Source organism: Micromonospora hortensis (assembly GCF_022230935.1).
Taxonomy (GTDB): Bacteria; Actinomycetota; Actinomycetes; order Mycobacteriales; family Micromonosporaceae; genus Micromonospora; species Micromonospora hortensis.
Map to the genome: position 1 here is coordinate 1 of NZ_JAKKFE010000007.1, position 57337 is coordinate 57337.

Annotated in this window: 51 protein-coding genes, 1 tRNA gene and 1 pseudogene (1 of these 53 cut by a window edge); 37 read left to right on the forward strand and 16 right to left on the reverse strand. The window is 71.9% G+C overall.

The genetic code is table 11. The features are described 5' to 3' along the window. Positions 1–29: 29 nt before the first annotated feature. The 3 genes from ppc to NIE111_RS04360 form a co-directional block, all read right to left on the reverse strand. A complete protein-coding gene (gene ppc / locus NIE111_RS04350; RefSeq protein ID WP_238683149.1) occupies positions 30–2816 on the reverse strand; it encodes a phosphoenolpyruvate carboxylase in 2787 nt (928 codons plus the stop codon). A gap of 129 nt (positions 2817–2945) precedes the next feature. Next, entirely contained in the window at positions 2946–3998 is a 1053-nt protein-coding gene (locus NIE111_RS04355) for a hypothetical protein (protein WP_238683150.1), read from the reverse strand. 109 nt (positions 3999–4107) lie between these two features. Next, complete coding sequence (locus NIE111_RS04360; protein ID WP_238683151.1) at positions 4108–5022, reverse strand: cyclase family protein; 915 nt, start codon at positions 5020–5022, stop codon at positions 4108–4110. Positions 5023–5366: 344 nt separating this feature from the next. On the opposite strand from NIE111_RS04360, the gene mfd reads away from it, so the two are divergent. From mfd to NIE111_RS04380, 4 genes are all read left to right on the forward strand, one after another. Further along, positions 5367–8999 (forward strand): transcription-repair coupling factor, encoded by a 3633-nt coding sequence (gene mfd, locus NIE111_RS04365; protein ID WP_238683152.1) that lies wholly within the window; start codon positions 5367–5369, stop codon positions 8997–8999. Positions 9000–9113: 114 nt separating this feature from the next. Continuing rightward, a complete protein-coding gene (locus tag NIE111_RS04370) occupies positions 9114–9866 on the forward strand; it encodes a hypothetical protein (RefSeq protein WP_238683153.1) in 753 nt (250 codons plus the stop codon). A gap of 2 nt (positions 9867–9868) precedes the next feature. After that, positions 9869–10864, forward strand: a complete 996-nt coding sequence (locus NIE111_RS04375; protein WP_238683154.1) for a nucleoside triphosphate pyrophosphohydrolase — start codon at positions 9869–9871, stop codon at positions 10862–10864. Positions 10865–10971: 107 nt separating this feature from the next. Then, the gene (locus NIE111_RS04380; RefSeq protein WP_238683155.1) at positions 10972–12591 is read left to right on the forward strand and encodes a DUF885 domain-containing protein; all 1620 of its coding nucleotides are present in this window, start codon (positions 10972–10974) and stop codon (positions 12589–12591) included. A gap of 25 nt (positions 12592–12616) precedes the next feature. Here the strand turns inward: NIE111_RS04380 and nudC are convergent, their stop codons facing one another. Both nudC and NIE111_RS04390 read right to left on the reverse strand, forming a co-directional pair. Then, entirely contained in the window at positions 12617–13486 is an 870-nt protein-coding gene (gene nudC, locus NIE111_RS04385) for an NAD(+) diphosphatase (protein ID WP_238683156.1), read from the reverse strand. After that, positions 13483–14178, reverse strand: a complete 696-nt coding sequence (locus NIE111_RS04390; RefSeq protein ID WP_238683157.1) for a hypothetical protein — start codon at positions 14176–14178, stop codon at positions 13483–13485. The genes nudC and NIE111_RS04390 overlap by 4 nt, the downstream gene beginning before the upstream one ends. A gap of 213 nt (positions 14179–14391) precedes the next feature. Between NIE111_RS04390 and eno the strand changes: the two genes are divergently transcribed. From eno to NIE111_RS04410, 4 genes are read left to right on the forward strand one after another with little or no spacing between them, the layout of a single operon-like run. Continuing rightward, a complete protein-coding gene (gene eno / locus NIE111_RS04395) occupies positions 14392–15675 on the forward strand; it encodes a phosphopyruvate hydratase (RefSeq protein ID WP_238683158.1) in 1284 nt (427 codons plus the stop codon). 32 nt (positions 15676–15707) lie between these two features. Continuing rightward, the gene (locus tag NIE111_RS04400; protein ID WP_238683159.1) at positions 15708–16346 is read left to right on the forward strand and encodes an FtsB family cell division protein; all 639 of its coding nucleotides are present in this window, start codon (positions 15708–15710) and stop codon (positions 16344–16346) included. 34 nt (positions 16347–16380) lie between these two features. Further along, a complete protein-coding gene (locus tag NIE111_RS04405; protein WP_238683197.1) occupies positions 16381–16938 on the forward strand; it encodes a DUF501 domain-containing protein in 558 nt (185 codons plus the stop codon). Next, entirely contained in the window at positions 16935–17471 is a 537-nt protein-coding gene (locus NIE111_RS04410; RefSeq protein WP_238683160.1) for an amino-acid N-acetyltransferase, read from the forward strand. The genes NIE111_RS04405 and NIE111_RS04410 overlap by 4 nt, the downstream gene beginning before the upstream one ends. A 1-nt stretch (position 17472) precedes the next feature. On the opposite strand, the gene NIE111_RS04415 is transcribed toward NIE111_RS04410, so the two are convergent. Beyond that, positions 17473–18324 (reverse strand): CE1 family esterase, encoded by an 852-nt coding sequence (locus NIE111_RS04415; protein WP_238683161.1) that lies wholly within the window; start codon positions 18322–18324, stop codon positions 17473–17475. A 136-nt stretch (positions 18325–18460) separates the two neighbouring features. Between NIE111_RS04415 and NIE111_RS04420 the strand changes: the two genes are divergently transcribed. The 13 genes from NIE111_RS04420 to NIE111_RS04480 all read left to right on the forward strand — a co-directional run bounded on the left by NIE111_RS04420 (position 18461) and on the right by NIE111_RS04480 (position 30376). Further along, entirely contained in the window at positions 18461–19501 is a 1041-nt protein-coding gene (locus NIE111_RS04420; protein ID WP_238683162.1) for an ArsR/SmtB family transcription factor, read from the forward strand. 22 nt (positions 19502–19523) lie between these two features. Beyond that, the gene (locus NIE111_RS04425) at positions 19524–20453 is read left to right on the forward strand and encodes a Ppx/GppA phosphatase family protein (RefSeq protein WP_238683198.1); all 930 of its coding nucleotides are present in this window, start codon (positions 19524–19526) and stop codon (positions 20451–20453) included. A gap of 184 nt (positions 20454–20637) precedes the next feature. Next, positions 20638–20970 (forward strand): PadR family transcriptional regulator, encoded by a 333-nt coding sequence (locus tag NIE111_RS04430; RefSeq protein ID WP_238683163.1) that lies wholly within the window; start codon positions 20638–20640, stop codon positions 20968–20970. Continuing rightward, positions 20967–21980, forward strand: coding sequence for an HAAS signaling domain-containing protein (locus NIE111_RS04435; RefSeq protein WP_238683164.1), 1014 nt, complete (start codon positions 20967–20969; stop codon positions 21978–21980). Before NIE111_RS04430 ends, NIE111_RS04435 begins: the two co-directional genes overlap by 4 nt. 129 nt (positions 21981–22109) lie before the next feature. After that, on the forward strand, positions 22110–22703 hold the full coding sequence (locus NIE111_RS04440) for an LppU/SCO3897 family protein (protein ID WP_238683165.1): 594 nt from the start codon (positions 22110–22112) through the stop codon (positions 22701–22703). Positions 22704–22903: 200 nt separating this feature from the next. After that, entirely contained in the window at positions 22904–23590 is a 687-nt protein-coding gene (locus tag NIE111_RS04445) for a dienelactone hydrolase family protein (RefSeq protein ID WP_238683166.1), read from the forward strand. A 19-nt stretch (positions 23591–23609) separates the two neighbouring features. After that, entirely contained in the window at positions 23610–24323 is a 714-nt protein-coding gene (locus tag NIE111_RS04450; RefSeq protein ID WP_308193627.1) for a uracil-DNA glycosylase, read from the forward strand. Positions 24324–24345: 22 nt separating this feature from the next. Next, positions 24346–25131 (forward strand): DUF4129 domain-containing protein, encoded by a 786-nt coding sequence (locus tag NIE111_RS04455; RefSeq protein ID WP_238683167.1) that lies wholly within the window; start codon positions 24346–24348, stop codon positions 25129–25131. After that, positions 25128–25712 (forward strand): hypothetical protein, encoded by a 585-nt coding sequence (locus NIE111_RS04460; protein ID WP_238683168.1) that lies wholly within the window; start codon positions 25128–25130, stop codon positions 25710–25712. Before NIE111_RS04455 ends, NIE111_RS04460 begins: the two co-directional genes overlap by 4 nt. After that, complete coding sequence (locus NIE111_RS04465) at positions 25712–26719, forward strand: AAA family ATPase (protein ID WP_091394243.1); 1008 nt, start codon at positions 25712–25714, stop codon at positions 26717–26719. Before NIE111_RS04460 ends, NIE111_RS04465 begins: the two co-directional genes overlap by 1 nt. Further along, the gene (locus tag NIE111_RS04470; RefSeq protein WP_238683169.1) at positions 26719–28161 is read left to right on the forward strand and encodes a DUF58 domain-containing protein; all 1443 of its coding nucleotides are present in this window, start codon (positions 26719–26721) and stop codon (positions 28159–28161) included. Before NIE111_RS04465 ends, NIE111_RS04470 begins: the two co-directional genes overlap by 1 nt. 220 nt (positions 28162–28381) lie before the next feature. Continuing rightward, on the forward strand, positions 28382–28942 hold the full coding sequence (locus tag NIE111_RS04475) for a hypothetical protein (RefSeq protein ID WP_238683170.1): 561 nt from the start codon (positions 28382–28384) through the stop codon (positions 28940–28942). A 102-nt stretch (positions 28943–29044) separates the two neighbouring features. After that, positions 29045–30376, forward strand: a complete 1332-nt coding sequence (locus NIE111_RS04480; RefSeq protein WP_238683171.1) for an NAD(P)/FAD-dependent oxidoreductase — start codon at positions 29045–29047, stop codon at positions 30374–30376. A gap of 111 nt (positions 30377–30487) precedes the next feature. Here NIE111_RS04480 and NIE111_RS04485 read toward each other — a convergent pair whose 3' ends face one another. Further along, on the reverse strand, positions 30488–32347 hold the full coding sequence (locus tag NIE111_RS04485; protein ID WP_238683172.1) for a hypothetical protein: 1860 nt from the start codon (positions 32345–32347) through the stop codon (positions 30488–30490). 101 nt (positions 32348–32448) lie between these two features. On the opposite strand from NIE111_RS04485, the gene NIE111_RS04490 reads away from it, so the two are divergent. The 4 genes from NIE111_RS04490 to NIE111_RS04505 all read left to right on the forward strand — a co-directional run bounded on the left by NIE111_RS04490 (position 32449) and on the right by NIE111_RS04505 (position 34710). After that, positions 32449–32529: transfer RNA gene (locus tag NIE111_RS04490), tRNA-Leu, on the forward strand. A gap of 106 nt (positions 32530–32635) precedes the next feature. Continuing rightward, positions 32636–33451: a Bax inhibitor-1/YccA family protein gene (locus tag NIE111_RS04495; RefSeq protein WP_238683173.1), complete on the forward strand. Its 816-nt coding sequence runs from the start codon at positions 32636–32638 to the stop codon at positions 33449–33451. Positions 33452–33584: 133 nt separating this feature from the next. After that, on the forward strand, positions 33585–34343 hold the full coding sequence (locus tag NIE111_RS04500; RefSeq protein ID WP_238683174.1) for a Bax inhibitor-1/YccA family protein: 759 nt from the start codon (positions 33585–33587) through the stop codon (positions 34341–34343). 46 nt (positions 34344–34389) lie between these two features. Beyond that, positions 34390–34710 carry a hypothetical protein gene (locus NIE111_RS04505; protein WP_238683175.1) on the forward strand — a complete coding sequence of 107 codons (321 nt, stop codon included), beginning with the start codon at positions 34390–34392 and terminating at the stop codon, positions 34708–34710. 7 nt (positions 34711–34717) lie between these two features. Here NIE111_RS04505 and NIE111_RS04510 read toward each other — a convergent pair whose 3' ends face one another. The 3 genes and pseudogenes from NIE111_RS04510 to NIE111_RS04520 form a co-directional block, all read right to left on the reverse strand. Continuing rightward, positions 34718–35980: an acetyl-CoA C-acetyltransferase gene (locus NIE111_RS04510; RefSeq protein WP_238683176.1), complete on the reverse strand. Its 1263-nt coding sequence runs from the start codon at positions 35978–35980 to the stop codon at positions 34718–34720. Positions 35981–36058: 78 nt separating this feature from the next. Beyond that, a complete protein-coding gene (locus NIE111_RS04515; RefSeq protein ID WP_238683177.1) occupies positions 36059–36871 on the reverse strand; it encodes an SGNH/GDSL hydrolase family protein in 813 nt (270 codons plus the stop codon). Further along, positions 36857–37920: pseudogene (locus NIE111_RS04520) on the reverse strand (SGNH/GDSL hydrolase family protein); the annotation flags it as partial. The pseudogene NIE111_RS04520 and the gene NIE111_RS04515, both read right to left, overlap by 15 nt. Before the next feature lie 150 nt (positions 37921–38070). Here NIE111_RS04520 and NIE111_RS04525 point away from each other — a divergent pair. Continuing rightward, entirely contained in the window at positions 38071–38427 is a 357-nt protein-coding gene (locus tag NIE111_RS04525; protein WP_238683179.1) for a YkvA family protein, read from the forward strand. 72 nt (positions 38428–38499) lie between these two features. Continuing rightward, entirely contained in the window at positions 38500–39870 is a 1371-nt protein-coding gene (locus NIE111_RS04530; protein WP_112582465.1) for a cystathionine beta-synthase, read from the forward strand. Positions 39871–40050: 180 nt separating this feature from the next. On the opposite strand, the gene NIE111_RS04535 is transcribed toward NIE111_RS04530, so the two are convergent. The 4 genes from NIE111_RS04535 to NIE111_RS04550 form a co-directional block, all read right to left on the reverse strand. Then, positions 40051–40560: a GNAT family N-acetyltransferase gene (locus NIE111_RS04535; protein WP_238683180.1), complete on the reverse strand. Its 510-nt coding sequence runs from the start codon at positions 40558–40560 to the stop codon at positions 40051–40053. Further along, positions 40557–41486 carry a ribonuclease Z gene (locus NIE111_RS04540; protein ID WP_238683181.1) on the reverse strand — a complete coding sequence of 310 codons (930 nt, stop codon included), beginning with the start codon at positions 41484–41486 and terminating at the stop codon, positions 40557–40559. The genes NIE111_RS04535 and NIE111_RS04540 overlap by 4 nt, the downstream gene beginning before the upstream one ends. A 367-nt stretch (positions 41487–41853) precedes the next feature. Continuing rightward, entirely contained in the window at positions 41854–42516 is a 663-nt protein-coding gene (gene msrA, locus NIE111_RS04545; protein ID WP_238683182.1) for a peptide-methionine (S)-S-oxide reductase MsrA, read from the reverse strand. A gap of 74 nt (positions 42517–42590) precedes the next feature. Continuing rightward, complete coding sequence (locus NIE111_RS04550) at positions 42591–43013, reverse strand: HIT family protein (protein ID WP_238683183.1); 423 nt, start codon at positions 43011–43013, stop codon at positions 42591–42593. A 141-nt stretch (positions 43014–43154) separates the two neighbouring features. Between NIE111_RS04550 and NIE111_RS04555 the strand changes: the two genes are divergently transcribed. From NIE111_RS04555 to ilvA, 4 genes are all read left to right on the forward strand, one after another. Further along, positions 43155–44198 (forward strand): YncE family protein, encoded by a 1044-nt coding sequence (locus tag NIE111_RS04555; protein ID WP_238683184.1) that lies wholly within the window; start codon positions 43155–43157, stop codon positions 44196–44198. Between the two features lie 111 nt (positions 44199–44309). After that, on the forward strand, positions 44310–45452 hold the full coding sequence (locus tag NIE111_RS04560; RefSeq protein WP_210784919.1) for a cystathionine gamma-synthase: 1143 nt from the start codon (positions 44310–44312) through the stop codon (positions 45450–45452). Positions 45453–45465: 13 nt separating this feature from the next. Then, positions 45466–46875, forward strand: coding sequence for an amidase (locus NIE111_RS04565; RefSeq protein ID WP_112733108.1), 1410 nt, complete (start codon positions 45466–45468; stop codon positions 46873–46875). 77 nt (positions 46876–46952) lie between these two features. Next, on the forward strand, positions 46953–48173 hold the full coding sequence (gene ilvA / locus NIE111_RS04570) for a threonine ammonia-lyase (protein ID WP_238683185.1): 1221 nt from the start codon (positions 46953–46955) through the stop codon (positions 48171–48173). A 131-nt stretch (positions 48174–48304) separates the two neighbouring features. Here the strand turns inward: ilvA and greA are convergent, their stop codons facing one another. Both greA and NIE111_RS04580 read right to left on the reverse strand, forming a co-directional pair. Next, the gene (gene greA, locus NIE111_RS04575; protein WP_091394193.1) at positions 48305–48802 is read right to left on the reverse strand and encodes a transcription elongation factor GreA; all 498 of its coding nucleotides are present in this window, start codon (positions 48800–48802) and stop codon (positions 48305–48307) included. A gap of 156 nt (positions 48803–48958) precedes the next feature. Next, positions 48959–49399 carry a DUF4307 domain-containing protein gene (locus tag NIE111_RS04580; protein WP_238683186.1) on the reverse strand — a complete coding sequence of 147 codons (441 nt, stop codon included), beginning with the start codon at positions 49397–49399 and terminating at the stop codon, positions 48959–48961. A gap of 203 nt (positions 49400–49602) precedes the next feature. Here NIE111_RS04580 and mca point away from each other — a divergent pair, with 203 nt between their 5' ends. The 6 genes from mca to purE form a co-directional block, all read left to right on the forward strand. Continuing rightward, positions 49603–50484, forward strand: coding sequence for a mycothiol conjugate amidase Mca (mca, locus tag NIE111_RS04585; RefSeq protein WP_238683187.1), 882 nt, complete (start codon positions 49603–49605; stop codon positions 50482–50484). A 48-nt stretch (positions 50485–50532) separates the two neighbouring features. Continuing rightward, complete coding sequence (locus NIE111_RS04590) at positions 50533–50826, forward strand: hypothetical protein (RefSeq protein ID WP_238683188.1); 294 nt, start codon at positions 50533–50535, stop codon at positions 50824–50826. 179 nt (positions 50827–51005) lie between these two features. Further along, positions 51006–53537 carry a putative bifunctional diguanylate cyclase/phosphodiesterase gene (locus NIE111_RS04595; RefSeq protein ID WP_238683189.1) on the forward strand — a complete coding sequence of 844 codons (2532 nt, stop codon included), beginning with the start codon at positions 51006–51008 and terminating at the stop codon, positions 53535–53537. A gap of 52 nt (positions 53538–53589) precedes the next feature. Beyond that, on the forward strand, positions 53590–55626 hold the full coding sequence (locus tag NIE111_RS04600) for a thioredoxin domain-containing protein (protein ID WP_238683190.1): 2037 nt from the start codon (positions 53590–53592) through the stop codon (positions 55624–55626). 121 nt (positions 55627–55747) lie between these two features. Continuing rightward, the gene (locus NIE111_RS04605) at positions 55748–56923 is read left to right on the forward strand and encodes a 5-(carboxyamino)imidazole ribonucleotide synthase (RefSeq protein ID WP_238683191.1); all 1176 of its coding nucleotides are present in this window, start codon (positions 55748–55750) and stop codon (positions 56921–56923) included. 32 nt (positions 56924–56955) lie between these two features. Beyond that, positions 56956–57337, forward strand: partial view of a 5-(carboxyamino)imidazole ribonucleotide mutase gene (purE, locus tag NIE111_RS04610; protein ID WP_238683192.1) — the 5' portion only. Its footprint extends 110 nt past the window's final position; only the first 382 of its 492 coding nucleotides appear in the window; it begins with the start codon at positions 56956–56958; its stop codon lies off the right edge, out of view.

Below are 57337 nucleotides of genomic sequence, written 5' to 3' on the forward strand. Positions count from 1 at the left end.
TGACCGGGGCCCGTTTCCGTACCTGCCGATCAGCCGGTGTTGCGCATCCCGGCGGCGATGCCGTTCACGGTGGTGAGCAATGCGCGTTCCAGGGCGGTGCCGTCGCTCGGTGCGCGTCGGCCGCCCGGCGCGGTGGCGATCGCCCGCCCGGCCGCGCCCGACTCCCGGTACTGCCGCAGCAGCGCCACCTGGAGATGGTGCAGCGGCTCCAGGTAGGTGTCGCGGACGGCCAGGGTGCGCTGGAGCACCGGCGAGTTCTCCAGCAGTGCCGGTGAGGCGGTCACCGCCAGCACCTCCCGCTTGGTCAGCTCGTACTCCTGCTCGATCTGCTCGAAGATCGGGTGCAGCTTCTTCGGCACCAGCGTCTCGACGTACCGGCGGGCGATGCTCAGGTCGGTCTTGGTCAACATCATCTCGACGTTCGACAGGAACGTGCGGAAGAAGTGCCAATTGCGGTGCATCTCGGCCAGCACGTCCGCCAGACCGGCCTCGCGGGCGGCGGCGAGCCCGGAGCCGACGCCAAACCAGCCCGGCACGATCTGCCGGGTCTGCGTCCAGCCGAACACCCACGGGATGGCCCGCAGCCCGGACAGCCCCGCGCCGGTGTTCGGGCGCTTCGCCGGCCGGGAGCCGATGTTCAGCGCGCCGAGCAACTCGGTGGGGGTGGACGCCCAGAAGTACGCGGGCAGGTCCGGGTCCTCGACGAGCGACCGGTAGGACCGGAACGCCGACTCGGACACCACGTCCATCGTCGCGTCCCAGCGCTCCAACATCTCGGCCGGCTGCCGGGGCGCGGTGTGCAGCAGGGTCGCCTGGAGCACCGCGGCGAGGGTGAGCTCCAGGTTCTCCCGGGCCAGCGAGGGCAGGGTGTACTTGTCGGAGATCACCTCGCCCTGCTCGGTCACCTTGATCGCGCCGTCCATGGTGCCGTACGGCTGCGCCAGGATCGCCTCGTGCGTCGGCCCGCCGCCGCGCCCGACGGTGCCGCCCCGGCCATGGAAGAGCCGCAGGTGCACACCGTGCCGGGCGGCCACGTCGCGCAGCGCGCGCTGCGCCCGGTGGATCGACCACTGGCTGGTGGTGATCCCGGCTTCCTTGTTCGAGTCGGAGTAGCCGAGCATGACCTCCTGCACGTCACCGCGGGCCGTCACCAGCGCCCGGTAGGCGGGCAGCGACAGCAGCTCGTCGAGGAGTTCACCCCCCGAGTTCAGCTCGGCCGGGGTCTCCAGGAGCGGCACGAACCCGACCCGGGCCCGCCCGCTGTGCACGTCCACCAGGCCGGCCTCGCGGGCCAGCACCACGGCGGCCAGCACGTCGTCGACACCCAGGGTCATCGAGATGATGTACGACTCGATCACCTCGGCGCCGAACCGGTCCTGTGCCTCCCGGATGGTGCTGAACACGTCGAACGTCTTGCGGGCCGGCTCGGACAGCGACGTGTCCAGCGTCGACAGCGGACGTCGACCGGTCAGCTCGTCGGCGAGCAGCTTGGTGCGTTCCAGCCGGGTCAACGCCGGGTAGTCGGAGACCTCGCCGACCGCCTCGTAGAGCTGCGCGAGCACCGCGTGGTGCGCCTCGGCGTGCTCCCGGACGTCCATCGTCGCGAGGTGCAGGCCGAACGCGGAGACCGTACGGATGGTGGAGGCCAGCCGGCCGACCGCTGTGAGCTGCCCGGAGTTGCGGGCCAGCGAGGCGCGCAGCAGGTCCAGGTCGGCGATCAGCTCGGCGGAGCCCCGGTAGTCCCGGCCCGACACGTGTGCGATGCCCTGGCGCAACCTCAGCCGGGTGTTGGCGAGCTTCGCCTTCACACAGCGTGCCTTCAGCCGGTACGGCTCCTCCGCGTTGACCCGGCGGAAGCGTTGCGCCACCTCGGGCAGCGCGTCCAGGTCGGCGGCGAGGCTGGCGGAGAGGTCCAGGGACACCCCGCGCAGTCGGCGGGACACCGAGACCTCGTTGATCAGGTGGTCCATCGCCTTCTCGGTGGCCGCGATGCCGTGCTCGTGCTGAATGGTCAGCACCTCGCGGGTGACCGCCGGGGTGACGAACGGGTTGCCGTCGCGGTCGCCGCCGATCCAGGTGCCGAAGCTCAGCGGCCGGGCCGTCGGTGAGGTCTCCACACCGAGCGTGCGCAACGTGTCGGCCAGGTCGTCGAGCACCTGCGGGGCGGCCTCGGCGTACAGGTCGCGCAGGTAGTAGATGGCGTTGCGGGCCTCGTCGGTCGGGTCCGGCCGGTCGAGCCGCAGCTCGTCGGTCTGCCACATCAGGTCCAACAACTCGGCCAGCCGGCGGTTGGCCGGGCCCTCGTCGCTGGCGCCGTAGAGGATCGCGTTGGCGGTCTCGTTGTCCAACTCGTCGGCGATCGCCCGCAGCTTGGACAGGATCGAGCGCCGGGCCGCCTCGGTCGGGTGCGCGGTGAAGACCGGTCGCACCGCCAGCCGGCGAGCCGCGTTGGCGATCTCCTCGGCCGGCACCCCGCGCTCGGCGATCATCTTGGCGGCCTGGTCCAGCCAGCCGCCCTGCACCGCGCGACGGCGGCGCAGGTCCCGCGCACGGTGCACCTGCTCGGTGATGTTGGCCAGGTGGAAGTAGGTGGAGAAGGCGCGGGCCAGCTTGGTGCCGGTGGTCACGTCGAGCCCGCCGAGGCGCTGGGCGGCAGCGGGGGCGTCGGAGCGAACCTGGGCGCGGATCTCCTCGACGAGGTCGAGCAGTGGGCGACCCTCCTGGCGGGCCAGGGTCTGGCCGAGCAGGGTGCCGAGTCGGCGAATGTCGGCGCGCAGTGCGGCGTCCGGGCCGTCGTGGTCGTGCTGGTCGGTCACGATGCGCTCCCTTACGTGGATACGAAGGACAGCGCTGTCCGACTTACTGGATGGTATCCGCGCGCAGGGGATGTCTGGAGGGCCCCCTGGTGATCCACTGCCCCGCGGAGGGGTGTTTCCGGGGTGATCTCAACCACCGTCGCGGTCCGGCGAGGGGTCGGAGCGGGTTGTTCCGGGGCCGGAGGAGGCGGCCCGGCGACCCCGGACCAGGCTCGCGCTGACCAGTCCGAGCCCTCCGAGCACCGTCCAGATCCCGAGGGCGGATGCCGGCCAGCCGGCCGACCGCCAGTCGAAGTACACGGCGGCCTTGGTCAGGTCGTTGGCGAGCCCGGGGATGTTCCAGCGGTGCATGCCGCGCAGCACCCCGGGCAGGAACTCGGGCGCGTAGATGCCGCCGGAGCCCGGGTTGCCGAGCACCACCAACAGCAGGATGACCAGCGCGGTGCCCGCGACGCCGAGCCAGCCCTGGATGGCGCTGGCGAACATGGCGGCGGCGAAGACGGCCAGCGCGCCGATGGCGGCGATCGTCGGTACGTCGTGGTGCCAGATGTCCAGGACGGGTCCGACGACTACCGCGCCGGCGATGCCGAGCAGCACGCTGTAGACCGCCAGCGCGGCGATCCGCAGTCCGGCGCGTCGCGCCGTACGGGGGGTGGTGCCGGCGGATATCCCGAGCACTGTCGAGGCGAGGTAGCCGCCGAGCACGTACCCGACGTTCAGGTAGAAAGGCACCACCCCGCGTGGGTCGGCCGGGGTGACCGGCACCTCGTCGACGATCTGGAGCGGAGTGCCGGCGCGGGTGGTGGCGGTGCCGAGGACCTCCTTGATCGCGCTGGTGGCCGAGGGGCCGGAGGCGCTCGCCACGGTCAGGAGCAGGCCGTCGTCGGGTCCGGTGCTGAGTACGGCGTACACCGCGCGGCTGAGCAGTCCGTGCTCGGCGGCGGCCGGGTCGTCGTACCCGATGGGTTTGAGGATGGTGGTCTGGCCGCGCACGGCGTCGAGCGTCGCCTGGGCGCGTTGGTCGCCGGAGACGACGCCGATCGGCAGGTCGCGCGGTGTGGGTTGATGTAACGCGCCGACGTAGGCCGCGATGAACGCCGTGGCCAGCACGAGGGTGCCGAGGAGCAGTCCGATGCTGCGCGGCGCCCAGTCGCGAGCTGTGCCGTGCGATTCTTTGTCCACGTTGCTAGCCTATGGTCCGTTTTGCGGACCACAGTGTGGAACCAGCTCGCCGGCCCGGCGGCCCGGCAGTGACCAGCCGCAGGCCGTGCGGCAGGCGTCGCCGGTGGCGTCAGGAGTTGACGACGGCGAAGGCGCGGACCGGGAAGGTGCCCATGCCGGCCACCATCGGCGGGGCCGCGGTGAACCGGAAACCGCTCGGCGGCAACGCGTCCAGGCCGGTCAGGTGCTCGACGATCGGGATGCCGGCGGCGAGCAGCGCGCTGTGCGCGGGGCGTACGCCGGCGGCCGCCGGGCTCATGTCGTCGATGTTGATCGAGTCGATGCCGACCAGGGCAGCCCCCGCGTCGACCAGCGCGTGGGCGGCGTCCCCGGTCAGGTGCGGCGCTTGCGGCGCGCCGTACCGCTCGGTGCCGAAGTGCGCGTCCCACCCGGTGTGCAGCAACACCGCCCGGCCGGTCACCTCGTACGGGGCCAGCATCAGCCGGTCCACCGCGCGGATGCCGGCCGGCACCCGGACCACCACCCCCGGTAGGTCGGCGAGACGGTCCAGCGACACCTCGGTCAGGTCGTCGCGCCCGGCCCAGCGGTGGGCGGGCGTGTCCAGGTACGTGCCGGTGTTGGCGATCATGTCGATTCGGGCCACGTGGAACTCGGTGCCCTGGGCGTACCGCTCACGGGATGCCGCGAAGGTCAGCCAGTCGGTGATCCGGGGGCCCGGCCAACCCGGCAGGGTGGTCATCCCGTCGCTGATCACGTGGCTCAGCTCGACCAGCCGACGATCCGCGTCGGAGCCGTCGACCGCGACACCCCGGCCGCCCTTGTGCGGCTCCTCGATGACCGTCTTGGCGCTGATCCGTACGTCGGCGACCATCAGCAGCCCGAGGTGCCTGACGAACAACGCCGCCAGGTCGTCGTCGGTGATCTCCCGACCGGGAATGTCCAGCCGGAACCCCTCGGTACGCAGCCCGCCGCCGTTGGCGAAGCTCACCTCCGCGTCGAACTGTGCCCGCCACTGCTCACCCATCCCGAAACCCGACCACGCCCGCCAGCGACGGTCAAGATTTCCTGGCGGCGACCGGGGCTCGACCCGGCAAGATCGCGCAATATCCAGGATGTAGGGGCATCGGTGCGCCGCTGAGGCCACTACATCCTGGTTCGAGCACGATCTTGGCTCGGGGCTCGGGGCTCGGGGCTCGGGGCTCGGGGCGCGGGGCGTGGGGCGCGGGGCGCGGGCGTGACGCGCGCGGCGCGGACCTGGGCGGAAGGGGGTGGCTGTCGGTCGACGGGGCTAGGCTTGTCGTCGTGCCCCCCCGTCCGGCTGGACGAGGGGCCGCCGTCGTGTGCGTCGACTCCCCGGGAAGGATTCCCTTGCTCACCGGTCTGTTCACCGCCGCCCTGTCCGACCCCGGGCTGACCCGGGCGCGTGACCTGGCGCGCTCCGGTGCCGCCCAGGTCGACGGGCTCGACATCACCGCCCCGGCGGCGCTGCGCCCGTTCGCCGTCGCGGCGGTCGCCGCGGACAACGACGGCGCCGGGCGACCGGTGCTGGCGGTGACCGCCACCACCCGGGAGGCCGACGACCTGGCCGCCGCGCTGGGCGGGTTGCTGCCGGCCGAGCAGGTAGTGGTCTTCCCCTCCTGGGAGACGCTGCCGCACGAGCGGCTGTCCCCGCGCTCCGACACTGTCGGAAGGCGGCTGGCCGTGCTGCGCCGGCTGGCGCACCCGGAGGCGACCGACGCGCACGGCGGCACCGGGCCACTGCGAGTGGTAGTCGCGCCGGTCCGTTCGCTGCTCCAGCCGCAGCTGAAGGGGCTCGGCGATCTGGAGCCGGTGCAGCTCGCCGCCGGCGAGGAGGCCGACCTGGAAGAGGTCGCCCGCCGGTTGACCGACATGGCGTACGCCCGGGTCGACCTGGTCACCAAGCGCGGCGAGTTCGCGGTGCGCGGCGGCATCCTGGACGTCTTCCCGCCCACCGACGAGCACCCGTCCCGGGTCGAGTTCTGGGGCGACGAGGTGGAGGAGATCCGCACCTTCGCCGTCGCCGACCAGCGGACCATCGAGCAGGTTCCGCTGCTCTGGGCGCCGCCCTGCCGCGAGCTGCTGCTCACCCCGGCGGTTCGCGACCGGGCCGCCGCGCTCGCCGAGCAGCACCCCGAGCTGGCCGAGATCCTCGACAAGCTGGCCGAGGGCATCCCGGTGGAGGGGATGGAGTCCCTGGCTCCGGTGCTGGTCGGCCCCGACTCACTGGAGCTGCTGCTGGACGCCATGCCGGCCGGCACCCACGTCCTGCTCTGCGACCCGGAGCGGATCCGCACGCGGGCGCACGACCTGGTGCGTACGTCGGAGGAGTTCTTGCAGGCCAGCTGGGCCGCCGCCGCGGTCGGCGGCCAGGCCCCGGTGGACGTCGGCGCCGCCGCCTTCCGCACCCTCGGCGAGGTACGCGCCGCCGCGGGCAGGCTCGGCCAGCCGTGGTGGACGCTGTCCCCGTTCGGGTTGGTTGAGGGGGAGACCGCCGAGACCCGGCAGCCCTGGGAGGACGCGCCCGAGCAGGCCGCCGTCACTCCGGACGACGCCATCGCGGTGACCCTGTCCGCCCAACCGGCGCCGCTCTATCACGGCGAGACCTCGCGGGTCGTCGAGGACCTCAAGCGCTGGGCCGGTGAGGGCTGGTCGATCGCGCTGGTCTTCGAGGGGCACGGCCCCGCCCAGCGGGCGGTGGAGGTGCTGCGCGACGCCGGCCTGGGTGCCCGGTTGGCCGAGGAGGTGCCGACCGCGCCCGTCCCCGGCGAGCTGGTGGTCACCTGCGGTGCGCTGAGCAGCGGGTTCGTCGACGAGGCGTCCCGCTTCGTGCTGCTCACCGGCAATGACGTCACAGGCGGTCGGGGCACCTCGACGCGGGACATGCGCAAGATGCCGAGCCGTCGGCGCAACACCATCGACCCGCTGGAGTTGAAGACCGGCGACCACGTGGTGCACGAGCAGCACGGCATCGGCCGCTACGTCGAGCTGGTGCAGCGCACCGTCAACGGCGCCAGCCGGGAATACCTGGTCATCGAGTACGCGGCCAGCAAGCGGGGCCAACCCGGCGACCGGTTGTTCGTCCCGACCGACCAGCTCGACCAGCTCTCCCGCTACGTGGGCGGCGAGCAGCCGACCCTGCACAAGATGGGCGGCTCGGACTGGCAGAAGTCAAAGGCCCGGGCCCGCAAGGCGGTCCGGGAGATCGCCGCGCAGCTCATCCAGCTCTACGCCGCCCGCAAGGCGTCCAAGGGGCACTCGTTCGGCCCGGACACGCCGTGGCAGCGCGAGCTGGAGGACGCCTTCCCCTGGCAGGAGACGCCGGACCAGCTCGCCGCGATCGACGAGGTCAAGCGGGACATGGAGCAGACCGTCCCGATGGACCGGCTGATCTGCGGTGATGTCGGCTACGGCAAGACCGAGATCGCGGTCCGGGCGGCGTTCAAGGCGGTGCAGGACGGTAAGCAGGTGGCGGTGCTGGTGCCGACCACCCTGCTGGTTCAGCAGCACTACAACACGTTCGCCGAGCGGATGAGCCAGTTCCCGGTCCAGATCCGGCAGCTGTCCCGGTTCCAGACGCCGAAGGAGACCGAGCGGACGCTGGAGATGGTCGCCGACGGCACCGTCGACATCGTCATCGGTACGCACCGGCTGTTGCAGACGGCGACCCGCTTCAAGCAGCTCGGTCTGGTGATCGTCGACGAGGAGCAGCGCTTCGGTGTCGAGCACAAGGAGCACCTGAAGACGCTGCGCGCGTCGGTCGACGTGCTCAGCATGTCGGCCACTCCGATCCCGCGCACCCTGGAGATGGCGATCACCGGCATCCGGGAGATGTCCACCATCGCCACCCCGCCGGAGGAGCGGCACCCGGTGCTCACCTTCGTCGGCGCGCAGGACGACCGGCAGGTGGCCGCTTCCATCCACCGTGAGCTGCTCCGCGACGGGCAGGTCTTCTACCTGCACAACCGGGTCGAGTCGATCGACCGGGCGGCACGGCGACTGCGGGAGCTGGTGCCCGAGGCGCGGGTCGCGGTGGCGCACGGCCAGATGGGCGAGGACGCCCTGGAGAAGGTCATGGTCGGCTTCTGGGAGAAGGAGTTCGACGTCCTGGTCTGCACCACGATCGTCGAGTCGGGCATCGACATCCCGAACGCCAACACGCTGATCGTGGAGCGGGCCGACCTGCTGGGCCTGGCCCAGCTGCACCAGATCCGGGGCCGGGTCGGCCGGGGCCGGGAGCGGGCGTACGCCTACTTCCTCTACCCGCCGGAGAAGCCGCTCACCGAGCACGCCCACGAGCGGTTGGCGACCATCGCCCAGCACACCGAGTTGGGCGCCGGCATGTACGTGGCGATGAAGGACCTGGAGATCCGGGGCGCCGGCAACCTGCTCGGTGGCGAGCAGTCCGGGCACATCGAGGGCGTCGGCTTCGACCTGTACGTGCGGATGGTCGGCGAGGCGGTCTCCGCGTTCAAGGGTGAGCGGCCGGAGGAGGAGACCGATGTCAAGATCGATCTGCCGGTCGACGCGCACCTGCCACACGACTACGTGAGCGTGGAGCGGCTGCGACTGGAGATGTACCGCAAGCTCGCCGAGGCGCGCGACGAGGAGCGGCTGGGCGAGGTGATCGCCGAGATGACCGACCGGTACGGCGAGCCGCCGGCCCCGGTGCAGAACCTGGTGGAGGTGGCCAGGTTCCGTCTGCTGGCCCGCCGTTACGGCCTGTCCGACGTGTCCATGCAGGGCAAGCACGTACGGTTCGGCCCGCTGCCGTTGCCGGACTCGAAGCAGATGCGGCTCAAGCGCTACCACCCGGATGCCGTCTACAAGCAGGCCACCGACCAGGTCAGCGTGCCCCGACCGACCACCCGTCGGATCGGTGGCGAGCCGCTGCGTGACCAGGCGCTGCTCCAGTGGTGCGCGCAACTGCTCTCCGATGTGCTCGGTGCCCCCGCCCCGCTCGCCGTCGCCGCGAACGCCTGAGCCGGCTGTGTGCTCTGGACCAGGGACGGTCGCGTCGACGCCGTCCCTGGTCGTGGGATGAGCGAAGGTGGGGGGTGTCACAACCCCGGGTGACGGCGTGAGAGAGTGGCGGCTATGCGTGCTCGCCGTCTTGCCGCCGTCGCCACTGTGGCGCTCGGCCTCGTCGCCCTCTCCGGTTGCCGTGCTGAGCCTGGTATCGCCGCTTACATCGGTGACCAGCGCATCACCGACGTTCAGGTCACCGCCGCGATGAAGGACCTGCGGACGAAGAACCCGGCGCCGGAATCCTCCGCCAGTGGGCAGCCCGGGGCGCCGCAACCGACCCTGCCCAAGGTGGCCGACGTGGTTCGGGCCATGGTGCTGACCAAGGTGTGCGAGAAGCTCTCCGCCGAGAAGAACTACCAGCCGCGCGGCCAGGTGACTGTCGACCAGGCCGCCCAGCAGCTCAGCCTCGACCCGGAGACGGGGCACGTGCGGGAGGTGGCGAAGTTCTTCACCTGCCTGTCCGGGTTGCCGGCCGAGCCGATCGAGCCGACCAAGGAGGAGCTCGCCGACGTGATCGCCGCCGGGCGTGCGGCCGGCAAGATCCCCGCCGACGTGACCGACGAGGCCGCCGCCCAGCAGCTCGACGGCGAGCAGCTACGCGGCGCGCTGGCGACCAAGCGGATCCTGGCCGAGGCGGTCGGTCGTTACGACGTCACCGTCAGCCCTCGGTACCGTCCGCTCGATTTCCCGCTGCTCAGCTTCAGCGATGACGCACCCGCGGTGAGCGTGCCGTTGGGTGAGCCGGGCTCCGACGCGGTCACCGACATCTCCACCCCGGAGGGGCCGACCGGGACGCCGGAGGCCGAGGGCACGGCCAGCTGAGCATGACGGCACGGATCGTCCTCCTGGTCACCTCACCTCGGTTGCCCGCCGGCCTGTTGACGGCCGCGGCCTGGGACGTCGTACGCCAGCACCCGGTGTTGACCGGCGCGGACAGCGAGTTGACCACTGCCGTGCGCCAGGCGGGCGCCGAGGTCACTGTGGTGGACGGCCCGGCGACGCAGCCGTTGCTGGACGCGGTGGCGACGCACGGCACAGTGGTGTGGCTGGCCGGCCCGGCGGGTGACGAGGCGCTGGCCCGGGAGTTGGGTCTGCGGCTGGCCCGGCAGCCGGGGTTGGCCGAGATGGAGCTGATGTACGGCTCGTGGGATCCGCCGGGTGCCCGACTGCTCGACGCGGTGGCCGTGCTGGATCGGCTGGCCTCTCCGGGTGGCGACCCGTGGAAGCGGGCGCAGACGCACCGCAGCCTCGCCGGTTACCTGCTGGAGGAGAGCTACGAGGCGTACGACGCCATCGGCGCCGACGACACCGACGCGCTGCGCGAGGAGTTGGGCGACGTGTTGTTGCAGGTGGTGCTGCACGCGCGGCTCGCCGAGGAGTTGCCCGAGGATGAGCGGTGGACCATCGACGACGTGGCCGGTGGTCTGGTCGACAAGATGATCCGGCGTAATCCGCACGTCTTCGCCGGTGCCGAGGCGGGCACCCTGGAGGAGATCACCGAGAACTGGGAGCGGATCAAGCGCGCGGAGAAGGCACGGCACTCGGCGTTGGACGGTGTGGCAATGAGTCAGCCCGCGCTGGCCCTGGCAACGCAGATCCTGGACCGCGCCGCCCGCAGAGGCATCGACGTCCCGCTCCCACCGGCGGCCGACACCCAGGCGGATGCCGAGGCAAGACTGGGCGCCGACCTGCTGGCAAGGGTGGCCGCCGCCCGCGAGGCGGGCATAGACCCCGAAGCGGCCCTCCGCCGCACCACCCTCGCCCACGCCGAAGCCATCCGCAAGGCCGAACCCCCACCCCCACCCACCAGCCCGCGGTGATCATGAAGTTATTGCTCCGACACGCCGAGGTGGATGGCAATAACTTCATGATCGACGGGGTGGGTGAAACCGGGGGCGGAGCGCACAGCGGTCGGTAGGGTGGTGCGGTGGAAGCGTTTGGGGTGCTGGCTGAGCGGGTTGTCGAGGCTTTACTGGAGTCGCGGCCGGGGGTTGCCACCGCCGCCGGTGACCACCGCTTCGACGACAGGCTGCCGGACCTGTCCGCCGACGGGTTGACCGCCGATCGGGCGATGCTCTCCGACGCTGCCAACGCACTGTCCGAACTGGACCCGGACTCGCTCGACGTCGACGAGCAGGTGGACCACGCGCTGCTCAGCGCATTCGTGGACCGGGAGCTGTTCGAGTTGACCGAGATCCGCTCGCACGAGTGGGATCCGCTGCGGCACAACCCCGGCCCGCTGCTGCACCCGCTGCTGGCCCGCCCGTACGCCCCCGTGGACGTGCGGCTGACCCAACTCGCCGGCCGGCTCGGCGCCGTACCGGACGCCCTCGCCACCGCCCGCGCGACGCTGCGGGACATGCCGCGCGTCCACGCGGAGACGGCGGTCGGGCAGTTCACCGGCACGGCCGCACTGATCCGCGACGAGCTTCCGGCGTTGCTCGCCCAGGCCCCGAGCCACCTCGGCCGGGTCGAGCCGGCGGCCACCGCCGCGATCGCCGCGCTGGACGAGTTCGTGGCCTGGCTGCGCGCCGGCCTGGCCGCCGACGCCGGCCCCGGCCGTGACCCGCGACTGGGCCGGCGCCGCTGGGAGGCCCGGCTCTGGCACACCCTCGACACCGAGTTGGGCGCCGCCGAAATCCAGCGTCGCGCCTGGGCCAACCTGGACCGGGTCACCGCGGAGATCCGCGAGGCCGCCGTCGAGCTGGTCGGTGGTCCGGCCGACGACGCGACGGTACGTCGGGCGTTGGACCTGCTCGCCGCCGAGCACCCGAACGACGCGACGATCGTCGAGCTGGCCGGGGTGACACTGGACGAGGCGACCGACTTCGTCCGCGCACACGACCTGGTCACACTGGTGGACGACCGGTGCGTGATCCAGGAGATGCCGGAGTTCGCCAGGGGGGTCGCTGTGGCGTACTGCGACGCCCCCGGCCCGCTGGAGACCGCCGCCCTGCCGACCTTCTACTGCATCGCGCCCACCCCGTCGGACTGGCCGGCGCAGCGGGTTGACTCCTTCTACCGCGAATACAACGCTCATATGATCCGCAACCTGACGGTGCACGAGGCGATGCCGGGGCACTTCCTTCAGCTCGCCCACGCCCGCCGCTACGTCGGTGGGACGCGGGTCCGCGCGTTGGCCGAGTCCGGCCCGTTCATCGAGGGCTGGGCGGTCTACGCGGAGGAGGTGATGACGGGGCTCGGCTTCGGCGGTCTGCCGGTGCGGCTGCAGCAGCTCAAGATGCAACTGCGGATGACCATCAACGCGCTGCTCGACCAGTTGGTGCACGCCGAGGACCTGCCCGAGGCCGAGGCGATGGCGTTGATGACCGGGCGCGGCTTCCAGGAGGAGGGCGAGGCGGCCGGCAAGTGGCGGCGCGCGCAACTGACCTCCACCCAGCTCTCCACCTACTTCGTCGGGTACAGCGAGGTGGCCGAGATCGCCGCCGCCCGTCCGGCCGGGGTGTCGGTCCGCGACTGGCACGACGCGATGCTCGCCCACGACTGCCCGCCCCCGCGCCACCTGCGCACCCTGCTCGGTCTCTGAGCAGAAACGCCGGGCCGCGCGGGTCTCAGCGCCGCGCGGCGGTCACCGTCGCGTCGATGAGCCAGCGCGAGATGGAGTACGCGGGCGGCAGTTGCGCCGGCAGCTCATCCAGGCCGAACCACTGAGCCCTGGTCAGCTCCCGCCCGTCGACCACCGGTTCGGTCCCGGAGTCGGCGGCACGGGCGGTGAAGCCGGCGAGCAGCACGCCCGGGCCGGAGATCGCCCAGGGTTGGCTGCCGAAGTAGGCCAGCCGGTCGACGGGCAGCCCGACCTCCTCACCGACCTCCCGGTGTACCGCCGCCTCAAGCGTCTCGCCGGCCTCGACGAAGCCGGCCACCAGCGCCCACAGCCCGGTCGGACCGGTGGCGTGCTGCACCAGCAGCAGCTCGTCGACGTGCCCGGGCGGACCGGGCCGGGTGATCGCCACCAGTACGGCGGCGGAGAGCTGCATCGGCACGTACAGCGCGCAGTCGGGGCACTGTCGGGCGGTCTCGCCGGGTCGGTCGGTCAGCTCCGCTCGGCAGGCGCCGCACCACCGGTGGGTACGCCGCCAGGTCAGCACCGCCAGCGCCCGGCTGGCGAGCGTGGCGTGCGGCTCCGGCACCTCGGCGGCGAGGGACGCCCAGCCGCGCGCCCGGCCGGGAAGGTCGTTGGCGGTGGTGGTCAGGTCGGCGCCCCAGGCGGGCACTCCGTCGAGCGTGCCCAGCGGCACCCAGTCGGTGTCGACGGGCAGATCGGCGACGCGGAGGGGATGGCCGTCGACGCCGGTCAGCAGCTTCGCGCCGGTCACCGGCAGGGCCAGGTCGCTGGGGCCGGGAGGCCGGCTCCGGTCGGCTCCCGGCAGGAACCCGCCGGGCGGCGCGACGGTTGGGGGCTCGACCGGTGGGTCGGTCACGAGCCGCCGGGGCGGCGGTCGACGACGGCGGCGCCGGCGGGCGGTTCGAACGCGCCCTCGTCGACGGTCGCGGAGTAGTTGCTCAGCGCCAACTCCATCGGCTTGCCGTCGACCGGCCCGGTGAAGCTGCCGAGCACGCCCTCGGTGGTCACGCAGGCGGTGAAGTCGCCGGACGACGAGCTCTCCACCACGACGCAGGCGGCGTGGCGCCCGGCGACTGTGGTGTCACTCTGCTTGATCACCGCCTGTGGGTCGAGCGCTGCGGCGGTGAGCAGCCCGACCACCACCGGCGGCGTGACGAGGCCCTGCTGGTTGGCCTCGCCGAACAGCGTCACCGTGGGCTTGCTGCCCGGGGTGGGCGGGGTGATCAGCGTGCACTGCGGGCGCGCGGCGGTCGTCGTGCACCGGGTGATGGCCTCCGGGGTGACGGTGAGTTGCCCGCCCGGGTAGGTGTACGTGGATCGCGCCGGGTCCTGCGCCTGCACGATCGCGGCGCGTTGGCCGCCGGGCAACTGGTAGTCGGCCGAGTAGGTCAACTCCAGTGCCCGATCGAGCCGGGCGGCGAGGTCGTTGACGAGTTCCGAGCGGCCCATGGCGACTCCGGCGTCCTCGAATGTCTGACAGCCGGTGACCGTGAGCGACGCGATGACCGACACGGCGAGCATGCGGAGGGTGGTCGAGGCGGCGGGCATGGCGACCAGCCTGGTGGATCTGGTCCGCGCAGCGCAAACCCGTTGCCGGTTGACGCCCGGAAATCCGGGAATGTCCGTCAACGCGGGGTGACCCGGGTGCGCGGGCGACGCCGTGCCCGTTCGCGTCGCCCGATACGCTGCGTTCAACACCTGCCTCAGCCGCACCGTCGCGGCCCACCCACGGACCGGATCACAACAACGAGGAGCGACTTAGTGGCAACCATCGAGGGAATCGTCGCCCGGGAGATTCTCGACTCGCGGGGCAACCCGACGGTCGAGGTCGAGGTCGGTCTGGACGACGGCACGGTAGCCCGCGCCGCCGTGCCCTCCGGCGCCTCCACCGGCGCCTTCGAGGCGATCGAGCTGCGCGACGGTGACGCCGACCGCTACCAGGGCAAGGGCGTGGAGAAGGCGGTCTCCAACGTCGAAGACAAGATCGTCGACCAGATCATCGGGTACGAGGCCAGCGAGCAGCGGCTGATCGACCAGAAGATGCTCGACATCGACGGCACGGAGAGCAAGTCGGAGCTGGGCGCGAACGCCATCCTCGGGGTCTCCCTGGCGGTGGCGAAGGCCGCTGCCGGCAGCGCCGAGCTGAGCCTCTTCCGCTACCTGGGCGGCCCGAACGCGCACCTCCTGCCCGTGCCGATGATGAACATCCTCAACGGTGGCGCGCACGCCGACTCGAACGTCGACATCCAGGAGTTCATGATCGCGCCGATCGGCGCGCCCACCTTCCGTGAGGCGCTGCGCTCGGGCGCGGAGGTCTACCACGCGCTGAAGTCGGTGCTGAAGAAGAAGGGCCTCTCCACCGGGCTCGGCGACGAGGGTGGCTTCGCGCCGAACCTGCCGACGAACGCGGCGGCTCTGGACCTGATCGCCGAGGCTGTCGAGAAGGCCGGTTACCGGCTCGGCACCGACATCGTGTTCGCGCTCGACGTGGCGGCCACCGAGTTCTTCGACAACGGCACCTACACGTTCGAGGGTGCCGCGAAGTCCGCCGAGGACATGAGCACCTACTACACGAAGCTGGCCGACGAGTACCCGATCGTGTCGATCGAGGACCCGCTGGCCGAGGACGACTGGAGCGGCTGGCAGACGCTGACCGCCTCGATCGGCGACCGGGTGCAGATCGTCGGTGACGACCTGTTCGTGACCAACCCGCAGCGCATCGCCCGCGGCATCGCGGAGAAGTCGGCGAACGCGGTTCTCGTCAAGGTCAACCAGATCGGCTCGCTGACCGAGACCCTGGACGCGGTGGACCTGGCCCACCGGGCCGGCTTCAAGTGCATGATGAGCCACCGCTCCGGCGAGACCGAGGACACCACCATCGCCGACCTGGCGGTGGCCACCGGCTGCGGCCAGATCAAGACCGGTGCCCCGGCCCGCTCGGACCGTGTCGCCAAGTACAACCAGCTGCTCCGGATCGAGGAGGAGCTGGCCGACGCGGCGCGCTACGCCGGCGCTGGCGCGTTCCCGCGCTACCGTTCGGCCTGAGACGCACGAAGCCTCGGGGGAGGGGTGTGACGATGCAGCAGCGCCGCACACCGGGTGGTCAGCGTCCCGCCCGCCGGCCGGGTCAGTCCGGTCGGCCGGGCGGTGGGCGCGCCACGCGGGGATCGGTCCGCGAGGCGGGCGTACGCGCCGAGCCGCGCGCCGCCGGTCGCGCACCGGGTGCTGCCCGGGGCGCGGAAGGCGTGCGCTCGGCGAATCGTCCCGCCGCAGCTCGGCGTACCGCTGCCGCTGGTGTCGTGAAGCGGCTCGCCGCACCCCACCCCCGTCGCTTCACCGGCCGGGCCACAGTGCTGTTCGCGGTGCTGATCGCGCTCGCTCTGGCCTACACCTATCCAGTCCGGGTCTACCTGGATCAGCAGGCCGACATCGAGCGGATGGAGGCGGCCCAGGCGGTGCAGGAGCGGGAGATCGCCAAGCTCGCCGCCAAGGCCGCGAACTGGAAAGACGACGAGTACATCAAGACGCAGGCTCGGGAGCGGTTCTTCATGGGCGAGCCGGGCGAGAAGATGATGGTGGTGCTGCACGACCCGGAGGGCGCCGCCCGGGACGCCGGGAAGTCGGCCGCTTCGGCCCCGCCAGCCGGGCCGTCGACCTGGTACGACACGCTCTGGTCGAGCGTGCGGGCTGCGGACAGCCAGCAGCCGGGCCAGTGATCCACCGACCAGCACACCAGGAGAGATGGGCACCGTGACTGTCGTACCACCGTCGGAGCCGGCGGCGGATTCCGTTCCCCTGCCGCAGCGCGAGCCGGCCACCGAGGCCGACCTGGCCGCGGTGGCCGCGCAGCTCGGCCGGACGCCCCGGGGCACCCGGGCGGTGGCCCACCGGTGCCCGTGTGGCCTTCCCGACGTGGTGGAGACGACTCCCCGCCTCGCCGACGGCACCCCGTTCCCGACGCTCTACTACCTGACCTGCCCCCGGGCCACGGCGGCGTGCAGCCGGCTGGAGTCGGCGGGGCTGATGAAGGAGATGGCGGACCGGCTGACGACGGATCCGGAGTTGGCCGCCCATTACCGTGCCGCGCACGAGGACTACCTCACCCGCCGGGGTGCGATCGGTGAGGTGCCGGAGATCGCCGGCATCTCGGCCGGCGGGATGCCGGGTCGGGTGAAGTGCCTGCACGTGCACCTGGGTCACGCGCTGGGCGCCGGCCCCGGGGTGAACCCGTTCGGCGACGAGACGTTGGGCCTGGTCGAGCCCTGGTGGTCGGCGGGGCCGTGCGTGGACGTGCCGGCGGCCGAATGAGCAGGCAGGCCGGGTCCGAGGCACCCGAGAGTCAGATCCTCGTGCGGCGGGCCCGCACCGGGGACGTGCGGGGCATCCGACGACTCGTCGACACCTACACCAACGACCGGCGGCTGCTGAGCAAGGCGACAGTCACCCTCTTCGAGCAGGTGCAGGAGTTCCGGGTCGCGGTCCGGGCCGAGGACGACGTCGTGGTGGGCTGCGGCGCGCTGCACGTCATGTGGGAGGACCTGGCCGAGATCCGTACGGTGGCGGTGGACCCGTCCTGCCGGGGCCGGCGCATCGGTCACCGGCTGGTCGGTGAGCTGATCGACGCGGCCCGGGAGTTGGGGGTGGCACGGATCTTCGTGCTCACCTTCGAGACGCGGTTCTTCGACGCGTTCGGTTTCCGCGAGATCGACGGCGCTCCGGTGCCGCAGCCGGTCTACGAGCAACTGCTGCGCTCGTACGACGAGGGTGTCGCGGAGTTCCTGGACCTGGAGCGGGTCAAGCCGAACACGCTGGGCAACACCCGGATGCTGCTGCGCCTGTAGGTCAGGCCTTGCGGGGGTGGGCGGCGAAGAACTCCCACATCAGGTCGGTGGCGGACAGCCCCGCGGAGGATGCGGCGAGTTGGCCCGTTGTCGCTCCCGGCCAACTGTGGCCCATGTCGGCGATCGTGTAGACGCTGACCTCGCTGCCGTCCGCGCAGCCCGCCACCGTGTGCGTCACCCCCGGCACCCCGGACGCCTTCGGGCTCGGCCGGCAACTGAGCCGCTGCTGCCAGGTCCGCATGCCGGCCTGGAAGGTCGAGGCGTAACGGTCCTGGCCGCCGATGAAGGTGATCACGGAGACCGGGCTCTTCGGCACGTAACTGTCGGCGGTGGTCAAGTTTCCGCTGTAACCACCGCTGACCACTCCGATAGCGGCGTACTTGCCGGTGCTCTCCACCGCGGCCCGGAAGCTCATGTCGCCGCCGTTCGAGATGCCGGTGAGGAACACCTGGTTCGGGTCGGCGTGCCAGGTCTGCACCAGATGGTCGGTGAGGGCGGTGAGGAAGCCGACGTCGTCCTCGCTGCCGCAACAGATCAGCGCGTTGAAGCCGCCGCCCTGCCCGTTGGGGTAGGCGACCAGCACGTTGTCCTTGTCGGCCTTGGCGTCGAGGCCCGCCAACTCCCGCATCGAGGATCCGAGGCCGGGATAGAAGTGCAGCGCGATGACCAGCGCGGAGGGCCTGCCCGGGTCGTACCCCGGTGGCGCGTGCAGCAGGTAGGTGCGGTCGAGTCCGTTGTGGTGCAGGGTGAGCTGGTGGTCACCGGCCGCCGGTCGTTCGCTCGACGCGGACGGTGAGGCTGGTGGGGCCGACGAGGGTTGCCCCCGCTCATCACAAGCTGCCGCGACGACCATGAGGCAGAGCCCCGTTAACACCGCCACCGTTCGCCGCACGCCGGCCACCCCCCGTCGACCCCGAGGTCCACACTGGAGATCATTCAGCGGCGGAGCAACCCTTTCGGTCCTGGGCGAAGGCAGGCAGGCTGGTGCCATGCTTCGCCTCCAGCTCGGGTCGGCCGACCTGTGCCGGGTGCGGTTCGCCGATCGGCTGCATCCGGTCGGGATCGCGCTGCTGGCTGGTCAGTGGCTGCGCGATCCCACTGTCGCGGCGATGGCGCCGACCCTGGCCGAGCGGGTGGCGGCGGCCGAGGGCACGGCTGCCGCCCAGGCCGCCACCGCGGTCCTGCGGCATCTGCTGCCCGACCGGGGACGTCTGCCGGATTTCGTCACTCCCTTCGACGGCCTGGAGTCGGTGGAGGCCGGGCTTGAGGCGATCCGGGCCACCCCGGCACGGCGGGTCCGCGCCGAGGTCACCCTGGCGTACTCGGACACGTCGGTCAGCCCGCTGCGGCGGCGGTTCGCGGCGGCCGATCCGGAGGTGCTCGACCTGTTCGGCGGGGCCGTGCGGACCTGGTTCGACGCGGTGCTCGAACCGCACTGGGCCGAGCTGGTGTCCGCGTACCGTCAGCAGGTGGCGTCTGCCAGCCAGCGGCTGGCGCAGCATGGCCTGGCCAGCCTCTTCGCCGGTCTGCACCCGAGCATCCGGTGGCGGGAGCCGGTGCTGGAGGTACGGACGTGGTGGGACGGCGACCTTCCCGGCACCGGCCACGGGATCATCCTGCTGCCCTCCCCGTTGGCCGGGCCGCGGCCCCGGGTGCTCGTCGAGCAGGGTTACCCGATCCTGCTCGTCTACCCGGTGGTCATGCCGGTGCGCGAGGCTCCCGCCGACGACGGTGCCCTCGGTCGGCTGCTCGGCGTCACCCGGGCGCTGGTGCTGCGCCGACTGGCGACCGACGGGGGGTTGACCACCACAGTGTTGTCCCGGGCGGTCGGGATCAGTCTCTCCTCGGCCTCGGAACATGCCCGCGCGCTGCGGACCGCCGGTCTGGTGACCAGTGAGCGGGAGGGCGGGGCCGTGCGACATCACCTGACCTCGCTCGGTGTGGCGTTGTTGCGGGGCCCGTCGAGCGACCTGGGCGAGTCGTGGCCCACTGCCAACCAAGCCGCCGGGTGGCCGCCCGTCCTGCCGTAAGGTTGCTGCCGTGACGACGCGTGTGGCGGCCATCGACTGCGGGACCAACTCGATCCGACTGCTGGTCGCCGACCTGCCCGACGCCTCGGCCGGGCCGCAGGCGCCGCTGGTCGACCTGACCCGGCGGATGGAGATCGTCCGGTTGGGGCAGGGCGTGGATCGCACCGGCCGACTGGCGCCGGAGGCGATCGAGCGGACCAGGGTGGCGTTGGCGTCGTACGCCGCCGACATCGAGAAGCTGGGCGCGCGGCGGGTGCGGATGTGTGCCACCTCGGCCTCCCGCGATGCGGCGAACGCCGCCGACTTCACCGAGATGGTGCGGGCCACCCTCGGTGTCGCGCCCGAGGTGGTCAGCGGCGACGAGGAGGCCCGGCTGTCGTTCACCGGCGCGGTGCGCGGGCTGCCCGCCGACGCGAAGGAGCCGTTCCTGGTCGTCGACATCGGTGGTGGTTCCACCGAGTTCGTGGTCGGTGACCGGGCCGCCGGGGTGCGGTCGGCGATCTCGGTGGACATCGGCTGCGTCCGGATGACCGAGCGGCACCTGCCCGGTGACCCGCCGACGCCCGAGCAGGTCGCGGCGGCGCAGGCCGACATCGCCGCTGTGGTGGACCGGGCGCTCGCCGTGGTGCCCGGTCGCGAGGCGGCCACCCTGGTCGGCCTCGCCGGGTCGGTCACCACAGTGGTCGCGCTCGCCCAGGGCCTGCGGGAGTACGACCCGGAGCGCATCCACCACGCCCGGGTGTCGTACGAGGAGGTCGCCCGGGTGACAGCGGAGCTGCTGGGTCAGACCCGTGCGCAGCGGTTGGCGAACCCGGTGATGCACCCGGGCCGCGCCGACGTGATCGGCGCGGGCGCCCTGGTGCTTCGCGTGATCATGGAGCGGGCCGGGATGCCGTCGGTGGTCGCCTCGGAGCACGACATCCTCGACGGCATCGCCTGGAGCGTCCAGTAAGCCACCGCGCGCCAGCGATCTTGATCAACGCGCCTTCATTGGCGTCGCGGTGTGCGGGCAGCGTGGATGCCCCGACTTCCTGAAAGCCGAGTCGATCACCATCACGCGCGCCGCGCGCCGCGCGCCGGGCGTGTCGCGGCCGTTTCGTTGACGCTACTTCGCATTACACACTAGTGTGTAATGCGTGGACACCACACAGTTGTTGAAGGGCGTGCTTGATCTGGCCGTCCTGGCCGTGCTCCGAGAGGAGGACGGTTACGGTTACGACATTCTGCGCCGGCTGCGCGAGGCCGGCCTGGAGGAGGTCGGTGACGCCTCTGTCTACGGGACGCTGCGCCGCCTCTTCGCCGCCGGCCTGCTCACCACCTACGTCGTGCCGAGCGAATCCGGGCCGCACCGCAAGTACTACTCACTCAACGTCGCGGGGCGCGACCAGCTGACCCGCTCCGGCAAGCTCTGGCGCTCGTTCGCCACCACAATGGACAGTCTGCTCGACGATCGGGGGATGGCGGCATGACCGTCGCGGAGCAGGAGATCACCGACTATGTGGCGCGGGTCCGGGCCGCTCTGGCCGACCTGCCCCCCGGGCAACGCGACGAGTTGACCGAGGATCTCGCCGACCACCTCACCGAGGTAGCCGCCGAGGCCGAGGGCACCCTGGTCGAGCGGTTGGGCGAGCCCGAGACGTACGCCGCCGAGCTGCGCGCCGCAGCCGGCGCCGCGCCGGGCAGCGGGCGCAACCTCGACCAGCGGGTGGCGAGCGCGATGGCCCGGGTCCGCGGCCGGCTGCGCACCATGGACACCCGTCTCGGCCCACCCCTGGGGTACGAGACGGCCAGCGACTTCCTCCGGCTGCTGCGTCCGGCCTGGTGGGTGCTGCGCGGCTATCTGGCGGCGATGCTGGTCACGGTGATCAGCACCGGTGGCGACTTCGGGCTGCTGCCCCGGTTCGGCGGCGAGCTACTCGCCGGCCTGATCATGCTGATCGGCTTCGTGCTCGCCTCCATCTGGATCGGTCGCCGTTCGGCCCAGCTGACCCGTTGGCCGCGCTCGGCCGTTCAGGTCGCCAGCGCGGTGCTGGTGGTCTTCGCGCTCGCCGGGCTGGTCGACGCGGAGAACGCGCGCGACAACGACTACTACTACGACCAGACTTCGGTTGACAGCCAGTACGGCCACATCCGGGACGTCTTCGTCTACGACGGCGAGGGTCGGCTGGTGGAGAACGCCCGGCTCTTCGATCAGAACGGCAATCCGATCCGGCTCGGCTACCACCCGGACTGCCCGAGCCCGCTCGACGTTTATGGCCAGCCGTTGCTGCGGCCGTACCCGTACTGCCCCGAGCAGGCTCCCTTCGGGCCTCGCGGTCCGGGTGCGCCTCTCCTTCCGGCGTCGTCGCCCACAGCCACGCCGGACCCGAGCAGCACACTCGACCCGACCGCAACGCCGACCCCGACGGCCACCGGCCAGCCCACGGCAAGCCCGACCGCGACGCCGAGCGGCACACCAACCCCCACCCCGACGAGCTGACCGAGGTGTGAACTGGATCATGCGGGTGAAACTGGGAATTAGCTGAACGGACGAGGCGAGCGGGACGACACCGGAAATCAATGATCGTTACGGTGTCGTCTGCTCATCAACCCCTCGGAAGGAACCCCCGTGCCAGAGCAGGTCGCACCGCCCCCCGCGCCCGACGCCGCAACCCCTGAGCCGGCCGTCGAGACGCCGCAAGCGGCCGAGCCGCAGCCTGCCACGCAGCAGCCGCAGCCGCAGCCGCAGCCGCAGCCGGCCACCGAGCCGCAGCCGGCCACTGAGCCGCAGCCGGCTACCGAGCCGCAGCCGGCGGCCGAGCCGAAGGCGGAGAAGTCCGGTGCGAAGAAGGCCATCGGCATCGTCGGTGCGATCCTCGTCGTCGTCGTCATCGCCGGCCTGAAGTTCGGCGTCGCCTCGGCGATCGGCAACTACTTCAACAAGGACGAAACCGCAGCCGCCAAGACCGGCGACTGCATCGCCGAACTGCCCGAGGTCACCGGCACCGAGCAGGAGGAGGTCGACGGCGCCAAGGTCGTCGAGTGCACCTCCACCGACGCGGCGTACAGCGTGGTCGGTCGAGTGGACGGCCAGAGCGAGGCGCAGGCCAAGGCCGACACCACCTGCACGCAGTTCTTCAAGGAAGGCCAGGAGGGGTACATCTACTCCAGCATCAAGCCAGGCAAGACGGGCTACGTGCTCTGCCTGACCAAGAAGGTCTGACCACAGCGGTTAGCTCGACAAAGACGGCGGCGGGAGCAGACCCCGCCGCCGTCGGCGTACCCGGAGTCACCGGGGGGCGAACAGGAGGTGAATGCCACTGTTCCGGCGTCTTCCCGACGGCCGCGTGGCGTGGCAGGCTACCGGCACGTAGGACCACTGGGCGACCAGCCAACGATGACTGACCGCTAGGAGGACGGCCCATGGGCGAAATGGTGAGCTACCGCAGCAACGGGGGCACGAGCGAGGGGTATCTCGCGATACCCGCCAGCGGCACGGCCAGCCCCGCCGTCATCGTCATTCAGGAATGGTGGGGCCTGGTCCCGCACATCCGGTCGGTGGCGGACCGGTTCGCCGAGGCCGGTTTCGTCGCCCTCGCCCCGGACTTCTACCACGGTGAGACGACCAGCGAGCCGGACGAGGCGCAGCGGCTCCTGCTGGCGATGCGGATGGACGAGGCGGCGAAGGACATCGCCGGCGCCGCCGACTATCTCGCCGGGCGGCCCGAGGTCACCGGTAAGGTCGGTGCCGTGGGCTTCTGCGCCGGTGGCAGCCTGGCCCTCTGGTCGGCCACCATCTCCGAGCGGATCGTCGCGACCGCTGGCTTCTATCCCGTGCTGCCCTGGGAGTCGATGCGCCCCGACTGGGCCGACTACGCCGGCAAGGCAGCGGTCATCCACTGCTCCGAAGAGGACGGCACCTCGGCCACCGACGGCGTACAGACCGCCCGGCGGGGCATCGAGGAGGCCGGCGGCGACTGCCACCTCTACGACTACCCGGGCACCTCGCACGCCTTCTTCAACGACGACCGGCCGGAGGCGTTCGACCAGCGCGCCGCCTCCAGCGCCTGGGCCCGCACCCTGGAACTCTTCCGGGCCAAGCTTGGCTGAGACGCGTACCCCCGCACAGGTGGTCGCCCGCGCAGCGCGGGCGACCGACCTGGCCGACCTCGACGCTGCGGTGAGCGACTGTTTCGCCTGCCCGCGGCTGGTCCAATGGCGGGAGGAGGTCGCCCGCACCCGTCGGGCGGCCTTCCGCGACCAGGACTACTGGGGTCGACCGGTGCCGGGCCTCGGCACCGGTGACGCCCGCATCGCCATCCTCGGGCTGGCGCCCGCCGCGCACGGTGGCAACCGCACCGGCCGGATCTTCACCGGTGACCGGTCGGGTGACGTGCTGTTCGCGGCGCTGCACCGGGCCGGGCTTGCCAACCAGCCGACCAGCGTCGCCGCCGACGACGGGCTCACGGTGCGCGACCTGCGAATCTTCTCGGCCGTCCGGTGTGCGCCTCCGGACAACAAGCCGACCCCGGTGGAACGGGACACCTGCGCACCCTGGCTGCACCGCGAGGTCACGTTGCTCCGGCCCACGCTGCGGGTCGTGGTCGCGCTGGGCGCGTTCGCCTGGGCCGCGTGGTGGCCGGTGCTCCAGGCGGTGTACGGGCAGCGCCCGCCCAGCCCGCGACCGGCGTTCGGTCATGGGGCACACTGGTCCGGCACGAACGCCCCGGACTTGCTCGGCTGCTACCACGTCAGTCAGCAGAACACCTTCACCGGGCGGTTGACACCAGGGATGTTGGACGACGTCTTCGGCCAGGCTAAGCAGCTGGCCGGAGTGGACTGAGACGACGCGTGGGGTGGTGGCGATGACAGACGGAACACGCCCGCCCACACCGGTACCGTCCGCCGAGCCGGGTGCGCTGCGGCCGGCGCTCGGCCTGCTCCACCGGTGGTGGCCGGTCGGCGCGGTCGCCGCCCTGCTCGCCGGCGCCGCGCTGGCGTCCGCTCACTCGTCGATCGGGGCCAGTCGCATCCCGCCGGCCGCGGACAACGTTCCCTGGGTTCCCGAGTACCCGACGGTTGAGCCATCGCCGTCCATCCCGATCGAGCCCCGCGACGCCGGCGAGGCCACCCAGGCGCACATCCCGCAGTGGGTCGGCACTGTGGCGGTGGTCCTGCTCGGGCTGGCCATCCTCGCCGCGCTCGGCTACCTCAGCTGGGTCCTGATCCGGGGCGCGCTGCGTCGTACCACCCGGGCACTACCCGCGCAGCGGGCCCGCCGTACCGCCGAGGGCACCGCCCGCGAGGTGGTAGCCGCCCTCGACGCCGGCCTGGAGGAACTCGACGACCAGGACACCGACCCCCGGGTGGCGGTGATCGCCTGCTGGGTGCGCCTGGAGGAGACCGCCGCCGCCGCCGGTGTGCCGAGGCTCGCCGGAGACACCCCCACCGACCTGGTCAGCCGGCTGTTGCAGGGTGACCCGGCCGCGGGCGTGCCGGCCATCGCCAGCACCGACGTGCTCGCCGAGTTCGCGCACGTCTACCGGGAGGCCCGGTACGCCACCCACCCGGTCGGCGAACGCACCCGGGACCAGGCCCGCGCCGCGCTCGGCCGACTGCGCGGAGAGCTCACCGCGGCGGTGACCTCATGAGCAGCACCAGCATCGACGATCTGCTCGCATTCGAGGAGGAGGCCGCACCGGCCGGTCCGCAGGCACGCCCGTCCCGATGGCGTCCGGTGCTGCGCTCGCTCGCGTGGGCCGCCGCGGTGGTAGCGGTCCTGCTGGTCGGCCTCCGCGCGGTGGGCCTCCAGGTCTCGCTGCCCGTACTGATCGCCGGGGTGCTCGCCGTGCTGGCGGTCCGCCGGGTCACCGCCCTGCTGGCGCCGCCACCCCCGCAACCGCCGGCTCGCCAGGCCGGCGCGGGCGAAGAGGACGGCAGCTACAACTGGGACGCCAGGGACGCGCTGCGTGGCGCGATCAACCAGTGGGAACGGCCCCTGGACTGGTCCTCGAACAGACCCGAACGTTTCACCGAGGTGGTTCTGCCCCGGATCGGTGAACTGGCCGACGAGCGGATGCGGCTCAAACACGGCGTCACCCGTGAGTCGGATCCCGCCCGCGCTCGCGTCCTGCTGGGTGACCGCCTGTGGACGTTCCTGGAGACCCCGCCTCGCCGCACCCCGTCGCCGCGCGACCTCGCGGTGATCGTCGCCGAACTGGAGAGTATTTGATGAACGACGTGGACCGGAGCATTGCCCCCGCCGAGGTCGGGCACCTGGCTCGGGCGGTCCTGGACGCGGTCGGCACCGTCGTGGTCGGCAAACGGGACGCGTTGGAGCTGGTCCTCGCCGGCATCCTCGCGGGCGGGCACGTGCTCCTGGAGGACCTGCCAGGGCTCGGTAAGACACTCACCGCCCGCTCGTTCGCCCAGGCCCTCGGGTTGGACTTCCGTCGGTTGCAGTTCACCCCCGACCTGCTCCCCGCCGACGTCACCGGCTCCTTCCTCTACGACCAGCGCAACGGCGACTTCACCTTCCGGGCCGGCCCGGTCTTCACCAACCTGCTCCTCGCCGACGAGATCAACCGCACGCCGCCGAAGACCCAGTCCGCGCTGCTGGAGGCGATGCAGGAGAAGCAGGTCTCGGTCGAGGGTGTGACCTACAAGCTCGACGAGCCGTTCCACGTGCTGGCCACCGCCAACCCCATCGAGTACGAGGGCACCTACCCGCTGCCGGAGGCGCAGCTGGACCGGTTCCTGCTGCGGGTCTCGTTCGGTTACCCGCAGCACGAAGAGGAGTGGGAGGTGCTGCGCCGTCGGATGAGCCGTCGCCGGGAGGAGGCGGACATCAAGGCGGTGGTCGACGCGGCGACGCTGCGGGCCATGCAGGCCGCCCTGGAGGACGTGGTGGTGGAGGACTCCATCGGCCGCTACATCGTGTCGCTCACCGCGGCCACCCGGGAGCACCCGTCGGTGCTGGTCGGCGCCTCACCTCGTGGTTCACTGGCGCTGCTGCTGCTGGCCCGGGTCCGCGCGGTGTTCGGCGGCCGTGACTACGTGGTGCCGGAGGACGTCAAGTCGGTGGCGGCGCCCGCCCTGGCCCACCGGATCACCCTGCGCCCGGAGATGTGGTTGCGCCGGGTCGACCCGGCGTTCGTGGTGGGCGAGGTGCTGGAGGCTACTCCCGCCCCGGCCAGTGGCGCGCTGCCCAGCTACGCCGCCGGCGGGCCCCGGCACTGATGACCGGACCGACAGTGCCGACGGCCACCGAAGCGGAACCGGCCGCCGGCTGGGCGCCCACCCCGGCGCTCGGCCGCGCGGTGCTGCTCGCCGGCCTGCTGCTGGTGGCCGGGGTGCTGCTCGGCCGGGTGGACCTCATCGTGCTCGCCGCCCCGTTCGCCCTGGGCACCGCGTACGCGCTGCGTCGACGGCCCACGGCGCTGCCCCAGGTGTGGATCACCCAGGGCGACGGTGGGCCGCTGGTCGAGGGCGGCGACGTGGCGGCGGCGGTGAGCGTCGGCAACCCGGACACTGTCGACTACGACCTGGTGGTGATGCGTACCCGCGTGTCGCCGTGGCTGCGGATCGTTCGGGCCGGCTTCGCCAGTGACGGGGCCGTCGACGCCGGGGAGCCGAACGCCACACCGGAAACCGGTGCGACGGCGCAGGGCAACGGCCGGCGTCGATCCGTCGCGGACCGGCCGTTCGTGACCTCGGTGCCGATCGGCGCCGCGGTCGACCTGGAGCTGGCCGGCAAGGCAGTGCGCTGGGGCCGGCACCCGGTCGGCCCCGCCGGTGCCCGAGTCGCCACTGCCGGTGGTCTGCTGGTCTCCCGGGCGGTGATCACCGAGCCGGTACGGGTACGGGTGTACCCCCGTACCGAGCCGTTCGAGGCGGTCGAGGCGATGCCCCGCGCCGCCGGCCTGGTCGGGGCGCACCACTCCCGTCGACCCGGAGAGGGCGGCGAGCTTGCCGGCGTACGCGTCTTCGCCCCCGGGGACCGGCTGCGCCGGATCGACTGGCGGGTCTCGTTGCGGGCCCGGCAGCTGCACGTGGCCGCCACCCTTTCCGACCGGGACGCGGAGGTGGTGGTGCTGCTCGACGTGCTCGCCGAGGCGGGCCGCTCCGGTGGGGTGGGCGGCGCCGCCTCGGTGCTGGACACCACCGTCCGGGCCACCGCCGCGATCGCCGAGCACTACCTGCACCGTGGTGATCGGGTCTCGCTGCTGGAGTACGGGCCGGCTGCCCGCCGGCTCCGGCCGGCCGCCGGACGGCGGCAGTACCTGACCGTCCTGGAGTGGTTGCTCGACGTCCGGGTCCACGCGTCCGCGCACGAGCCGTACGACCAGGTTTTCGGCCCGCAGTTGCTCTCCTCGGACGCGTTGGTGGTGGTGCTCACTCCGCTGCTGGACGAACGGTCGGCGCAGATGCTCGCCCGGTTGGCCCGCGGTGGGCGGTTCGTGGTGGCTGTCGACACGCTGCCGACCGACCTGGCGTCGCCGAAGGACCGGGGTTGGGCCGAGGTGGCGTACCGGCTGTGGCGCCTGGATCGGGAGATCATGATCGGGCAGCTCCGGGAGCACGGCGTGCCGGTGGTGCGCTGGGCGGGTGCCGGCAGCCTGGACCAGGTGTTGCGGGACGTGGCCCGGTTGGCGACGGCCCCAAGGGTGGGTGGCCGGTGAGCGCGAGGAGTGAGCTTGCGAGCCCCGCAGTCGCGAACGGAAGGCGGGCCCGGTGAGCGCGAGGAGTGAGCTTGCGAGCCCCGCAGTCGCGAACGGAGGGCGGCCCCGGTGAGCGCGAGGAGTGAGCTTGCGAGCCCCGCGGTCGCGAACGGAGGGCGGGCCCGGTGAGCGCGAGGAGTGAGCTTGCGAGCCCCGCAGTCGCGAACGGAAGGCGGCCCCGGTGAGCGCTCTGGTGGAGCGGGTTCGGGCGGCGCAGTACGCCGTCGCTCGCGTCAGCGTGGCCCCGCTGCTGGTCCGGGCCGGGATCTTCGTCATGGTGTTTGCCGGGTTCGTCCTGGCGTTCCCCGCGGAGGTGCTGTCCGGCCGGCCGATCTTCTTCCTGGCGGTGGCCGCCCTGTTGCCCGCGATCGGGCCGCGCAAGGTCTGGACGACCTTCACCGCGTTGGTCACTGTCGGCGGCTGGCTGCTCGCCACCGACGGGTACGGCCGTCCGGTCGCTCTCTGGCGGCTGCTTGCCGTCGCGGCCCTGCTCTACCTGGGTCACACCCTCTGCGCGCTGGCCGCGCTGTTGCCCTATGACGCGATGGTGGACCCCGAGTTGATCACCCGGTGGTTGGTGCGGTCGGCCGCCGTGCTGTTGGGTTCCGCAGTGCTCGGCGTGCTGTTGTTGCAGGCGACGGGGACGGGTGGGGGTGCCGGATACCAGTGGGTGACAGTGCTGGGGCTGCTGGTGGCGGTGGGGATGGCAGTGTTGCTGGGCTGGCTGCTGCGGCGTCGGTGACCCCTGCGACCTGAGGGTTACGCAGGTCACATGGGTTGTGCTCCGTCACAGATGAGGGCCGCGAGCGGGATTACCTGAGCCGGCCGGGGAAAGATAGACAACGTGAATCCGAAGCGGATCCTTGTGGTTGGTGCCGGGCACGTCGGTCTGTACGCGGCCCTGCGCCTGTCGAAGAAGCTCAGCTCCCGTGAGGCTGAGGTCATGGTGGTTGACCCCCAACCCCACATGACCTATCAGCCGTTCCTGCCGGAGGCGGCGGCGGGCAACATCTCCCCGCGGCACTCCGTGGTGCCGCTGCGGCGGGAGTTGCGCCGGTGCAAGATGGTGGCCGGCACGGTCACGCGGATCGAGCACGAGCGCAAGGTGGCCACCGTGCAGCCGATCAGCGGCCCGGCCCGGGAGATCACCTACGACCACGTGATCGTGGCCCCGGGTTCGGTCTCCCGCACCCTGCCGATCCCCGGTCTGCACGAGCAGGGCATCGGGTTCAAGACCATCGGCGAGGCGATCTACCTGCGCAACCACGTGCTGGATCGGCTCGACGTGGCGGCCGCAACGCCAGATCCGGACGTCCGCCGTTCGGCGCTGACCTTCACCTTCGTCGGCGGTGGGTACGCCGGCATCGAGGCGCTCGCCGAGATGGAGGACATGGCTCGCGACGCCCTGCGTTACTACCCGGAGCTCAAGCAGGACGAGGTCCGTTGGGTGCTGGTCGAGGCCACCCAGCGGGTGCTGCCCGAGGTCGACCGGGACATGGGCGCCTACACCGTGCAGCAGCTGATGAAGCGCAACATGGACATCCGGCTGGACACCCGGCTCGAGTCCTGCGTCGACGGGGTGGTCAAGCTCTCCGACGGTGACAGCTTCCGCTCGGACACGATCGTCTGGACGGCTGGCGTGAAGCCGTCGCCGATGCTGGACTCGACCGACTTCCCGCGTGACGACCGTCGTCGGATCACCTGCCTGCCCACGCTCCAGGTGGTCGACGGTGACCAGGTGCTCGAGGGCGCCTGGAGCGCGGGCGACTGCGCCGCCGTGCCGGACCTGACCAAGGAGCCGGGCAACTTCTGCTCGCCGAGCGCTCAGCACGCCGTGCGCCAGGCCGCCCGGATGGCCGACAACATCACGGCCGTGATCCGGGGCCGCGAGCCGGTGAACTACAAGCACAAGCACGTCGGCAGCGTGGCGAGCCTCGGCCTGCACAAGGGCGTGGCCCAGGTGTACGGGATCAAGATGACCGGTTGGCCGGCGTGGGTGATGCACCGGACGTACCACATGAGCCGGATCCCGTCGTTCAACCGCAAGGTCCGCGTGGTGGTGGACTGGTCGTTGGCGTTCTTCCTCAAGCGCGAGGTGGTCGCCCTGGGTCAGCTGCACGATCCGCGCGAGGAGTTCGTCGAGGCCTCCCAGCCGGTCGGCGCGCCCCGCGTCTGACCAGAAAGCGACGCCAGACCCCGTCGATCTTGCACTTCCGGATGCCGTAATGCGCCTTCTGGCGCGTCTTGTCCGGACAGGAAGTGCAAGATCGGCGGGGTTTTTGGTGGTCTAGACCCGCCACGTCCAGGCGTCGGCGATGCGGGTGGGTGGGCCGTAGAGCTGCTCCAGGGTGGCGCGCAGGCTTTCCGCGTGGGGGGCGTCGTCGGTGAGCGCCACGCAGGAGGCGCCCCAGAAGTCGGCGTCGCGGACGGCCTGTCGGCGCTGCTCGTCGCCGATGGCCGGTTGGTCGCCGCGCCGGGCGACATCCGCCAGTAGCGCGGAGGTGGGCTGCTTGAACGTGCCCATCGCCGCGGTGCCGCCCCTCCCGTACGGACCGATGAAGAAGCCTTCCGGCAGCCCGAAACCGGCGTCCGCTGCGGTCGCCCAGCGCATCGGCCAGGGCTCCTTCGGGGTGGGCAGTGGCACCGGGACCAGCACCCCGCCCGGCGGTACGCACTGCCGCCAGTGGCCGCCGGTGATGAATTCCGGCACGGGGGGTCGTCCGGCGGTCGGCAGTGGGGTCGGAAAGATCGGCAGCAGCGCCACGCCGACGGCCAGGGGCACCAGCCGCCGCGCCCGACCGGAGCTGCGCACTGCCCTGTCGACAGCGAGCACCAGCAGCGTCGCGACGATCGGCAGCAACGCCAGCGCGAACCGCATCGGCAACGCCCCGTCCACCACCGGGAGCCCTCCGATCAGGGCGTACGGGCCGGGGATCGCCGTCCTGGTGCCGCCGAGCACCACCTCTGGGCCGAGGGAGAGCGCCCCCATCACCAGGCCCGCCACGACGCAGGCGAAGACCAGCCGGCGTCGCCCGGCCCAGATCGCGCAGACCGCGGTGACCAGCAGCAGTGGCCAGCCGAGGAACGTGTTGTACTCGGCGGGGCCGGTGGTCAGCCGGGCGGATTCGTCGCTGCCGGCCACCGACAGTGGTGAGAGCCTCCACCAACTGCTCAGGTCGGCGGAGAAGTAGGCCGGGGTGAACATCCCGTCGGCGACTCCCTGCGGCCCGGCGAACTGGAACCACAGCGGATAGCCGAGCACCAGCAGGGCGAGCCCGGCGGCGATCGCCAACCCGCCGGCGAACCCGGGGAGTGCCCGGCGGGCCAGGTCCCGGTCCGCCACGGCGTAGCTGATCGCCATCACCAGCAGCGCGATCGCGGTGAGGAAGAGCACCTCCTCGCCGATGAAGACCTGCGCGCTGACCGCGCCGGCCAGCCCCGCCGCGGAGGTGAACAGTCGACGACGGTTCGGCCCGGTGGCTCGGCTACGGCCGGCCTCGTCGGGGGTGGCGGGCCCCGGGTCGGCCGCCCGGAGCAGCCGGACCACCAGCCAGATGATCACCGGCACGAGCCACTGGGCGGTCATGTGCAGGTGGCTGTTTGTCTGCGACACCATCCCGGGTCCGAATCCGCACAGCCCTCCGCCGAGTGCGGCGGCTACCCGGCGGACGCGCAGCGTCCGGTGGAACAGCAGGTACCAGGCGAGTGCGGTGCCGGCGAGGTTGCCGGCGGCGAGCAGCGCGAAGGTGACCGGTGCTCCCAGCAGCAGGGTGACCGGCGCGAAGAGGACGCCGAGGGCGATCACGGTGGTGTTGGCCATCAGGTTCACACCGTCGGGCGCGTTGAGCCGGTCGGTGAGCAGGTCGAAGTCGCCGAGCAGCGCGCGGGCGTCCACCGCCAGGAACCACTCGTAGAGGGCCTGGTCCTCCGGGTTGAGCGCCAGGATCCGGCCGCCCGGGTCGGGCCACAGCCCGTGGGCGAGCCAGCCGGCCAGCACCGCGAAGACCAGAGCGGCCACCAGGTCCGCCCGGTGGCGGCGGGCGGCGGCCAGCGGCCGGGTGGCCCGGGGTCGGCGGTTGACCTGATCGGCGAGGCGGAATGCCTGCTCAGGTGCGGCGTCGGGGGCCGTGGGGGCTGCGCTGCTCACGGCATCGACCCTAATGTGGCCGGGCCGGCGGGGTACGCCGGGTCGCCGCAGACCGGCTACGGTGACATTGCACCAGGCGTGTCGGCGCGCCGGTGCCACTCGCCCGGGTGGTGGAAAGGCAGACACGGCCGCCTTAAAAGCGGCTGCCGCAAGGCGTGCGGGTTCGACCCCCGCCCCGGGCACCGGTCGACTCGCGCATTCTCATTCGTGATCTCCAGGACTTGGCTCTGCCGTTTACTCTTGGAGGGCACGTTCACGTGCAAACGACCCCCTGAGGGAGGCCAGACAGTGAAGACCTCGAACCCGGTGCTCGCCCGGCTCGGCCAAGCGGCCGAGCGGGAGCGCTCCGCCGGGTACGCCCCGGCCGGGCCGTACGGACAGCCCGGCATTCCCCAGCAGTACCCGTCCCAGGCCGATTACCCGGCCGCGCCGCCGACCGTGGCGCCGATGACCGTCGACGACGTGGTCGTCAAGACGGTCGCTCTGCTCGGCATTCTCGGCATCACCGCCGCGGCCGCTTGGGTGCTCGTGCCCGACGCGCTGGTCGGTACCGCCTGGATCGGCGCGGCGGTGGTCGGCCTGGTCCTCGGCTTGATCATCTCGTTCTCCCGGATGGCCAACCCGGCGCTCGTGATCGCGTACGCGGTCGTCGAGGGTGTCTTCGTCGGCATGGTCAGCAAGGCGTTCGAGACACGCTTCGACGGCATCGTGCTCCAGGCCGCCGCAGCCAGCTTCGGCATCTTCTTCCTGATGGCGATGCTCTACCGGGCGAAGGTCATCCGGGCCACCCCGGCCTTCGTCAAGGGCATGATCGCGGTGATGGTCGGCCTGTTCGCGGTCATGATGATCAACCTGGTGCTGGCGCTGTTCGGCGTCAACACCGGCCTGCGCGACGGCAGCCCGCTCGCCATCGGCTTCAGCCTGGTCTGCATCGTGGTCGCCTCGCTGAGCTTCGTGCTCAGCTTCAAGGAGATCGAGGACGGCGTCCGGATGGGCCTGCCGCAGCGCTACTCCTGGGTGGCCGCGTTCGGCATCCTGGTCAGCCTGGTCTGGCTCTACATCGAGATCCTGCGCCTGCTGAGCTACTTCCAGGGCGACGACTGACCTCGTCCGCACTGCCGACCGGCGCCCGTCCCCACTCCGGTGGGGGCGGGCGCCGTCGTCCGCGCCGTTTGCCCGCCGCCGCCGGTCCGCCCGGGGCAGAGTGACTTCGGGGGGTAGGGCGAAGGAGGCGGCGGTGCGCAGCAACAACCCGGTGCTCAACCGGCTGGACGAGACCGGCCGGGTGGAGGCCCGGGTGCTCGGCGCCCGTGACGTCGAGCCGATGACAGTCGACGACGTGGTCGTCCGTACCGTCGGGTTGCTGCTGGTGACCGGCGCGACCGCGGCGGTGTCCTGGGCGGTGATCCCCGACGCGGTGTGGCTGGGCGCCGCGTTGGCCGGCAGCGCCCTCGCCTCGATCGCGCTGGTCCTGGTCATCTCGTTGCGAGCGATCACCAACCCGGTGCCGATCGTCGGGTACGCCATTCTCCAGGGGCTGCTGCTGGGGGTGGCGAGCCGCACCTTCGAGCAGGTCTATCCGGGCATCGTGGTGCAGGCGGTGGCCGGCACCTTCGGCGTCTTCCTCGGCATGGCGGCGCTCTACCGGGCCCGGGTGATCCGGGCGACGCCTCGACTGGCCCGCCTGGTGATCGGCACCCTGCTCGGCATCGCCGTGCTCAGCGTGGTCAACCTGGTGTCGTACCTGATCACCGGGCGACCGGGCCTGGCGGTCTACAGCGTCAGTGGGGAGGTCGGCTGGCTGCCGTACGCCTTCTCGGTGGTGGCCATCATCGCGGGGGCGTTCAGCTTCATCCTCGACTTCGATCTCGTCGAGCGCTCGGTCCGCGACGGCCGAGCCCGTCGGTACGCGTGGCTGAGCGCGTTCGGCCTGCTCACCGGGTTGGTCTTTCTCTACTGGCAGTTGCTGCGGCTGCTCAGTTACCTGCGCCGCTGACCGGCCCGACCCGGCGCGGTCGGTGCCGGCCGTAGACTCGGCGGCGATGAGCGCAGCGGAGTTGGACAAGGCCGTGCAGTTGCTGGTCCGTCAGATCGCGCACTGGCAGCAGCCCCGGTGGGCGGCGGTCGCGACCACCGGCAACGTGTCCCGCGCCGACCTGGTGCACCGCCTGGTGCAGGAGGTCGCCAACCTGGCCGCCGACGCCGAGGGGGAGCCCCGTCGGGTGGTGCCCCGGCTCGACAACGACCTGGCCCTACCCGATCAGTTGCGGGTGGTCGCGGCGGACCTGCTGGCCGCCGACCCGGGGGCCGAGGCGCTGGCTCGGGCCGCCGCCGAGGTGACGGCGACCCGCAGCGCGCTCTGAGGTCGGCTCAGCTGAGCCGTTCCAGCACCATGGCCATGCCCTGGCCACCGCCCACGCACATGGTCTCCAGACCGATGGTCTTGTCGTGCCACTCCAGCGCGTTGAGCAGGGTGCCGGTGATCCGGGCGCCGGTCATGCCGAACGGGTGGCCGACCGCGATGGCCCCGCCCATCACGTTCAGCTTCTCCTCCGGGATGCCCAACTCGCGGTAGGAGGGGATGACCTGCGCGGCGAACGCCTCGTTGATCTCGACGAGGTCGACGTCGTCGATGGTCATGCCGGCTCGGCGCAGCGCCTGCCGGGACGCCTCGACCGGCCCGAGACCCATGATCTCCGGTGACAGGGCTGTCACACCGGTCGAGACGATCCGGGCCAGCGGGGTGAGCCCGAGCTCCTCCGCTCGCTGGGCGCTCATCACCACAACGGCGGCGGCGCCGTCGTTGAGTGGGCAGCAGTTGCCGGCGGTGATGCGACCGTCCGGGCGGAACACCGGCTTCAGGCCGGAGACCGCGTCGAGGGTGACGCCGGCCCGGGGCCCGTCGTCGGTGCTCACCACGGTGCCGTTCGGCGTGGTGACCGGGGTGATCTCCCGGGCCCAGAAACCGTCGGCGATGGCCTTCTCGGCGAGGTTCTGGCTGCGTACGCCGAACTCGTCCATGTCGGCGCGGCTGACGTCGTACACCTGGGCCAGGTTCTCGGCGGTCTGCCCCATGGTCAGGTAGATGTCGGGCAGCTCGCCGGCCTCACGCGGGTCGGTCCACACCTCGGCGCCGCCCTGCGCACGGCGCTTCGAGCGCTCACCGGCCGTCCCGAAGCGGGGGTTCTCCCAGCCGCCGCCGACCAGGGCCTGCGCCTCGGGCGGCAGCCCGTCGGAGCTGCCCCGGGCGTAGCGGGAGACCATCTCCACGCCGGCGGAGACGAACACGTCGCCCTCGCCGGCCCGGATCGCGTGCATCGCCATCCGGGTGGTCTGCAACGAGGAGGCGCAGTAGCGGGTCAGCGTGGCGCCGGGGACAGTGTCCAGACCGAGGAGGGTGGACACCACCCGTGCCATGTTGAAGCCCTGCTCGCCACCGGGCAGGCCGCACCCGAGGTAGAGGTCGTCGATCGTGGTCGGATCCAGCGCGGGGACCTTGTCCAGCGCGGCCTGGACGATGGTCGCGGCGAGGTCGTCGGAGCGGACGTCGCGCAGGGACCCCTTGTGCGCCCGGCCGATGGGGGAGCGGGCGGTGGCGACGATGACGGCGTCGCGGGACGACTCAATCGGCATGGACCAACGTTAACCCGCCGGTAACATGGCGCGGAAGAAGCCGGCGCGGCGGGAAATGTCACCCTGGCCGGGGACGATCTAGCGCCGGGTCGTGGCAGCCGCCGCAGCGACGATGGCGGGGAGCAGCGCGTGCGCCCACACCCGGTAGCCGTCGGCGGAGGGGTGGAAACCGTCCTGGCAGAGGGTGCCGGCGTCGGCCCGGAACACCGGCCCGGTCTCGGTGGCCAGGTCGACCACCGAGCCGCCCGCCTCCAGCACGGCAGTGGTCTGCGCGCGAGCCACCCGACGCCCGGACCAGCCGACCACCTGGCGCAGCGGAGGCGCTATGGCACGCACCGCCCCGAGGTCGGGGCAGGTGCCCACCACCACCTCGACGCGCGCCTCGCGCAGGCGGTGCACCGCCGCGCCGAGATAGGCCGCCGCGTCGGAGGGTCGGCGCAGCCCGGTGGCGTCGTTCGCGCCGATCAGGATCAACGCCACGTCGGGCCGCTCACCGAGCAGGGCTCGGGCCACCTGGGTGGCGAGGTCAGTCGAGCGGGAGCCGGAGACGCCGACGCTGGACAGGTGCACCCGGCGGCCGGTCGGGCCCTCGGCGAGCAGGTTGGCCAACTGCCCGCCGATGGTGTCCTCCAGACGGTCCACACCGACGCCCAGCGCCGACGAGTCGCCCAGCAACACCAGTCGCAGCGGGGAAGCGCCCGCCCGGCCGATCGTGGCGCGCAGGGCAAGGCCGAGCTCCGGTTCGGCGTAGCGTCGGTGCCGGGCGATGAAGGCCTCACCTGCGAGGACGGCGGCGCCCCCGACGGTGCCGGCGAACAGCGAGATCGCCGCCGCCCGACCCAGTCGGCCGGCGAGGCCGGAGGTCACGCTCCGCGCGCTGCGCTCGTTCATGCCAGTCCCTCCACTGTCGAGGTGTCCGAGGCGGACCCGTGCTGCGGCACCGCGCCGACACCGAAGAACGCCCGTCGGCGCAACTGCGCCCACCGGCCGGCCGGCCCTCGGTCGCGGCCCCGAACCTGGACGCCGCTGACCTCCGTGCCGGCGTGTCGAGCCGCCTCCTGCGCGGCCTTCGGCAGCGACCGTACGCCGTCGCCGCGCGTCGGTGTGGCCCGTCGTTCCGGGGTCGCGCCGAGGGCGGAGAGCATCGTCGGTAGGAGCGCGGCGGCGGCCATCGCGTACCCCTCGGCGGAGGGATGGAACCGGTCCCAGGCGAACATCCGGGTGGGCTCGGCCGCGAACCGGGGGCCGAGCAGGTCACCGAGGGAAACCGTCCACCCGCCCGCCTCCACCACTGCCACCGTCTGGGCGGCGGCGAGCTGGCGGCTCCACCGGTGCGCCAGCCAGCGCAGCGGCGGCTGGATCGGGCGGATCGCGCCCAGGTCGGGGCAGGTGCCGACGACCACCTCACACCCCGCGTCGCGCAGGGCGTGCACCGCCTCGACCAGGTAGCGCACCGCCAAGCCGCGTGGGGTGCGGTTGGTGATGTCGTTGCCGCCGATGAGGATCACCGCGATGTCGGGTCGGCACTCCAGCGCCGCCTCCACCTGGTGGCGCAGCGCCGCCGAGATCGCGCCGACCACCGCGAAGCGGTGCAACTGCACCGGCCGGTGCAGTCGACGGGACAGGCCGGTGGCGAGCAACGCCCCGGGCGTCTCCCGACGGCGGTGAACCCCGTAGCCGGCCGCCGACGAGTCGCCGAGCACGACCATGGTGAGCGCGGGACCGGGGAACTTCGCGCCGTACATCCCGTCGCAGCGGGGCGGCGGCGCCTCGGCCATCGGGATGGTCCGTCGAGCCTGGCGGGCCTGGCCGACCAGCACCCCGCCGGTCGCCACCGCGGCCGCCGCGGTGGCGCCCGTCCCGATGGCGGCCAGCCGGACGAGCCGCCGGGCCTGCCGCCAGCGCTCACCACCGGGTACGACGGAATGTGCCACCCCCATACCGCGACATTATCGCGCTGGCCCGACACACCGCTGTCGTCGTGACGGCACCCGGGTGCCTGGAAACCGACGCGACGGGGTACTTGGGTTCCAGAGGCCGGCCGACTTGCGCCGACCCGCCACGCTGATCCGGCGGAGAGGAGCGCGACGATGGGTAAGACACTGAAGCGCAGCGCGGCGTTCACGGCCCTGGCGCGGGCCCTGGCGACCGGGGCGCGCAACGGGCCGTCGATCGGCACGCGGTTGGCCGCGCTGCCCCGGATGATCAGAGCCACCACGAAGGGGGAGTACGACGGCGGTCTTCGGCTGGCCCTGATGACCGCGGCGACGGCGTACATCGTCTCGCCGATCGACCTGCTTCCGGAGATCCCGCTGGCGATCTTCGGGCTGGCCGACGACGCGGTCATGGTCACCTGGTTGGCGGGCAGCGTGCTCGCCGAGACCGACCGGTTCCTGGAGTGGGAGGCCCGCCGCAGCTCGGTCATCCCCGGGGGGTTGGTGCCCTGACGACACGTACGCTGGCGGTGAGCAAACGTCTTCCCGGCCGCCCACCGCCGGCGCCGCAACGAAGGGCACACCGTGCAGTACTACGACAACGTCGTCGACATGATCGGAAACACCCCGCTGGTGCGTCTGCGTAACGTCACCGAGGGCATCCAGGCCACAGTGCTGGCCAAGGTGGAGTACGTCAACCCGGGCGGCTCGGTGAAGGACCGGATCGCGCTGCGGATGGTGGAGGACGCCGAGGCCGCCGGTCTGCTCAAGCCCGGCGGCACCATCGTCGAGCCGACCAGCGGCAACACCGGCGTCGGGTTGGCCCTGGTGGCCCAGCTCAAGGGCTACAAGTGCGTCTTCGTCTGCCCCGACAAGGTCAGCCAGGACAAGCAGGACGTGCTCCGGGCGTACGGCGCCGAGGTGGTGGTCTGCCCGACCGCCGTCGCGCCGGAGGACCCGCGCTCGTACTACAACGTCTCCGACCGGCTGACCCGGGAGATCCCCGGCGCCTGGAAGCCCAACCAGTACAGCAACCCGGCCAACCCGCGTTCGCACTACGAGACGACCGGTCCGGAGCTGTGGAAGCAGACCGACGGCGAGCTCACCCACTTCGTGACCGGCGTCGGCACCGGCGGCACCATCTCCGGCATCGGCCGGTACCTCAAGGAGGCGTCCGAGGGCCGGGTGCGCGTCGTGGGGGCCGACCCGGAGGGCTCGGTCTACTCCGGTGGCACCGGCCGGCCGTACCTGGTGGAGGGCGTCGGCGAGGACTTCTGGCCGGAGACGTACGACAGGGGTGTCGCCGACGAGATCGTGGAGGTCTCCGACAAGGCGTCCTTCGAGATGACCCGGCGGCTGGCCCGCGAGGAAGGGCTGCTGGTCGGCGGTTCCTGCGGAATGGCGGTGGTCGCCGCCCTGGAGGTCGCCCGCCGGGCCGGCCCGGACGACGTGGTGGTGGTGCTGCTGCCCGACGGTGGTCGTGGTTACCTCTCCAAGATCTTCAACGACTCGTGGATGGCCCGGTACGGCTTCCTCGACAACTCCGGCGCGGAGCCGACGGTGGCCGACGCGCTGGCCAGCAAGCCGGGCGGGCTGCCCGAGCTGGTGCACGTGCACCCGACCGAGACCGTCCGCGACGCGATCGACTACATGCGCGAGTACGGCGTCTCGCAGCTACCGGTGCTCAAGGCCGAGCCGCCAGTGGTGACAGGTGAGGTCGCCGGCTCGATCGCCGAGCGGGACCTGCTCGACGCGCTGTTCACCGGCCAGGCCCACCTGCACGACACGATCGAGCGGCACATGGGCGACCCGCTGCCGATGATCGGTGGTGGTCAGCCGGTGAGCGAGGCGGTGGGCATGCTGGAGAAGTCCGACGCCGCCCTCGTCCTGGTCGACGGCAAGCCCAAGGGCGTCCTGACCCGCCAGGACCTCCTGTCCCACCTAGGCGCCCACTAAGCCCACTAAGCCCACCCCGCCCCGCCCCCGCCCCGCCCCGTCCCCGCCCCAGCCCTCGCCGATCTTGCACTTCCTGTCGCCTGAATGTCGCTATCGCGGCGTTTTGTCACGACAGAAAGTGCAAGATCGGCGAGGTGGGAAGGGCGGGGTTTGGGGTGTGGGGGCGGGGTGGGGTGGGGGTTAGAGGGGGCGGGTGTAGCGGAGTTGTGGGGTTGGGGCCGATCCGATTGCCTCGTCTCGTTCGTCGCCGGTGGGGGTCCAGCCGCCGCGCTCGTAGAACGAGCGGGCGTGGGCGTTGTCCCTCAGCACCCAGAGCGCGGCGCGTCGCCAGCCCTGCGCGCGCATGGCGTCCAGGGCGTCCACCATCAGGGTGCGGCCGACGCCGCGGCCCTGCTCGGCAGGGTCGAGGTGGATCGCGTTGAGCAGCCCGGTCGCGGGGTCGTCCTCGTCGTCCGGGCCCAGGTGGGTGAACCCGACCAGAGCCCCGGCCCGCTCAGCCACTGTCATCCGGTGGGTGTCCCGCTCCCAGATCCACCGCTCGACCCAGTACCGCCCCATCGCCTCCGGTGTCGGGTCGGCCAGCGCCTCGGCCGGTACGAAGGCGGAGTACGCGGCGACCCGGGAGCGCTGGTGCAGGGCACCCACCGCCATCAGGTCGCCTTCGGTTGCGGGGCGGAGCGTGACGGTCACCCGGCCGAGGCTACCCGGCGCGGCGGAACCTGCACCGTGGTCAGATCCTCGGCGACGATCAGTTCGCCGTCGAAGTGCGCGCGCGCCTCGTCGTGGAACCGGCGCGGGTCGGGATAGCGCTGGGAGAAGTGGGTGAGCACGAGTCGGCGTACCCCGGACTCGGTCGCCACCCGGGCGGCCTGCGCCGCGGTCAGGTGGCCGACCTCGGCGGCGAGCGCGGCCTCCGACTCCAGGAACGTCGACTCGATGACCAGCAGGTCGGCGTGCTCGGCGAGGGCGTACACCCCGTCGCAGAGGCCGGTGTCCATCACGAACGCGAACCGCTGCCCCGGCCGGGGCACGCTCACCTCGGCCCGGGTGACGCGGCGTCCGTCGAGGTCCAGGTGCCCGACGCGGATCAGCTCGCCGACAGCCGGCCCCGCTATGCCGTACGCGGCCAGCTTCTCCGGCAGCATCCGGTGCCCGTCCGGCTCGACCAACCGGTAGCCGTACGTCTCGATGGGGTGCCGGAGCCGGCGTGCCTCCAGCGTGCCGCAGCGCAGGGCGATCCGCTGCCCGTCGGCCTCGATGGGCTCGACCCGCAGCTCGGCGGTCTCGTAGAACGAGGTGGCGTGCCGCAGCCGGGCGAAGTATTCGGCGCCGCCGGCGGGAAAGTGCACGGCGACCGGGTGCGCCACCCGGTCCAGGGAGAGTCGCTGGATGGTGCCGGGAAGGCCCAGGCAGTGGTCGCCGTGGAAGTGGGTGACGCAGATCCGGGTCAGGTCAGTGGCGCTGACAGTGGTGTGCAGGAGCTGACGCTGGCTGCCCTCGCCCGGGTCGAAGAGGATCACCTCGTCGTCCCACCGCAACACGTACCCGTTGTGGTTGCGCTGACGGGTCGGCGCCTGGCTGGCCGTCCCCAGCACCACCAGCTCGCGCATGGACATCGCCACTCCCGCGGATATGGAGCGACCCCCGGGGCGCTCCGCGCATGTGCGCGGGCCGGCTGGACTTGGCCGGCACCCCGGGGGTCGGGTGGCTGTCGTGGATTCGCCGCACCGCTGCCACACGGTCTCGACGATGGTGCTTTTTGCCCGCCTCGCGGCAGGCCGATCACTGTCGAGGACAGCGGCTAGCTGACAGCCACCTCACGAGTCCGATTGCTATACAAGTCTGGACCACCTCCTTTCACGTGTACGGCCACGTTATCGAGTTCTCGTCGGGCTCGGCAACGGATTTCGATCACAGGCCCGAACGGGAATGCCCGGCCACCTCCTGGGCGGCCGGGCATCACACGTGTGCGGGAAGCGGTGGTCAGCCGCCGACTCGGGCGACGCCGACCGGGCAGCTCAGCCCGTTCGGGCCGTGGTTGCAGTACCCGTTCGGGTTCTTGGTCGGCGCCAGGTACTGCTGGTGGTAGTCCTCGGCGAAGTAGTAGCTGCCGAGCGGGGCGATCTCAGTGGTGATCTCGCCCTTGCCGGCCCGCGCCACGATCGGCTGGAACGCGTCCCGCGAAGACTCCGCGATGGTCAGCTGCTCGTCGGTGGTCGTGTAGATCGCCGAGCGGTACTGGGTGCCGACGTCGTTGCCCTGGCGCATGCCCTGGGTCGGGTCGTGGTTCTCCCAGAAGACCTTCAGCAGATCCTCGTAGTTGATTTTGCTGGGGTCGTACACCACCTGGACGACCTCGGCGTGCCCGGTCCGCCCGGAACACGTCTCCTCGTACGTCGGGTTCTTCGTGATGCCACCCGCGTAGCCGGCGGAGGTGGTGTAGACGCCGGGCAGCGTCCAGAACAGCCGCTCGGCGCCCCAGAAACAGCCCATGCCGAAGACCGCTACCTGGAGGCCCTCAGGAAACGGGCCCTTCAGCGGGGTGCCCAGCACCTCGTGGCGGTCGGCCACCGGCATGGCGATCGGACGGCCCGGCAGGGCCTGGTCGGGCGAGACCATATCGGCCTTCATACGGCGCAAGAACACGTGGGATCTCCTCTCGTACCACTCCCAGCGTGCAACACCGGAGGGTCCACCTTCCTTACCCGCGTGCGGATCAGTCAGGCCCCACCGGGGAGCGCCGCCGCGATGCGATCCGCGTACGTCTGGGCCTCGGTGTCGTCGTCGTACCGGGTGCGCGGCCAGAAGAAGCCCCGCAGCCCGTCGCCCTTGGTCCGCGGGACCACGTGTGTGTGCAGGTGAGGCACCGATTGGGACACCTTGTTGTTCATCGCCACGAACGTCCCACCGGCACCGAGAGCGGTCTCCACCGCCACCGCCATCCGCTGGACCATGGCGAAGTAGTCGGGCAGCAGGTCGGCCGGCAACTCCGCCAGGGTCACCAGGTGCACCCGGGGAACCACCAGGACATGCCCCTTGAACACCGGCCGGGTGTCCAGGAACGCCACCCCGTCCGGGGTGTCGGCCACCCGGAACGCCGGCACCTCGCCCGCCACGATCCCGCAGAACACGCAACCGCTCATCGCGCCAGGCTATGTCGGCGACCTCGCGGGCGACGGCGCCCCCCACGCGTGAACCGACTGTGGTAATCATCTACGTGAATGGATGAACACGGGGTGATCCCGGCCATCGGCGTGCGCGTCGATGCTCCGAAAGGACCAAGCTTGCAGATCAGAAGAGGCCTGACCCTGGCGCTGGCGGCGCTGACCGCCGGGCTGCTCACCGGCGCGGCCCCGGGCCATGCCCAGGCGGCCGCCGCGCAGACCGCCACCGCACTGCCGCTGAACACTGTGGCCGACGTGGTGTCGGCCGGTGACCGGGTCTTCGTCAGCGGTGGCAGCTCCGCAACCGATGTCGTGGTGACCGGCGCGACAGGCACTGTGGTCGGCACGCTGTCGGGCCTGCCCGGCCCCACCGACCTGCTGCTCAGCGCCGACCGGCGGACCCTCTACGTGGCGCTGCCCACCGCCAACGCCATCGCCGCCTTCGACACCGGCTCGCTGATCGAGTCCGCCCGGTACGACACCGGCGCGGGCGAGTGCCCGTCGTCGCTGGCGCTGACCGGCCGGTACCTGTGGTTCGGCTACGGCTGTGACCAGTGGGGCGGCAACATCGGCCAGATCGACCTGGGCCGCCAGCCGGCCCAGGTGCGCACGGGGATGGCCACCACTCAGGACTTCTACGGCGCTCCGCTGCTGGCCGCCGCCAGCCAGAACCGTTCGGTGCTGCTGGCCGGGCAGATGTCGTTGAGCCCGGCGTCGGTCTACGCGTACGCGATCGGAGCCGGGGGAACGCTGAACCTGCTGCGGGCCAACGATTGGACTGTCATCGGCAGCAACCTGCAGGACATCGCCCTCGACCCGACCGGCACCACCCTCTACACCGCGGCCGGTGCCCCGTACGAGGTGCAGGCTTTCCCGTTCGCCGACATCACCACCCCCTCCGCGACCTTCCCCACCGGTGCCTACCCGGCCGCCGTCGAGCCGTCCCGCGACGGCACCAGGATCGCCGCCGCGGCGGACACGTCGTACCTGTTCGTCTATCGGCCGGACGGAACCGAACTGACCCGCTTCGTGCTGGGCGGCGGTGAGCTGAGCCGGGGTGGGCTGGCCTGGTCGCCGAACGGCGCACGGCTCTACGCGCTCTCCTACGACTGGACCGGGAGAAACCAGGCCACCCTGCACGTCCTGCCCGTACCGGCCGGCTGACCGGCCGCCGGCCCCTGGCTGGCACGCGGGGGCCGGGCCAGACGGTCCGGCCCCCACCGGGAGCGCGGGTTCCGTTCCAGCCTGCGGGACGGGGGCACTAGCCTCACCAGAATGAGTCACGGCTTCGAGACGCTCGCCATCCACGCCGGTCAGGACCCCGAGGCCCGCACCGGCGCGGTGATCCCACCGATCTACCAGACCAGCACGTACGCCCAGGACGCCGTCGGCGCACCCCGTCTCGGCTACGAGTACAGCCGCTCCGGCAACCCGACCCGTGACGCGCTCCAGGAGTGCCTGGCGGCGCTGGAGGGCGGGCCGGTGGGGCTCGCCTTCGCCAGCGGCCTGGCGGCGGAGGACACCCTGTTGCGGGCCGTGTGCCAGCCCGGCGACCACGTGGTGATCCCGGACGACGCGTACGGCGGCACGTACCGGCTCTTCGCCCGGGTCGCGCAGCGCTGGGGCCTGGAGTTCAGCCCGGCCAAGGTCTCGGACCCGGACGCGGTCCGGGCGGCCGTGCGGCCCGGCCGCACGAAGATCGTCTGGGTGGAGACGCCGACCAACCCGTTGCTCGGCATCGCCGACATCGCGGCCCTGGCCGCCGTGGCACACGACGCGGGCGCCCTGCTGGTGGTGGACAACACCTTCGCCTCGCCGTACCTCCAGCAGCCGATCGCCTTCGGCGCGGACGTGGTGGTGCACTCCACCACCAAGTACGTCGGCGGGCACTCCGACGTGGTCGGTGGCGCTCTCGTCGTCGCCGACGCCGGGCTCGGCGAGGAGTTGCGCTACCACCAGAACGCGATGGGCGCGATCAACGGCCCGTTCGACGCCTGGCTCACCCTGCGGGGCATCAAGACCCTCGGGGTACGCATGGACCGGCACTGCGACAACGCCGAGCGGCTCGCCGCGTACCTCGACGGCCACGCAAAGGTCGCCCAGGTGCTCTATCCGGGGCTGCCCTCGCACCCCGGTCACGAGGTGGCAGCCAAGCAGATGCGCCGGTTCGGCGGCATGATCTCGTTCCGCGCCGCGGGTGGTGAGGACCACGCGGTGGACATCTGCAACCGGGCCAAGCTCTTCGTGCTCGCCGAGTCGCTGGGTGGTGTGGAATCCCTGATCGAGCACCCGGGTCGGATGACACACGCAAGTGCTGCCGGCTCGCCGCTTGAAGTTCCCGGCGATCTCGTGCGACTGTCTGTCGGCATCGAGACGGTCGACGACCTACTCGCCGATCTGGAGCAGGCGCTGGGCTGACCGCTGGGGGAGGATGGCCGTGCAGGACATCATGGCGACCTGGGTCGGAGCGACCGCCAAGCAGATCGCCCGGGGCGTACGCCGAGGTGACGTCTCGGCGACCCAGGTCGTCGCCGACCACCTCGAGTACATCTCCCGAGCCGACCGTGAGCTGGCCGCGTTCCGCGCCGTTCGCGGCGGTGAGGCGATCACCGAGGCGGAGAAGGTCGACGAGCAGGAGGACCTGGCCAACCTGCCGCTGGCCGGTGTTCCGGTGGCGGTCAAGGAGAACACCCCGGTCGCCGGCCTGCCCACCTGGAACGGGTCGGCCGCCGCCCGCACCGACGTGGCCGAGGCCGACCACGAGGTGGTGCGTCGGCTGCGCGGCGCCGGCGCGGTGATCCTCGGCGTGACCCGGATGCCGGAGCTGGGGCTGTGGGCACTGACCGACGACGACAGCGCGGTGACCCGTAACCCGTGGGACAGCACGCGTACCCCCGGTGGGTCCTCCGGTGGTGCCGCCGCCGCGGTCGCCGCCGGGCTGGTGCCGATCGCGCACGCCAACGACGGTCTCGGCTCGATCCGGATTCCCGCGGCCTGCTGCGGACTCGTCGGGCTCAAGCCCGGTCGGGGCGTGGTCCCCTGCCAGCTCGGGGCGGACGACTGGTTCGGCCTCACCGAGCACGGCATGTTGACCAGCACGGTCGCCGACGCGGCGGTCGGCTTCTCGGTGCTCGCCGGCCGGCGTCCCGAGAAGCTGGTCCCCCCGCAGCGGCTGCGGGTGGGTGTCTCGCTGCGCTCCCCGGTGCGCGGTGTCGCCCCGGACGCGCCCAACCGGGACGCGGTCGCCGCCGCCGGTCGGCTCCTCGCCGCCGCCGGGCACGACACCGTGCCGGCCGATCCGGTCTACCCGACCGCCCTCGGTCTGCAGGGCATCGCCACCTGGTTCGCCGCAGCCGCCACCGACGTCCGGGCCTCCGGTCTGGACCGGCGTGGGCTGCAACGGCGGACCCGGCGGCACGTCGCGCTGGGCGAGTGGGCGCAGCGTCGCGGCTACGTGCGGGAGGCGGACCGGGCCGCCTGGCGGCAACGGTCTGTCGACTTCTTCACCGACCACTCGGTCGACCTGCTGCTCACCCCGGCGCTGGCCAGCGCGCCACCGGAGGCGGCCCGCTGGTCGGAGCGGTCCTGGCGGGCGAACATGACAGCCAACATCCGGTACGCCCCGTACGCCGCACCCTGGAACATCGCCGGCCTGCCGGCGGTCGTCGTGCCGGTCGGCCGCCGCCCGGACGGCCTGCCGGTCGCTGTGCAGCTGGTCGGTCCGCCCGGCTCGGAGCTGCTGCTGCTCGGTGTGGCCGGTCAGTTCGAGATGGCCGCCCCGTGGACGCGTCACGCCCCCGGCTACCCGCGGGTCGGCACGGAGTCGCCGGCCACCGCCTGAGGTTCGACGGTGTGCGCGCTGTCGGGCACTCCGGTGTCGCCGCCGAGGGCTCCGCAGGCGGGTGGCACGATCGGGGCATGACGGAACTGGTCGGTCTCGACGATGTGCGGGCCGCACGGGAGTTGCTCGCTGGCGTCACCCGCACCACCCCATTGGAGCCCTCCCGGCCGCTCAGCGCGGCGCTGGGCGGGCCGACGTGGCTCAAGTGCGAGAACGTGCAGCGCGCCGGCTCGTACAAGGTGCGGGGCGCGTACGTGCGGATCTCCCGGTTGTCGGCGGCGGAGCGGGAGCGCGGCGTGGTCGCGGCGAGCGCGGGCAACCACGCGCAGGGCGTGGCTCTCGCCGCCGGCCTGGTCGGCACGCACGCCACGGTCTTCATGCCGGTCAACGCGCCGCTGCCGAAGGTGGCCGCCACCAAGGGGTACGGCGCGCAGGTCGAGTTGGCCGGGAACACCGTCGACGAGTCGCTGGTCGCGGCGCACACGTACGCCGAGCGCACCGGCGCGGTGCTGATCCACCCGTTCGACCATCCCGACGTGATCGCCGGGCAGGGCACTGTGGCGCTGGAGATCCTCGAACAGTGCCCGGACGTGAAGACGATCATCACCGGGGTGGGTGGCGGCGGTCTGATCTCGGGCATGGCGGTGGCCGCGAAGGCGTTGCGCCCCGACGTCCGGATCATCGGCGTGCAGGCGGCCGGGGCGGCGGCGTTCCCGCCCTCACTGGTGGCCGGGGAACCGGTCCGGCTGCCCATCTTCTCCACCATCGCCGACGGCATCGCGGTCGGCCGTCCGGGCGAGATCACCTTCAACCACGTGCGCAAGCTGGTCGACGAGATCGTCACGGTCTCCGAGGAGGACATCTCCCGGGCCCTGCTGATGCTGCTGGAGCGGGGCAAGCAGGTGGTCGAGCCGGCCGGGGCGGTCGGTGTGGCCGCGCTACTGGCCGGCGTGGTCGAGGTGGAGACCCCGGTGGTCGCGGTGCTCTCCGGTGGCAACATCGACCCGCTGTTGATGCTGCGGGTGATCGAGCACGGGTTGGCCGCGGCGGGTCGCTACCTGCGGGTGACCGTCCGCTGTTCGGACCGGCCGGGGCAGCTCGCATCGCTGCTCACTCAGATCGCCGAGCACCGGGCCAACGTGGTGGACGTGGAGCACCAGCGGGCCAACCCGCACCTCAGCCTCGGTGAGGTGGAGGTGGCGTTGTCGGTGGAAACCCGGGGCGTCGAGCACTCGGACACCCTGATCAGCGCCCTACGGGCCAGCGGCTACCAGGTGGTCTTCGCGGCCGAGGCGTGACACCGGTGGGTGCCACGCCTCGGATGCGCTGCGTTTCGACAGTGGGTGCCGGCGTCGGTCGACCTGCGTTCCGACAGTGGGTGGCGGCGTCGGTCGAGCCGGCCGGCGGCGGGTAGCGCGACCGGCGACGGTCAGCCGGAGAACGGCTCGAAGCTGACCACTGTCACCTTGATGTCGGCGCCGCTGGGCGCCGTGTAGGTGCAGGTCTGCCCGGCTCGACCGCCCAGGATCGCCTTGCCCAGCGCGGACTCGGGGCTGTAGACGGTCAGGTCGGTGGTGGCCGCGATCTCCCGGGAACCGAGCAGGAAGGTCTCGGTGTCGTTGGTGTCGTCGTCGAAGTAGATCGTCACCACCATGCCCGGCGACACCGCGTCGGCGGTGGGGGCCTCGCCGACCTTCGCGGTGCGCAGCAGCTCCTGCAGGTAGCGGATGCGACCCTCGGCCTTGCCCTGCTCCTCGCGGGCGGCGTGGTAGCCGCCGTTCTCCCGCAGGTCGCCCTCCTCGCGCCGAGCGTTGATCTCGGCTGCGATGGCCGGACGGTTGGCGATGTGCTCGTCGAGCTCGGCCTGGAGGCGGTCGTACGCGTCCTGCGACAGCCAGGTGGCGGGCGCCTCGTTGCCAGTGGACACAGGCGTTCTCCTCAGTTGTGCGTGGCTGGCTGACAGGTGAACCACCAAGTTACCAGTGCGGTACGACACAGCGTGTCGGCCATCACCGCCGGTGTCCGGATCCGACACCCGGGGTAGGCGCCCCGTCAGCCCCGCGTTTGGTGCTGTTCGAGCAGCTCAGGACGGTGCTCGGCAGCGCAGGACCTCACCGATGAAGGGCCGTGCGGTGGTCGCCAGGCGGTGCTGGGTCGTCACGTGCCGATCCCCGGGGTCGGCGGTCACGGTGACCTGTTCGCGGCCGACCTCGGCGCCGGCACGGTCCCGGGCGCGCAGCACGCAGACAGCTGATCCACCCGGCGGGACGGTCACCCGAAAGTCGACAAGCACCTGCTTGTCCGTGATGTCGGTGTACGTGATCACCTGGGCGTCGTAGACGGGATCGCCGTACTGGCGGTAGAGCCGTACCGAGATCACGGTCAGCGTCGCGACGAGGGCCAACAGTGCCAGCGCGGCCAGCAGCGTACGGCGGCGCTTTCCGCCCGGTGCCCGGCGGCGGCCGTAGCGCCCGGCCGGGAATACCGGCGCACCTGGTGAAATTGTGGCGTGCGTCTCGGTCACCGGCGGGTATCTCCTGGCGTTGTTGTCGGCGGCATCGGCAAGAATGACAGAGCCCCATCCTCCCACCCGGTCCAGCGGCAGGAATGGCAGGTCATGCCCGGCGCTGGTGGCCGGTGACAGGGTGCGGTGAGGAAAGATCCCGGCAGGTCAGCCGGTCGAGCCCGGTCGGGTCCCCCGTCCGGCACAGACGAGGAGCGCCGAAGTTGGCAGAGCAACTGCGTCTCATGGCCGTGCACGCGCACCCGGACGACGAGTCGAGCAAGGGCGCGGCGACGACGGCGAAATATGTCGCTCAGGGGGTGGACGTCCTGGTCGTGACGTGCACCGGTGGCGAGCGCGGGAGCGTGCTCAACCCCAAGCTCGACCGACCCGACGTGTGGGCCAACATCGGCGAGATCCGGCGTGCCGAGATGGACGCCGCGCGGGCGATCCTCGGTGTCGACCAGGCCTGGCTGGGCTTCGTCGACTCGGGTCTGCCCGAGGGTGATCCGCTGCCGCCGCTGCCCGAGGGCTGTTTCGCCCTCCAGGACGTCGAGGTCGCCGCAGGCCCGCTGGTGCGGCTGATGCGCGAGTTCCGCCCGCACGTGGTGACCACGTACGACGAGGAGGGTGGCTACCCGCACCCGGACCACATCATGTGCCACAAGGTGAGCGTGGCCGCGTTCGAGGCCGCCGGTGACCCGGAGCGCTACCCGGAGCTGGGCGCGCCCTGGCAGCCGCTGAAGCTCTACTACGACATCGGTTTCTCCAAGGGCAAGATCATGGCCTTGCACGAGGGCATGCTGGCCGCCGGTCTGGAGTCGCCCTACGAGGAGTGGCTCAAGCGGTGGGAGGACCGCCCCGACAAGGGCCCGCGGATCACCACCCGGGTGGAGTGCGCCGATTACTTCCCGGTTCGTGATGACGCGCTGCGCGCCCACGCCACCCAGGTCGACCCGGACGGCTTCTGGTTCCATGTGCCGATGGAGCTCCAGAAGCGCGCCTGGCCGACCGAGGATTACGAGCTGGCCCGCTCGATGGTCGACAGCCCGCTGCCCGAGTCCGATCTCTTCGCCGGAGTGCGGGAGACGGCGCACGCGCGCTGATTCCCGGCGGGGCTACCCTGGTTACCAACCGCACATCGGAGGAACGCCATGCTGACCGCTGCCCAGGTGCTCGCGGAGAACAACTTCGGGGACACCCGCACGGGTGGTCTGGCCGGGCCGATGGGCCTCTTCCTCATCCTGCTGCTGGCCACCGCGACCATCCTGCTGATCCGCAACATGAACGCTCGGCTGCGCCGCCTGCCGGACCGTTTCCCCCAGCAGTCCGGGGCGACCGACCCGACCAGGGCCGATGCGGCAGTCGTCGATCCGACAGACGGGACCGGGGGGCGTGATTCATCCGCGCCCGCTCCCATCGGGCACCAGCAGCACCTGAACGGGTAGTCCGCGCGTGAATCACGCCGAACCGGGTGGTCGCCCCCTGTTGCGGCCACCCGGTTTGGCTTAGCCTTCCGCCGGGGGGACCAAAAGTCTCCGAGCCGTGTGCGGGAGGGGGCGCCGATGACCAGCACAGCAGCGGCCGCCCACCGCGACGTCGGTCGGTCGGCTGACGGGGGAGGTCGATGACCTCCGATCCGGCCGACGGCCCGTTCGATCGGCTCGGGGTGCGCGGCACACCGGGCCGGCTGCTCGTGCTCACCGCAGCCGTCACGCTGACCGCCCTGGCCGCCGCCGCTGTCGGGTTGACCCTCCCGGTCCGGTTGCCGGCCGACGACCCCCTCGGCGGTCCGGCTCGCTTCGGCATCGCCGTCGCCGTCCTGGCGCTCGCCCAGCTCGCCCGGCTGCGGTTCCGCTCGGCCGCGGGCATGGTCAGCATCACCTGGGGCGAGGCGGCCCTGATCGTCTGCCTCTACCTGACCCCAGCCGGCTGGCTCCCGTCCGCCACGCTGCTCGGCACCGGGCTGGCCTGGACGTTGCTGTCACTGCACAACGACCGCCGTCCGGCCCTGGAGATCGTCCGGATCGCCGCGTCGCTGGCCGCCGCGTCGGCACTGGCCGTCTCCGTGACCACCGCGCTCGGGCGGCCCCTGCTCTCGCCGCCAACTCCGATCCTGGCGCTGGCCGTGATCGCCGGTTCGGTGACGTACCTCCTGGTGACCGCCTGGCTGGGCGGCGTGACGCTGGGCCTGCGGCACGGGCTGCCGATCGGGCCGCCGCTGCTCGCCGCGCTGCGCGGCAAGCTGCTGATGTTCGTCGGCAACGTGGCGGTCGGCCTCGTGGTGGTCGCACTGCTGGAACTCGACCCCCGCTGGTTGCTGCTGCTGCCGCCGCTGCTGTGGCTGTTGCAGCAGACCTACCGTTACCGGCTGCGCTCCGATCAGGAGCGCCGCACCTGGCGTGCCTTCGCCGAGGCCACCGCGGCCCTCAACCAGCTCGACGAGCGGGGTGTGGCCAGCGCGGCGGTCACCGGGGCGCTGACGCTGTTCAATGCCGAGCTGGTGGACGTCGACGTGGCCCGGGCCGACGGGCGGTGGCACCTCTACCGAGGCGACGCCAGCGGTCAGCTGATCGACCGGGAGACCGGGCCGCCGGACCAGTCGGAGCCGGACGAGCACGAGCTGAGCCGGGCGCTGTCGGTCGGCGCCACGCCGGTCGGTCGGCTGCGGGTGCGGTTCCCCCGCTCGGCCCCGCCCACGGCCCGGGAACGTGACGCGGTGGCCGCGTTCGGCGACGCCCTCGCCGCCGCGCTGCACGACGCCGCGACCCACCACGAGCTGAGGCTGGTGACCGCCCGCTCGTCGTACGAGGCGGTGCACGACCCGCTCACCGGGCTCGCCAACCGGGCGGCGATGTTGAGCAAGGGCGACCAGTCGCTGCGACAGCTCAGCCACGACCACCCGGTGGCGCTGCTGCTGCTGGACATCAACCAGTTCAAGGAAGTCAACGACACCCTCGGCCACGCGGCGGGTGACCAACTGCTGCGACTGACCGCGAACCGACTCAACTCGCTGGTCCGCGCCGGTGACCTGCTCGGTCGACTCGGTGGCGACGAGTTCGCCCTCCTGCTCACGGCGGTGCCGGTGCTCGGCGACCGGGCCGCCCCGATGGCCCACGCGTTACGTCAGGCCCGTGAGATCGCCGAACGGCTGGCCGCACCGACCGAGGTGGCCGGCGTACGGATGTCCATCGAGGTCTCGGTCGGGGTGGTGGTGGCCGCCGCGGGCACCGCGGACCTGACCGAGCTGCTGCGTCGGGCCGACATCGCGATGTACCAGGCCAAGGAGGGCGGCGGCAACGTCGCCGCGTACGACGGCTCACGCGACGCGGCCAGCACCGACCAGCTCGCCCTGCTGGCCGAGCTGCGGGAGGCGTTGAAGGTCGACGACCAACTGGTGCTGGCGTTGCAGCCGGCGGTCGACCTGGCCACGGGTGCGCCCACCGGCGTGGAGGCGCTGATCCGGTGGCAGCACCCCCGGCGTGGGTGGCTGAACCCAGCCGACTTCATCCGACCGGTGGAGAACAGCGAGCAGCTCGGCACCTTCACCCGCTACGTGCTGAACAAGGCGCTCAGCGTGGCCGCCAGTTGGGCCCGGGAGGGGTTGGACGTCCCGATCTCGGTCAACCTCTCGGCGCGCAGCCTGCTCGACCCCCGGTTGCCGGCGGAGATCGCCGAGGCGTTGCGCCGCCACCAGGTGCCGCCGCGCCGGCTTGTTCTGGAGATCACCGAGACGGTGGTGATGAGCGAGCTGGAGGTCATCGACGAGGTGCTGGCGACGCTCCGGTCGATGGGCGTGCAACTCGCTGTCGACGACTTCGGCACCGGCTTCTCGTCGCTGACGTTCCTCACCCGGATCGCTGTGGACGAGTTGAAGGTGGACCGTTCCTTCGTCATCCGGATGGCCGACTCGCCGGAGGCTGCCGCGATCGTCCGGACGACGGTCGGCCTCGCTCACGAGCTGGGGCTGCGGGTGGTCGCCGAAGGGGTGGAGACCGCCGAGCAGCGGATGGCCCTGGCCGAGTTGGGCTGCACCTCCGCGCAGGGCTACCACTTCTTCAAGCCCATGCCGGCGGACAAGATCGGCGCGGTGCTGGGGTCGCTGCGCGACTCGGCGGAGTCGAACGTGTTCCGGCTCCGCGCCGACGGCGCGTCCTGACCGTCCGGGTGGAGCCCGCGCGGTCCGCGCCGGGGCTGGCTATGGTCGTCAGGTGAACCGACTCGCCGACGCCACCAGTCCGTACCTCCTTCAGCACGCCGACAACCCGGTCGACTGGTGGCCGTGGTCGGACGAGGCGTTCGCCGAGGCGAAGCGGCGGGACGTTCCGGTGCTCATCTCGGTGGGCTACGCCGCCTGCCACTGGTGCCACGTCATGGCACACGAGTCGTTCGAGAACGAGCAGGTCGGCGCCCTGATGAACGACAACTTCGTGTCGATCAAGGTGGATCGTGAGGAACGTCCGGACGTGGACGCGATCTACATGACCGCCACCCAGGCGATGACCGGCCAGGGCGGTTGGCCGATGACCGTCTTCGCCACCCCGGACGGCACCCCGTTCTTCTGCGGCACCTACTTCCCGCGACCCAACTTCGTCCAGTTGCTCCAGTCGGTCTCCACCGCCTGGCGTGAGCAGCGCGAGGCGGTGCTGGGCCAGGGCGCCGCGGTGGTCGAGGCGATCGGCGGCGCGCAGGCCGTTGGCGGCCCCACAGCGCCGCTGGACGCCCCGCTGCTCGACGCGGCGGCCGCAAAGCTGGCCAGCGAGTACGACGCCACGAACGGCGGGTTCGGTGGCGCCCCGAAGTTTCCGCCGCACATGAACCTGCTCTTCCTGCTGCGCCACCACCAGCGCACCGGCGACCCGCGCAGCCTGGAGATCACCCGGCACACGGCCGAGGCGATGGCCCGGGGCGGCATCTACGACCAGCTCGCGGGCGGCTTCGCCCGGTATTCCGTGGACGCGCACTGGACGGTGCCGCACTTCGAGAAGATGCTCTACGACAACGCGCTGCTGCTGCGGGTCTACACCCAGTTGTGGCGACTCACCGGTGACCCGCTGGCCCGTCGGGTGGCCCGGGACACCGCCCGGTTCCTCGCCGACGAGCTGCACCGGCCGGGGCAGGGGTTCGCGTCCGCACTGGACGCCGACACCGAGGGCGTCGAGGGGCTCACGTACGCCTGGACGCCCACCCAACTCGTGGAGGCGTTGGGCGAGGAGGACGGCCGGTTCGCCGCCGACCTGTTCACCGTCACGGAAGAAGGCACCTTTGAGCACGGTATGAGCGTGCTCAAGCTCGCCCGGGACGTGGACGATGCCGCGCCCGAGGTGCGCGCCCGTTGGCAGCAGGTGGTCGGGCGGCTGCTCGCCGCCCGGGACACCCGCCCCCAGCCGGCCCTCGACGACAAGGTGGTGGCCGCCTGGAACGGTTTGGCGATCACCGCCATCGCCGAGTTCCAGCAGGTCGCCGCCGTGTACGCGTCCCCGAAGGACGAGGACGCCAACCTGATGGACGGCGTCACCATCGTGGCCGACGGAGCGATGCGCCAGGCCGCCGAACACCTGGCCACTGTGCACCTGGTGGACGGCCGGCTGCGCCGGGTCTCCCGGGACGGCAAGGTCGGCGAGCCGGCCGGTGTCCTGGAGGACTACGGCTGCGTGGCCGAGGCCTTCTGCGCGCTGCACCAGCTCACCGGGGAGGCCCGCTGGCTCACACTGGCCGGCGAGCTGCTGGACACCGCCCTGGCGCACTTCGCCGCGCCCGGCGGCGCCTTCTACGACACCGCCGACGACGCGGAGCGGCTCGTCGCCCGGCCGGCCGACCCGACCGACAACGCCACCCCGTCCGGCCGGTCGGCGTTGATCGCCGGACTGGTGGCGTACTCGGCGCTGACCGGGGAGACGCGCTACCGGGAGGCCGCCGAGTCGGCCCTCGGCACTGTCGCGCCGATCGTCGGTAGGCACCCCCGGTTCGCCGGATACGCGGCAACGGTCGGGGAGGCGTTGCTCTCCGGGCCGTACGAGATCGCCGTGGTCACCGACGACCCGGACGGCGACCCACTGGTGGCCGCCGCCCGCCGGCACGCGCCGCCCGGAGCGGTGGTCGTCGCCGGGCGTCCGGACCAGCCGGGTGTGCCGCTGCTCGCCGACCGTCCGCTGGTGGAGGGCCGCTCCGCCGCGTACGTCTGCCGGGGTTTCGTCTGCCAGCGGCCGGTCACCTCCGTCGAGGAGCTGGTAGCCGAGCTGGGCTGAGCGCACGGCCACGCCCGGTAGTCGCCCGCGCCGCCCGCCGGGCGGTCCCGCCAGCGCTTCGGAGGCGGGTCGCCAGCCCTCCCGGTGGGCCCGTCGGCGGCCCGGATAGGCTGGCCGCGCTATGGATTCCCGTACCGGTCTGCCAGTTGTCGGCATGGTGGGTGGCGGCCAGTTGGCCCGGATGACCCACCAGGCCGCGATCGCCCTCGGCCAGTCACTGCGTGTGCTCGCGACCACTCCCGACGACGGCGCGGCGCTGGTCGCCGCCGACGTCCAGTACGGCGACCACACCGACCTGGCCGCGCTGCGTACCTTCGCCAAGGGCTGCGACGTCGTCACCTTCGACCACGAGCACGTACCCTCCGAGCACATTCGCACGCTGGCGGCGGAAGGGGTGTCCCTCTACCCCCCGGCGGACGCGCTGCTGCACGCTCAGGACAAGCAGGTCATGCGGGAACGCCTGACCGAGCTGGGTGCGCCCAACCCGGCTTGGCGGCCGGTCGGGGAGCCCGCCGACCTCGTCGGTTTCGGCGAGCAGGTCGGCTGGCCGGTGGTGCTGAAGGCGGCCAGGGGTGGGTACGACGGCCGGGGCGTCTGGATGGTCGACGACGCCGCCCAGGCCACGGAGTTGGCGACCACTCTGCTCGCTGGCGGCACCCGGCTGATCGTCGAGGAGCGGGTGCCGCTGCGGCGGGAGTTGGCAGTGCAGGTGGCCCGTTCGCCGTTCGGTCAGGTGGCCGCGTACCCGGTGGTCGAGACCGTGCAACGCGACGGCATCAACGTGGAGGTGCTGGCCCCGGCGCCCGGCTTGGACGAGGAGTTGGCGGTCTCCGCTCAGCAGCTCGCCATCGACCTGGCCACCGCGCTCGGTGTGATCGGCCTGCTGGCGGTGGAGTTGTTCGAGGTGCGCGACGACGCCGGCCGGCCCGCGATCGTGGTCAACGAGCTGGCGATGCGTCCGCACAACTCCGGGCACTGGACCATCGAGGGTGCCCGGACCTCACAGTTCGAGCAGCACCTGCGGGCCGTGCTGGACTACCCGATGGGTGACACCGCGCTGACCGCCCCGGTGGTGGTGTCGGCGAACGTGCTCGGTGGTGAGCCGGGCGGGATGTCGATCGACGAGCGGTTGCATCACCTCTTCGCCGCCGAGCCGGGCGCCAAGGTGCACCTGTACGGCAAGCAGGTGCGACCTGGCCGCAAGATCGGGCACGTCACGGTGCTCGGTGACGACCTGGACGACTTGCGGGAGCGGGCCGCGCGGGCCGTGCGCTGGCTGCGCGAGGGCCACGAGTGAGTAACGGTTTCGGGAACGAGGAGAGGGCCGCAGTGAGCACGGTTGGCTTGATCATGGGCAGCGACTCGGACTGGCCGACCATGCGGGCCGCGGCCGAGGTGTTGGACGACTTCGGCGTGCCGTACGAGGTCCGGGTGATCTCGGCGCACCGGACTCCGGTCGCGATGATCGAGTACGGGCGCGACGCCGCCGACCGGGGCCTCAAGGTGATCATCGCGGGGGCTGGGGGCGCCGCCGCGCTGCCCGGCATGGTGGCCTCGGTGACGCCGCTGCCGGTGATCGGTGTGCCGGTGCCGCTGAAACACCTCGACGGCATGGACTCGCTGTTGTCCATCGTGCAGATGCCGGCCGGGATCCCGGTCGCCACAGTGTCGATCGGCAACGCCCGCAACGCCGGCCTGCTCGCCGTACGGA

Excerpts from the sequence above, each read along its gene's own strand:
- NIE111_RS04360 (WP_238683151.1), bottom strand. The coding sequence starts at position 5,022 with ATGGGTGAGCAGTGGCGGGCACAGTTCGACGCGGAGGTGAGCTTCGCC.
- NIE111_RS04370 (WP_238683153.1), top strand. The coding sequence starts at position 9,114 with ATGCGTGCTCGCCGTCTTGCCGCCGTCGCCACTGTGGCGCTCGGCCTC.
- NIE111_RS04375 (WP_238683154.1), top strand. The coding sequence starts at position 9,869 with ATGACGGCACGGATCGTCCTCCTGGTCACCTCACCTCGGTTGCCCGCC.
- NIE111_RS04390 (WP_238683157.1), bottom strand. The coding sequence starts at position 14,178 with ATGCCCGCCGCCTCGACCACCCTCCGCATGCTCGCCGTGTCGGTCATC.
- NIE111_RS04400 (WP_238683159.1), top strand. The coding sequence starts at position 15,708 with ATGCAGCAGCGCCGCACACCGGGTGGTCAGCGTCCCGCCCGCCGGCCG.
- NIE111_RS04410 (WP_238683160.1), top strand. The coding sequence starts at position 16,935 with ATGAGCAGGCAGGCCGGGTCCGAGGCACCCGAGAGTCAGATCCTCGTG.
- NIE111_RS04415 (WP_238683161.1), bottom strand. The coding sequence starts at position 18,324 with ATGGTCGTCGCGGCAGCTTGTGATGAGCGGGGGCAACCCTCGTCGGCC.
- NIE111_RS04420 (WP_238683162.1), top strand. The coding sequence starts at position 18,461 with ATGCTTCGCCTCCAGCTCGGGTCGGCCGACCTGTGCCGGGTGCGGTTC.
- NIE111_RS04435 (WP_238683164.1), top strand. The coding sequence starts at position 20,967 with ATGACCGTCGCGGAGCAGGAGATCACCGACTATGTGGCGCGGGTCCGG.
- NIE111_RS04445 (WP_238683166.1), top strand. The coding sequence starts at position 22,904 with ATGGGCGAAATGGTGAGCTACCGCAGCAACGGGGGCACGAGCGAGGGG.
- NIE111_RS04455 (WP_238683167.1), top strand. The coding sequence starts at position 24,346 with ATGACAGACGGAACACGCCCGCCCACACCGGTACCGTCCGCCGAGCCG.
- NIE111_RS04460 (WP_238683168.1), top strand. The coding sequence starts at position 25,128 with ATGAGCAGCACCAGCATCGACGATCTGCTCGCATTCGAGGAGGAGGCC.
- NIE111_RS04465 (WP_091394243.1), top strand. The coding sequence starts at position 25,712 with ATGAACGACGTGGACCGGAGCATTGCCCCCGCCGAGGTCGGGCACCTG.
- NIE111_RS04470 (WP_238683169.1), top strand. The coding sequence starts at position 26,719 with ATGACCGGACCGACAGTGCCGACGGCCACCGAAGCGGAACCGGCCGCC.
- NIE111_RS04505 (WP_238683175.1), top strand. The coding sequence starts at position 34,390 with ATGAGCGCAGCGGAGTTGGACAAGGCCGTGCAGTTGCTGGTCCGTCAG.
- NIE111_RS04510 (WP_238683176.1), bottom strand. The coding sequence starts at position 35,980 with ATGCCGATTGAGTCGTCCCGCGACGCCGTCATCGTCGCCACCGCCCGC.
- NIE111_RS04515 (WP_238683177.1), bottom strand. The coding sequence starts at position 36,871 with ATGAACGAGCGCAGCGCGCGGAGCGTGACCTCCGGCCTCGCCGGCCGA.
- NIE111_RS04525 (WP_238683179.1), top strand. The coding sequence starts at position 38,071 with ATGGGTAAGACACTGAAGCGCAGCGCGGCGTTCACGGCCCTGGCGCGG.
- NIE111_RS04540 (WP_238683181.1), bottom strand. The coding sequence starts at position 41,486 with ATGTCCATGCGCGAGCTGGTGGTGCTGGGGACGGCCAGCCAGGCGCCG.
- NIE111_RS04550 (WP_238683183.1), bottom strand. The coding sequence starts at position 43,013 with ATGAGCGGTTGCGTGTTCTGCGGGATCGTGGCGGGCGAGGTGCCGGCG.
- NIE111_RS04560 (WP_210784919.1), top strand. The coding sequence starts at position 44,310 with ATGAGTCACGGCTTCGAGACGCTCGCCATCCACGCCGGTCAGGACCCC.
- NIE111_RS04565 (WP_112733108.1), top strand. The coding sequence starts at position 45,466 with ATGGCCGTGCAGGACATCATGGCGACCTGGGTCGGAGCGACCGCCAAG.
- ilvA (WP_238683185.1), top strand. The coding sequence starts at position 46,953 with ATGACGGAACTGGTCGGTCTCGACGATGTGCGGGCCGCACGGGAGTTG.
- NIE111_RS04590 (WP_238683188.1), top strand. The coding sequence starts at position 50,533 with ATGCTGACCGCTGCCCAGGTGCTCGCGGAGAACAACTTCGGGGACACC.
- NIE111_RS04595 (WP_238683189.1), top strand. The coding sequence starts at position 51,006 with ATGACCTCCGATCCGGCCGACGGCCCGTTCGATCGGCTCGGGGTGCGC.
- NIE111_RS04605 (WP_238683191.1), top strand. The coding sequence starts at position 55,748 with ATGGATTCCCGTACCGGTCTGCCAGTTGTCGGCATGGTGGGTGGCGGC.